The sequence below is a fragment of the Gimesia maris genome, assembly GCF_008298035.1.
GTDB lineage: Bacteria > Planctomycetota > Planctomycetia > Planctomycetales > Planctomycetaceae > Gimesia > Gimesia maris.
In genome coordinates this window covers 1,065,344-1,123,014 of sequence record NZ_CP042910.1, presented here as the reverse complement: position 1 = coordinate 1,123,014, position 57,671 = coordinate 1,065,344, and the positions used below count along the sequence as shown (strand labels likewise).

Annotated in this window: 51 protein-coding genes; 17 read left to right on the top strand and 34 right to left on the bottom strand. The window is 52.2% G+C overall.

What is annotated here, in order from left to right; all coding sequences use genetic code 11:
• Positions 1 to 82 precede the first annotated feature (82 nt).
• The 13 genes from GmarT_RS04245 to GmarT_RS29690 form a co-directional block, all read right to left on the bottom strand.
• Positions 83 to 481: a hypothetical protein gene (locus tag GmarT_RS04245; RefSeq protein WP_149302440.1), complete on the bottom strand. Its 399-nt coding sequence runs from the start codon at positions 479 to 481 to the stop codon at positions 83 to 85.
• A gap of 72 nt (positions 482 to 553) precedes the next feature.
• Complete coding sequence (locus GmarT_RS04240) at positions 554 to 1,030, bottom strand: RDD family protein (RefSeq protein WP_002644157.1); 477 nt, start codon at positions 1,028 to 1,030, stop codon at positions 554 to 556.
• Between the two features lie 181 nt (positions 1,031 to 1,211).
• Positions 1,212 to 1,949, bottom strand: a complete 738-nt coding sequence (locus GmarT_RS04235; RefSeq protein ID WP_002644158.1) for a carbon-nitrogen hydrolase family protein — start codon at positions 1,947 to 1,949, stop codon at positions 1,212 to 1,214.
• Between the two features lie 3 nt (positions 1,950 to 1,952).
• A complete protein-coding gene (locus GmarT_RS04230; protein WP_002644159.1) occupies positions 1,953 to 3,320 on the bottom strand; it encodes a DHA2 family efflux MFS transporter permease subunit in 1,368 nt (455 codons plus the stop codon).
• Between the two features lie 44 nt (positions 3,321 to 3,364).
• Positions 3,365 to 4,081, bottom strand: coding sequence for a DUF4261 domain-containing protein (locus tag GmarT_RS04225; protein WP_002644160.1), 717 nt, complete (start codon positions 4,079 to 4,081; stop codon positions 3,365 to 3,367).
• A gap of 127 nt (positions 4,082 to 4,208) precedes the next feature.
• Entirely contained in the window at positions 4,209 to 4,874 is a 666-nt protein-coding gene (locus tag GmarT_RS04220; RefSeq protein ID WP_002644161.1) for a dual specificity protein phosphatase family protein, read from the bottom strand.
• A 46-nt stretch (positions 4,875 to 4,920) separates the two neighbouring features.
• The gene (locus tag GmarT_RS04215; protein WP_002644162.1) at positions 4,921 to 5,604 is read right to left on the bottom strand and encodes a class I SAM-dependent methyltransferase; all 684 of its coding nucleotides are present in this window, start codon (positions 5,602 to 5,604) and stop codon (positions 4,921 to 4,923) included.
• 87 nt (positions 5,605 to 5,691) lie between these two features.
• Positions 5,692 to 6,174: a CYTH domain-containing protein gene (locus GmarT_RS04210; RefSeq protein WP_002644163.1), complete on the bottom strand. Its 483-nt coding sequence runs from the start codon at positions 6,172 to 6,174 to the stop codon at positions 5,692 to 5,694.
• 132 nt (positions 6,175 to 6,306) lie between these two features.
• Positions 6,307 to 6,927, bottom strand: coding sequence for an ankyrin repeat domain-containing protein (locus GmarT_RS04205; RefSeq protein ID WP_002644164.1), 621 nt, complete (start codon positions 6,925 to 6,927; stop codon positions 6,307 to 6,309).
• Positions 6,928 to 6,956: 29 nt separating this feature from the next.
• Positions 6,957 to 7,391, bottom strand: coding sequence for a hypothetical protein (locus GmarT_RS04200; protein ID WP_002644165.1), 435 nt, complete (start codon positions 7,389 to 7,391; stop codon positions 6,957 to 6,959).
• A complete protein-coding gene (locus tag GmarT_RS04195) occupies positions 7,388 to 7,894 on the bottom strand; it encodes a DUF5662 family protein (RefSeq protein WP_002644166.1) in 507 nt (168 codons plus the stop codon). The genes GmarT_RS04200 and GmarT_RS04195 overlap by 4 nt, the downstream gene beginning before the upstream one ends.
• A 244-nt stretch (positions 7,895 to 8,138) precedes the next feature.
• Positions 8,139 to 8,321 carry a hypothetical protein gene (locus tag GmarT_RS29695; protein ID WP_223123520.1) on the bottom strand — a complete coding sequence of 61 codons (183 nt, stop codon included), beginning with the start codon at positions 8,319 to 8,321 and terminating at the stop codon, positions 8,139 to 8,141.
• Positions 8,322 to 8,339: 18 nt separating this feature from the next.
• Positions 8,340 to 8,786, bottom strand: coding sequence for a macro domain-containing protein (locus tag GmarT_RS29690; protein WP_198139386.1), 447 nt, complete (start codon positions 8,784 to 8,786; stop codon positions 8,340 to 8,342).
• 357 nt (positions 8,787 to 9,143) lie between these two features.
• Here GmarT_RS29690 and GmarT_RS04185 point away from each other — a divergent pair, with 357 nt between their 5' ends.
• Positions 9,144 to 10,175, top strand: a complete 1,032-nt coding sequence (locus tag GmarT_RS04185) for an STAS-like domain-containing protein (RefSeq protein ID WP_002644169.1) — start codon at positions 9,144 to 9,146, stop codon at positions 10,173 to 10,175.
• Positions 10,176 to 10,235: 60 nt separating this feature from the next.
• Here GmarT_RS04185 and GmarT_RS04180 read toward each other — a convergent pair whose 3' ends face one another.
• From GmarT_RS04180 to GmarT_RS04165, 4 genes are all read right to left on the bottom strand, one after another.
• Positions 10,236 to 10,625, bottom strand: a complete 390-nt coding sequence (locus tag GmarT_RS04180; RefSeq protein ID WP_002644170.1) for a hypothetical protein — start codon at positions 10,623 to 10,625, stop codon at positions 10,236 to 10,238.
• Positions 10,626 to 10,696: 71 nt separating this feature from the next.
• A complete protein-coding gene (locus GmarT_RS04175) occupies positions 10,697 to 12,205 on the bottom strand; it encodes a glutamate synthase subunit beta (RefSeq protein ID WP_002644171.1) in 1,509 nt (502 codons plus the stop codon).
• 114 nt (positions 12,206 to 12,319) lie between these two features.
• On the bottom strand, positions 12,320 to 16,933 hold the full coding sequence (gene gltB / locus GmarT_RS04170; protein WP_002644172.1) for a glutamate synthase large subunit: 4,614 nt from the start codon (positions 16,931 to 16,933) through the stop codon (positions 12,320 to 12,322).
• A 261-nt stretch (positions 16,934 to 17,194) separates the two neighbouring features.
• Positions 17,195 to 18,184 (bottom strand): LysR family transcriptional regulator, encoded by a 990-nt coding sequence (locus tag GmarT_RS04165; protein ID WP_002644173.1) that lies wholly within the window; start codon positions 18,182 to 18,184, stop codon positions 17,195 to 17,197.
• Positions 18,185 to 18,782: 598 nt separating this feature from the next.
• On the opposite strand from GmarT_RS04165, the gene GmarT_RS04160 reads away from it, so the two are divergent.
• On the top strand, positions 18,783 to 20,003 hold the full coding sequence (locus tag GmarT_RS04160; RefSeq protein ID WP_044236329.1) for a hypothetical protein: 1,221 nt from the start codon (positions 18,783 to 18,785) through the stop codon (positions 20,001 to 20,003).
• A 107-nt stretch (positions 20,004 to 20,110) separates the two neighbouring features.
• On the opposite strand, the gene GmarT_RS04155 is transcribed toward GmarT_RS04160, so the two are convergent.
• Complete coding sequence (locus tag GmarT_RS04155; RefSeq protein ID WP_002644175.1) at positions 20,111 to 20,341, bottom strand: hypothetical protein; 231 nt, start codon at positions 20,339 to 20,341, stop codon at positions 20,111 to 20,113.
• A 187-nt stretch (positions 20,342 to 20,528) separates the two neighbouring features.
• A complete protein-coding gene (locus GmarT_RS29370; RefSeq protein WP_002644176.1) occupies positions 20,529 to 20,684 on the bottom strand; it encodes a hypothetical protein in 156 nt (51 codons plus the stop codon).
• Positions 20,685 to 20,854: 170 nt separating this feature from the next.
• On the opposite strand from GmarT_RS29370, the gene GmarT_RS04150 reads away from it, so the two are divergent.
• Positions 20,855 to 21,178, top strand: a complete 324-nt coding sequence (locus tag GmarT_RS04150; protein WP_002644177.1) for an antibiotic biosynthesis monooxygenase family protein — start codon at positions 20,855 to 20,857, stop codon at positions 21,176 to 21,178.
• 10 nt (positions 21,179 to 21,188) lie between these two features.
• Here GmarT_RS04150 and GmarT_RS04145 read toward each other — a convergent pair whose 3' ends face one another.
• Both GmarT_RS04145 and GmarT_RS04140 read right to left on the bottom strand, forming a co-directional pair.
• Complete coding sequence (locus GmarT_RS04145; RefSeq protein ID WP_002644178.1) at positions 21,189 to 23,594, bottom strand: M1 family metallopeptidase; 2,406 nt, start codon at positions 23,592 to 23,594, stop codon at positions 21,189 to 21,191.
• A gap of 156 nt (positions 23,595 to 23,750) precedes the next feature.
• Positions 23,751 to 24,758, bottom strand: coding sequence for a glutamate cyclase domain-containing protein (locus GmarT_RS04140; RefSeq protein WP_002644179.1), 1,008 nt, complete (start codon positions 24,756 to 24,758; stop codon positions 23,751 to 23,753).
• 73 nt (positions 24,759 to 24,831) lie between these two features.
• On the opposite strand from GmarT_RS04140, the gene GmarT_RS29365 reads away from it, so the two are divergent.
• The 12 genes from GmarT_RS29365 (at position 24,832) to GmarT_RS04085 (ending at position 36,387) form a co-directional block, all read left to right on the top strand.
• Positions 24,832 to 24,984 (top strand): hypothetical protein, encoded by a 153-nt coding sequence (locus tag GmarT_RS29365; protein WP_155367931.1) that lies wholly within the window; start codon positions 24,832 to 24,834, stop codon positions 24,982 to 24,984.
• A gap of 259 nt (positions 24,985 to 25,243) precedes the next feature.
• Positions 25,244 to 26,596, top strand: a complete 1,353-nt coding sequence (locus tag GmarT_RS04135; protein ID WP_002644181.1) for a c-type cytochrome — start codon at positions 25,244 to 25,246, stop codon at positions 26,594 to 26,596.
• Between the two features lie 93 nt (positions 26,597 to 26,689).
• Positions 26,690 to 27,523, top strand: coding sequence for a cytochrome c oxidase subunit II (gene coxB, locus GmarT_RS04130; protein ID WP_002644182.1), 834 nt, complete (start codon positions 26,690 to 26,692; stop codon positions 27,521 to 27,523).
• Positions 27,523 to 29,343 (top strand): cytochrome c oxidase subunit I, encoded by a 1,821-nt coding sequence (locus GmarT_RS04125; RefSeq protein ID WP_002644183.1) that lies wholly within the window; start codon positions 27,523 to 27,525, stop codon positions 29,341 to 29,343. Before coxB ends, GmarT_RS04125 begins: the two co-directional genes overlap by 1 nt.
• Positions 29,344 to 29,371: 28 nt before the next feature.
• Entirely contained in the window at positions 29,372 to 30,331 is a 960-nt protein-coding gene (locus GmarT_RS04120; protein WP_002644184.1) for a COX15/CtaA family protein, read from the top strand.
• A gap of 1 nt (position 30,332) precedes the next feature.
• Positions 30,333 to 31,265 carry a heme o synthase gene (gene cyoE, locus GmarT_RS04115; RefSeq protein ID WP_002644185.1) on the top strand — a complete coding sequence of 311 codons (933 nt, stop codon included), beginning with the start codon at positions 30,333 to 30,335 and terminating at the stop codon, positions 31,263 to 31,265.
• 71 nt (positions 31,266 to 31,336) lie between these two features.
• Complete coding sequence (locus tag GmarT_RS04110) at positions 31,337 to 32,350, top strand: cytochrome c oxidase subunit 3 (protein WP_044236332.1); 1,014 nt, start codon at positions 31,337 to 31,339, stop codon at positions 32,348 to 32,350.
• Between the two features lie 18 nt (positions 32,351 to 32,368).
• Positions 32,369 to 32,776 (top strand): cytochrome C oxidase subunit IV family protein, encoded by a 408-nt coding sequence (locus GmarT_RS04105; protein WP_002644187.1) that lies wholly within the window; start codon positions 32,369 to 32,371, stop codon positions 32,774 to 32,776.
• A complete protein-coding gene (locus tag GmarT_RS04100) occupies positions 32,766 to 33,734 on the top strand; it encodes an ABC transporter ATP-binding protein (RefSeq protein WP_002644188.1) in 969 nt (322 codons plus the stop codon). The genes GmarT_RS04105 and GmarT_RS04100 overlap by 11 nt, the downstream gene beginning before the upstream one ends.
• The gene (locus tag GmarT_RS04095) at positions 33,731 to 34,576 is read left to right on the top strand and encodes an ABC transporter permease (RefSeq protein ID WP_002644189.1); all 846 of its coding nucleotides are present in this window, start codon (positions 33,731 to 33,733) and stop codon (positions 34,574 to 34,576) included. Before GmarT_RS04100 ends, GmarT_RS04095 begins: the two co-directional genes overlap by 4 nt.
• Before the next feature lie 35 nt (positions 34,577 to 34,611).
• Entirely contained in the window at positions 34,612 to 35,985 is a 1,374-nt protein-coding gene (locus GmarT_RS04090) for a DUF420 domain-containing protein (protein WP_002644190.1), read from the top strand.
• Positions 35,986 to 36,069: 84 nt separating this feature from the next.
• Positions 36,070 to 36,387, top strand: a complete 318-nt coding sequence (locus GmarT_RS04085) for a hypothetical protein (protein ID WP_002644191.1) — start codon at positions 36,070 to 36,072, stop codon at positions 36,385 to 36,387.
• Positions 36,388 to 36,415: 28 nt separating this feature from the next.
• On the opposite strand, the gene GmarT_RS04080 is transcribed toward GmarT_RS04085, so the two are convergent.
• A complete protein-coding gene (locus tag GmarT_RS04080; RefSeq protein WP_002644192.1) occupies positions 36,416 to 37,339 on the bottom strand; it encodes a hypothetical protein in 924 nt (307 codons plus the stop codon).
• A 320-nt stretch (positions 37,340 to 37,659) separates the two neighbouring features.
• Between GmarT_RS04080 and GmarT_RS04075 the strand changes: the two genes are divergently transcribed.
• Positions 37,660 to 37,980 carry a Dabb family protein gene (locus GmarT_RS04075; RefSeq protein WP_002644193.1) on the top strand — a complete coding sequence of 107 codons (321 nt, stop codon included), beginning with the start codon at positions 37,660 to 37,662 and terminating at the stop codon, positions 37,978 to 37,980.
• A gap of 19 nt (positions 37,981 to 37,999) precedes the next feature.
• On the opposite strand, the gene GmarT_RS04070 is transcribed toward GmarT_RS04075, so the two are convergent.
• The 10 genes from GmarT_RS04070 to hpnC form a co-directional block, all read right to left on the bottom strand.
• Positions 38,000 to 38,776 carry an ABC transporter ATP-binding protein gene (locus GmarT_RS04070; protein ID WP_002644194.1) on the bottom strand — a complete coding sequence of 259 codons (777 nt, stop codon included), beginning with the start codon at positions 38,774 to 38,776 and terminating at the stop codon, positions 38,000 to 38,002.
• Between the two features lie 14 nt (positions 38,777 to 38,790).
• A complete protein-coding gene (locus GmarT_RS04065) occupies positions 38,791 to 39,828 on the bottom strand; it encodes a FecCD family ABC transporter permease (RefSeq protein WP_002644195.1) in 1,038 nt (345 codons plus the stop codon).
• 24 nt (positions 39,829 to 39,852) lie between these two features.
• Entirely contained in the window at positions 39,853 to 40,857 is a 1,005-nt protein-coding gene (locus GmarT_RS04060) for an ABC transporter substrate-binding protein (protein ID WP_002644196.1), read from the bottom strand.
• A 132-nt stretch (positions 40,858 to 40,989) separates the two neighbouring features.
• Positions 40,990 to 43,308 (bottom strand): 5-methyltetrahydropteroyltriglutamate--homocysteine S-methyltransferase, encoded by a 2,319-nt coding sequence (gene metE, locus GmarT_RS04055; RefSeq protein WP_002644197.1) that lies wholly within the window; start codon positions 43,306 to 43,308, stop codon positions 40,990 to 40,992.
• A 781-nt stretch (positions 43,309 to 44,089) separates the two neighbouring features.
• Complete coding sequence (locus tag GmarT_RS04050) at positions 44,090 to 45,580, bottom strand: leucine-rich repeat domain-containing protein (protein ID WP_002644199.1); 1,491 nt, start codon at positions 45,578 to 45,580, stop codon at positions 44,090 to 44,092.
• A gap of 353 nt (positions 45,581 to 45,933) precedes the next feature.
• Positions 45,934 to 46,446, bottom strand: a complete 513-nt coding sequence (locus GmarT_RS04045) for a carboxypeptidase-like regulatory domain-containing protein (protein ID WP_149302439.1) — start codon at positions 46,444 to 46,446, stop codon at positions 45,934 to 45,936.
• Positions 46,447 to 46,558: 112 nt separating this feature from the next.
• Positions 46,559 to 47,590, bottom strand: coding sequence for a DUF1559 domain-containing protein (locus GmarT_RS04040; RefSeq protein ID WP_002644201.1), 1,032 nt, complete (start codon positions 47,588 to 47,590; stop codon positions 46,559 to 46,561).
• Positions 47,591 to 48,194: 604 nt separating this feature from the next.
• Positions 48,195 to 49,274: a ribonucleotide-diphosphate reductase subunit beta gene (locus GmarT_RS04035; protein WP_002644202.1), complete on the bottom strand. Its 1,080-nt coding sequence runs from the start codon at positions 49,272 to 49,274 to the stop codon at positions 48,195 to 48,197.
• A gap of 72 nt (positions 49,275 to 49,346) precedes the next feature.
• Entirely contained in the window at positions 49,347 to 52,196 is a 2,850-nt protein-coding gene (locus GmarT_RS04030) for a ribonucleoside-diphosphate reductase subunit alpha (RefSeq protein ID WP_002644203.1), read from the bottom strand.
• Between the two features lie 807 nt (positions 52,197 to 53,003).
• Positions 53,004 to 53,975, bottom strand: a complete 972-nt coding sequence (gene hpnC, locus GmarT_RS04025) for a squalene synthase HpnC (RefSeq protein WP_002644204.1) — start codon at positions 53,973 to 53,975, stop codon at positions 53,004 to 53,006.
• 320 nt (positions 53,976 to 54,295) lie between these two features.
• On the opposite strand from hpnC, the gene der reads away from it, so the two are divergent.
• The gene (gene der, locus GmarT_RS04020; protein ID WP_002644205.1) at positions 54,296 to 55,702 is read left to right on the top strand and encodes a ribosome biogenesis GTPase Der; all 1,407 of its coding nucleotides are present in this window, start codon (positions 54,296 to 54,298) and stop codon (positions 55,700 to 55,702) included.
• A 23-nt stretch (positions 55,703 to 55,725) separates the two neighbouring features.
• On the opposite strand, the gene GmarT_RS04015 is transcribed toward der, so the two are convergent.
• Together GmarT_RS04015 and GmarT_RS04010 are read right to left on the bottom strand one after the other, a co-directional pair.
• Positions 55,726 to 56,628 carry a hypothetical protein gene (locus GmarT_RS04015; protein ID WP_149302438.1) on the bottom strand — a complete coding sequence of 301 codons (903 nt, stop codon included), beginning with the start codon at positions 56,626 to 56,628 and terminating at the stop codon, positions 55,726 to 55,728.
• Positions 56,629 to 56,692: 64 nt separating this feature from the next.
• On the bottom strand, positions 56,693 to 57,568 hold the full coding sequence (locus GmarT_RS04010) for an amidohydrolase family protein (RefSeq protein ID WP_002644207.1): 876 nt from the start codon (positions 57,566 to 57,568) through the stop codon (positions 56,693 to 56,695).
• Positions 57,569 to 57,671: the final 103 nt, after the last annotated feature.

The following is a 57,671-nucleotide window of genomic DNA, read 5'->3' as shown; positions in this document are numbered from 1 at the left end:
AACTCAATTGACTGAACTACTACAAATGCCTTTTAAAAAACACACATGGGATACGTAAATTGGCAGAGACAACTATCACCGTTCACATGAAGCGAAAGCGCTGATCCGAGTCATCATCCAGCAGCGAACTGAACGCACAGGGATCCGGAAGTTCCAGTGCACAAGCCAGGCGGAAGCCCAGCGGGATCACCCAGAACGGCGCATCACTGTAGTAAGGCGAAGCTGGTTTCGACATGTTATAAAGCGTTTTCGCACAGCTCTCTTCGAACGCATATTGTGCCAGCGCGCGGCTCGCATTCTGTTTACGGGCGATCACCGTTTTCTGTCTGATCCGCTCATACAGCGCATCTGCTTCATCCCAGGGCTCCAGGCACTCACTCATCCTGAGCAATATCTGCAGCGTGATTTTGTCATCACAGAAAGGCAGGAAATAAGCGATCATCTCGCGAATCGAGTCTGCTGTTTCATAGTGTCTCATCATCAATCCTCCAGTTAAGTGAGTGCTCACTGAAGTCAAACTACCAACACTTCCACAAACCAGCTCAACACAACATCATTTAAAATATTCATGCAGCCGGGATTCCCTGTAAACGACATCTGTCTTCGCCAGCATGTCATGCCAGCCGTGCTTCTGCCGTGAACCGGCGATCCAGAAAAAGCCCATCAGAAATGGCAGATAGGAAGTAATCTTCGACAGGTTTCGGATGACCGAACAACCAAACGAAATCCGGTTTCCCAGCCGGTCCACTACGCGAATCCCCATCAGCCGTTTGCCCAGCGTCCCCTGAACAGAGGAACCTTCCATCAACGCACAATACACGAGCCACACGCCAAACGAAATTTCCCGGATCCAGTTTCGTTCGGCCATGAACTGCACCCGCGCATCCACGTTCGTACGGTCCGCGCGATAGGTCGTCCACGTTTCTCCAAAATCTGCATAGAGATAAAAGACTGTCACCACGATAATACTGATCGGGACGATATCAATCACATACGCGATCGTCCGGACCCAGAACCCTGCATACTTCATCCCTGCTGACTCCCTGCTCTGCGATCCCCGATGGTTTATCGCTGTCGGTTTGAGTTGTTCTTCTTTAATGAGAATACCCGGACGCGGGCCGTAAGTTCAACTCGAATCTGGACTTATTCAACCATTTCCGTTGAAGACCGCAGTCCGTGAAGCGCCAGAAAGCTCCTGAGAGTTGTCTCCTCTAAAACGTAATTTCCTGCAGGAGTAACCCTTCTTCCATTAAGGGGACTTGCGCCACCACGGTTCCATCGGGGTCAATCAGCGCGGTCGGGCCATAAGCGATCTGTCCGTCGCGACTCCCCGTTACATCCGCGGAGAGCAGCCAGAGTCCGGTTTCCCGCGTTCGTTCGGCGCGAATTGTATTGTGGCGATGCTTCCACCATTCGGCATTCTCCGGGTGCAGCATATTATAACAGGGGCAGACCATCAGCTGTGCCTGCTGAGAGGCAATCGTTGCTGCACACTCGGGAAGATTCAGCTCATAACAGATATTCACACCAAACCGCAGCCCCTCAACTTCAAACGTCGGCGTCTCGGTCCCCGGATCGAACAATCGTTCCCCGGGCGCCAGCCTGGTCTTGCGGTAACAGCCCAGCAGCGTTCCCTGCCTGACAACCGCCGCGGAAATAAACAATTGCGTGCCTGCTTTCTCAATAAAACCAATCACCAGCGTCGGCTGCAGCGACTCCAGTCGTTTCAAAATATCCGTAAACCTGTCGGAAGAAATATCCAGCGCCCGCTCTCGCGCGAGTATTTCCTTTGTCGTGTAACCCTGCAGATACGATTCGGGAAAGCAGACCAGCGCCGCACCCTGCTCACTGGCCTGTGTTGCATACTCTTTGATCTTTGCCAGCGACTGCTCCAGATCATCCTGCACATCAAACAACTGACAGGCGGCGACTGTGATTTTGTTTTTCATAGTTTACCCACCAGATTGAGATTTCAATTGTGAAGCTGTGATCACCACAAGCACAGAAACAAGTGTCAACACGCCACTGGCCCAGACATGCGGGCTCAGATCGGTCCAGTCCACCATCTGTTGCAGCAAAATGACAATACAGATCGCCCCCACGGCACCGCCAATCCGTTGTGTAATATTCACCAGTGTCGCCGCGTCTCCCATCTGTTCTGCTGTCACTGCCGTGTACGCAGCCGTCATCGCGGGCATCTGCGCTAACGCAATTCCCGCACCCCGCATGGCCAGCGCCAGAAACAGAACCGAAGTCGACAGGATTTCAGAATACAGAAACGGCAGACTGGAGAGCAACAGCAATAATGCACCCGCTAAAGAAATCCGGCCTGCCCCGTACCGGTCTGTCAGCGTTCCTCCAAACGGGAGTGCCAAGGCACTGGCCAGCCCCATAATTAACAGCCAGAATCCGGTCTGTGAAATACTCTGCTCCAGAGCCACTTGAAAATAGAGCGGCAGCAGCAACAGCGCTCCGTACATATTGGCCCCCGTTAATCCCGTCGTCAATGTTGCCAGTGAAAACGTTCTGTTACGCAGCAGTCGCAGATCGATTAAGGGATTCTTTCTCCGGAGCGCATGCAGCGTAAATGCGATCGCCAGAATCACACCCAGCAGCATTGCACCCAGCGTATAAACGGTCACTCCCGAGGCTCCGGTCTCAGTCGTACCATACAGCAGCAAAGGCAGTCCCAGGCTCAACAGCAGAAAGCCCCGGCGATCCAGAAACTGATTACGATCGATCTCGCCTGCGGGAACCAGTCCCCGCGCCGCCAGTAATGTGATGATTCCCAATGGCACATTAATCCAGAACAGCCAGCGCCAGGAAGCCGCTTCCAGTAATACGCCGCCCACAGCAGGACCAATCGCAGGCCCCAATGCAACCACCAGACCCAGCAGCCCCATGATGCGTCCCAGTTCCTTTTTTCCTGCTGTCGCACCGATAATCGCCTGACCGGTGGGAACCATAATGCCTCCTGCCAGCCCCTGTAACACCCGGGCAACGATTAGTGACAACGGTCCCGGCGCCAGGGCGCAAAGCGCGGAAGTAATGACGAAAGCGAACAGACTGCCGGCCCATGTTCGTCCATAGCCAAACCGTTTCCCCAGCCAGCCCACCGTCGGTAGTGAGACAGCCAGGGCACACAGATAGCCGGTGGCCACCCATTGCACGAGTGTCAGCGTGGATTCCAGATCAGAGCGTATCGACTCGATCGCCAGATTCGCCACGGTCGAATCCAGCATCGCCATAAAAGCGCCCGCCCCTGTCACCGCAGCAATTTTCCAGGTGTGGGCTGGTATCGGGGGTGGCTTCAGTTCCATTTCAGTCATGAGTTCAGTCAGCAGGTATCAAATATGTTTTCAATCTACAGCGGTTCGAGCAGGAATCGTCCATACGGGTTGACGAAACATTCCTGCCCCGCATTGATTTCGTCCTCTTTCAGATGCAGGCGGAAGTGAGGTTCATCTGCTGCAAGCGAGAAGGTCTGACCATCTTTGATCTGCGCCGCTTCAAAAATGCGGTAATGATTGAACTCAGTCAACAGTCGCGCCGCGGCCTGATTTTCGATTGTCGCAGGCACCGTCGCGTCAGGCAGACCAAAGATATGCATACCCGTGCTGTAGAAACAGTGTTCATCGCCGGCCAGCATCACATGCGACTGCAACAGGTCCAGGTTGTTTTCACAGAATCTCTTCTGCTGCCAGGAACCAAGGCTGTGTGCGACGCCCGAATTTTCAAACTTCACACCCAGTCCGCCACACTCCAGTGTCACATCAATGAAGGTGTGTAACTGATGTAGTTCGGTCAAACCGGTGCGATCCGTGATCAGATACATCACCGAGCGATGACCGGCAATCGCAGCGAGATCATTCTCAGAAATCGTCCCCTGCCCGCCCAGCTCAAACGCCAGCGTCATGTTGGGATCTGCTTCATACAGCTCACACTTCACCGCGGCACTGTTTTCCGTCGACATGAGAATCTGCCCGGCGAACAGAAACCGGTCGCGCGCGACCGACAGCACCTGATCGCGAAACGCCTCATAACTGTCCAGAACAAGAGGGATACCGACAACTACTTCCACGGTGCGACTTTCTGATAGAGCAACTGAAATGCATCGAGCCGACACTCGTCATAGGCTCTTGATCCGCTGGCGGTTTACTCATCATGCAGCATGCCATTTCATTTTGCAACCAGTAACAGGTTACCACTCAATGCCCATTCGAAAAATCTTCTAAGATTTGTTTTTGCTCTCGACTCAATCGCACCAGTGGTCGTTGACTCTGAATAAAGCGCAGTGCTTCTTCCCTGCTCGCTGCCTGTCCGGTATACAGAAGCAGCGCTGCCGTAAACAAGCCAGTCCGCCCATGTCCTTCCGCGCAGTGAATCAACAGTGGCCCCTCCAGTACCGCAGTCTGTTCGATCCAGCCACACAATGTATCGACCGAAGGAGCCGCCCGATCCAGTACCGGAAAACAGTGATAACCGCGTGAACGCAGTTCAAGTGGTTCACTCATCTCGCACGTCAGATCAATGACATGTACGATCTCCGCCGGCAGCTCGCGGGACAACAAACGCCGACTGATATAGAGATTCTCGGTCAACTGGTGGAGCGGAGGTTCTATTCGCAACAGCCGCGACAAGTGCCAGATCCCATTCAGATACAGCAGGTAAGGCAACAGCAGACACTGATTGAAAAACGGAACCAGTCCCTCTTCCGACTTATTGAAGATACGCGGCCCCAGACCAAAATATCCCGCCGAAACCAGCACGAAGCTGAAGGCGGGCCAGAGCAGCAGCCACCACCAGTCCTGGTGCAACCAGGCAGTCAGCACCAGTAGAAACGCTATCAACAGTAACAGGAAGCCCATTTTCATAAACAGCAACTTAAAACAGAAAAACGTTCGGCTGGGATTTCCGATATCAGGAAACCGAAACCACCAGCATCTCGTTTCCCTGTTTCTGAAATTCGTAAGGCACACGTCTGATCTGCACATCATACCCCGCTGCAGAAAGTTCTGCCATCACCGGTTCCCGATGCCGTGATCTGATTGTCCCCAGTTCGAGCAGGGGGAAAATACGGACTTCCCGCGCCACACGACACAGTTCCCTGATCGACGCAACATGAAATTCCGCCGAAAAGTGCGCACTGTAGAGAAACAGAAAATGCGAACAGACCGCAATGTCGAATGCACCGTCGTCGAACGGCAGCGTCGGCAGGCTGGCGGTCCGATAGCGGCCTTTCCGTTTTCCTGCAGCATAGTCGGTCAGAAACTCCTGCATCGCCGCGCTGCGGATCTCTGCCAGTTCGTCCGGCGAGCGAATCTGTTCCCAGACGAATTCACTCTGATTCCGCCGCGTCTGCTCCATGACGGTTTCGAAGGTCGTGTCAATCCGCTGACTGATCTCTGCGGCGGAAAAGTAATACAGAGGATCAACGGACACCACGCGTCCGCCCCGCCTAGTCAACTCCGCATTGAAGCAGGCCGGCCCATCCCCGCAGCCCAGAATCCGCAAATCCAGATCGGCATTCGTGAGGTCAAACATCGCCTGATATTCTTCGAACGACCGCCCCCAGGGGACAACGTTATCCAGAGTAAATGCCATTGTTGGTTCGCCGGTTTACCTAATTATTCAGAGCTCGTTCCATCTGAACTTGAGACACAAACACCCACCATTTGTTCGTTCTCAAACTCACACGTTTTCAGCCAACATAATGGCCTCATATTCCGCTCGACCACTGACTTCCTCAGTACAAAACGGGGGCGGGTCACACATACCCGCTTCTGCCTCACTGGCAAACTCCCGCTCCACAATCACAGGAGCCGCATTTCCGACGATGACATTGATACTGAAGGGAACGTTTTGAAAGAGATATGTAAACCGCTGGCGTACCAGCATCCTGCCCGGCAGTACCGACAGCAGCTCATACTCTTCTGGCGTGAGATACAGGTTCGTAATCGGCTCAGAGAACTCGCTGCACTTTCCGTACTTCTTACACAGTTTGAATTGAACTGCATCTGCCCCTTCGATCTTTCTCAGCCGCAAACGCCCCGAATCCAGATACTTGTCAGTGATTATCCGCACGGGTAACGATGCCAGATCCGGCAGCAGCCGCTCCTCTGCCAGCCAGCGACGTTCAATCTCCAGTAGACTGTATTTAGGCTGGCTCGTCATAGGCTCTTGATCCGCTGGCGGTTTACTCATCATGCAGCATGCACCCCGATTTTGCAACCGAAGTCAGGATACCGAAACTACCAGTATCTTGTTTCCCTGTTTCTGAAATTCGTCAGGTACGCTCCGGGGCTTTCAAGTCTTTTTGCGGCGCCAGGGGGAGATGTAGTCATTTTCTAACGCTCCCCGGCTGACCAGAAAATCCCGCAATTCGTGATGTCCTTTTTCATTCGCGTAGCTGTAGGCACTTGCGCCCTCTTTTGTGACGGCGTTCATGTCAACGCCCCGCTCCAGCAGATATTCCAGCCGTTCCTGGCTGCGATCATTATGGAGCGCAGCCAGCATCAACGTCGTGTATCCCTCTGGACTTTGATCCAAGACATCAGCGCCGGCCTCAACCAGAAGCTGCAGCGTCTCCAGTGTCGCCCAGTTCGCAGCGATCATCACACTGGTATGCCCCTGTTCTGTGCGGTGATGAAGGTTCGCCCCCGCCTTGATCAGACAGGGAATCACATTCACACGCCAGTTCCGGGTCGCAGCTGTCAAAGGAGTCACGCCCATTTCGCTGGCACAATTCGGATCAGCGCCCACAGACAACAGATACTCGACGACTTCCAGATGCCCTGCGAACGCCGCGTTTGACAATGCAGTCATCCCAGAGTCAAACAGGGTATCGACGGCAATCCCCTTCTCCAGAAATCGTTTAACTTCCTTCAGACTTCCATGACCGGCTGCATACAATAAATTCTTTGCCATTGAACCTCAATCTTTTCTCATATATGGAATCAGATATCCTTGCCCCATTCCTGTGCCGTCTCGCGCACATCAATGTCAGCACTCTCCCGCCCGCGCTCAATAGCCCATTCAAAATAAGGCGTTCCCAATGCGTCCGCGACTTCCAGAATCCGATGATATTCATAATCGTCGGTCCAGTCGATCAGTTCACTGGCGGTCTTCTTCAATAATTCATCAATGACTTCAGTCGGCAGTGAAAGCAACAGGTATCGGCCTATCAGGATATTTTCAATATTCTGGCAAAGACATGCCAATTCAATGGACTCTGCCACAATGGACCTGCGCGTCTCTGCGGTGAACGTTGCTACCTTTGCCAGATTGAAAGCTAACCCGGCTTCGATCCCTTCTAACCACTGGATGACAACATCATGTTGCCAGACACCAGGTCGAAATTCTTTGATACAAAAATCCGGTTTCTCGCTCAATTTGCTTCCTCCCCTGACCGCAACCGGTCCAACTGCTCGATCACTGCAAACACAAACCGCGCCTTCTCGTCATTAAGCGGAAGGCGATGTCCGATGGTTCTCTCGGCCCAGCCCCGAGAGCTGCCTTCATCCTGGTTGAATTCCAGTGACATTGCCGTCCAGTCACAGACCATCTCGATCAGATCGATGTCGGTCATCTCATTGGGATCGTTATGAAACTCAGGATGATGGCGATTGCTGGTAACATGATGCCTGATCGCAGACTGTACCCGTTCTTCCATGCCCGGCGGATATTGAAAGGAAATTTTCCGCCAGCGACAGCGATGAAATTCCGTCAACCAGATATAAGGCACCCGTTCTTCAGGACCATACTTGGACGCATCATGCACCTCCGCCCGTTCCAGGAGTTCCGCCCCACACTCGGACTCAGCGGCCAGCAAATTCAGACAGCTGCGAACACGCTCAATATGAGCCTGCGTGCGGCGTTCATAAAACGCTATCATTTCCGGCGTTGGTTCCTGCAATGTGCTTACCTCACTCTGTCAGTATTATTTGATTCTGTTCTCGTTCGACTACAATAATACTGGCTGACTCACATCCAGCATACACGAAGAGGTAAAAAATGGGTGGACCCGAATGCAATTCGGGCCGAGCGCAGCGATCAGGAAACTGAGAATAGAATTCACGGAGTAAATTAACAGAAGACGACACAAGCAGGCATTCAGATTCACCAGAAAAATATTTTCCTCACTTCCCCAGTAACCGATCGTGCCGTTTTCGGATTTGTGAAGTACTTGCAGGAAACTGAAATCGATCCAACACCACATCCTCAATTGCAGCCCGTACCTGCTTTGCGCATTGCACGGAGGACATACGCCCCACGCCGGTTGCCAGGCCGGGGACCGTGATGCTGTTCACATACTCGCGCACCGGCTGACCCGCATACTGTCAGCAGGGAATGACACCATCGCGAATCAACAGGAAAATTGCACGGGCCGCGAGGAAGGCATTGATCGACGACTCTACCGGCATGGGTACCCGCATCGTGGGCGCTGCGATCAGAAACGGGAATTCCGAATCTTCGATCTCAACCATCGTCGCTGCGCCGACCAGGAGTTCGCCTCCATGATTTTCTCTGATCTGGTTTTGAACCCGATCCTGTATTGATAACCCGAAGCGTTCCAGGTAGAGCCGATCAATGCCGCCATCCATGAATCCAAAACTGTTCGCTGGACTCACAATTGCATCCGCAGGCGCATCAAAGATCGAACCATGGTGCACTTTCACAAATGACAGATCGCCACACCACCGCTGCCAGGCCTGGTAGAGCCGCTCATCGATGGCAGTTAGTTGGATTTGCAGCCGAAGTTTTTTCTGTAAAGGAACGGGGGACATGGCGACGGTCCGTTTCAATGGGTCAGCTCTGATCTGAAAAACCGTTTGTGACAATTCAGAGCTGACACCAGCAGGACGTTTCAGGTTCAATCAACCTACAATGAAAGTTTTTTGTAGTCCATAATTGACCTGACATCATCCTATTTGGGCAAATACATTGCTATTTATATATATCGGAACCACAAAAACACATACCTGTACACATCACAATGAAACACACAACCTTACTATTGACAATCCACTTCATAAGGTTGACAATAAAGGACGATAATACTCATAATTGCGACATAAGGTTGCATAAAATGCACTTGTATACACAATTCAATGCTAATAAGGTTGCAAATAGGTAATTAAAGTATGGTTGGAGTACGTAAAAGAGGTGAAGAAATTCGCCAGTTTATATTAAAAAATGTCGAAAAACATTCTTCTGATATCGTAGCAATTACTGCGAGTCAGTTTCAAATTTCCAGACAAGCTGTCAACAAACACATTAAATTACTCGTTGAACAAAAAGCGATTCTTGTAAAAGGGGCTACGAGAAGCAGGCGATATAGTTTGCATCCACTCATTGAATGGAGCAACTCCTACGACCTCGAAAATAAACTGGAAGAAGATGTGGTCTGGCAACAAGATATTTCAAAATTCTTAAAAGAATTGCCTGACAATGTCAGAGATATATGGCACTACGGTTTCACTGAAATGTTAAATAATGCCATTGACCATTCTTCCGGGTCAAGAGTAATCATTCACATTGAAAAAACGGCCTCAACTACAAATATCATGATCATTGACGACGGTGAAGGTATCTTCAAAAAAATCCAGCGCGAACTTGGATTAAGTGATGAACGACATTCTGTTCTGGAACTTGCTAAAGGGAAATTAACAACAGATCCCAATCATCATAGCGGGGAGGGCATTTTTTTTAGTTCCCGAATGTTCGATCGGTTTGCAATTTCATCTGGTTCAACATATTTTTCACATGAATTTGACAAAACGGAGGATTGGATAATCGAGCACAAAGAAAATAAGTCTGGTACCGCAGTTTTTATGTATTTATCAAATAACTCATCAAGAACTTCAAAAGGTGTCTTTGATAACTTCACTTTAAATGATGATTATGGATTCACTAAAACAATTGTTCCAGTCCACTTGGCGCAGTATGGAGACGATCAACTCATTTCCAGATCACAAGCGAAAAGACTATTAGTCAGAATCGAGAAATTTAAAAAAGTCATCTTTGATTTTGATGAAGTCGAAACGATTGGACAAGCCTTCGCTGATGAAATCTTTCGTGTCTTTCAGTTACAACACAAAGAGATGGAATTAGTTGCCATTAATACACAAAAGCAAGTCCAGCAAATGATTTCACGTGCGCTCTCAAAAGAGTAATTTATTTCACCGTCTGCCTTAAAGACCATCACCAATCTAACTACATATTCTCAAGCCCCGTTATGCTTCAAGCTGTTCCAGCCAGTTAGAGAAGTACTCAGCGGGTAACCGGACCTTTGAAAAATCCAGGTTCTGCAGCTCTTCCCGGGTATAGGTGTTATCCAGATACATCTGCCACTGCAGGTGGAGATCGAGGGCGACGTCGGCAACGGTTTCGTCAACCGGGTTCTCATAGTCGAACTGCGCCTGATGGAAATTGTCGGCCCACCAGGCGATTTCCTGATGGGTATATGGTGACTGCTCTGCATCCAGGGCGCTGCGCAATACCAGCACCAGAGATTCTTTTGTCAGCGGCAGATCGATGACCTGACAGTTCGTTTCCGTCCACATGCCTGTCTGCTGAAGGCGACCCGGCTGTTCTGGGTCGGGTTGAATATTATCTTGCACCATCCCGGAATCACCTTATCGTCTCACCAGACAGTTCTCTCAAGCTTCACAAGCACGCCGACTGAACCGCCCGCTTATGGCAGTTCAGTTGCTCCCATCAGGTAGCGGTCGCATTCGCGGGCGGCGCCGCGGCCTTCGTTGATCGCCCAGACGATCAGGCTCTGTCCGCGTCGGCAGTCGCCGGCAGCGAAGACACCTTCCAGGCTGGTCGTGTACTGCTCGTGCTCGGCTTTGAAGTTTGAGCGGCCATCCAGTTCCAGGTCCAGCTGTTCGCTGATGATATGCTCGGGACCCAAGAATCCGAGAGCCAGGAAGACCAGGTCGCATTCCAGTTCCTGTTCGGAACCGTCAACGATCGAAAATGGCGCGCCGTTAGCGGCTGGTTTGGACCAGTCGACTTCGCAGATCTTGATCCCTTTCAGATTACCATCATCATCGCCGACAAACTCGACGGTCGACATCTGGAACAGACGGGGATCTTTACCAAAGGCGGCAGCCGCTTCTTCGTGGCCGTAATCGACGCGGAAGATTTTTGGCCATTGAGGCCAGGGGTTATTGGCGGCACGTTCGTTCGGTGGTTGAGGCACGATTTCCAGGTTGATCAGGCTTGCACACTTCTGTCGCATGGCCGTGCCCAGGCAGTCGTTCCCGGTATCACCACCGCCGATCACAACCACTTTTTTGCCTTCAGCATTGATGAAGTTTTCGACGGGAGAATTCTGGTAGTGCGTGCTTTCCAGACCGGACTCCAGCAGGCTCTTCGTATTCTTCGACAGGTACTCCATCGCGAAATGCACACCATTCAGTTCACGGCCGGGAATCGGCAGATCGCGGGGTTTGGTCGCACCCGTGCAGAGTACCACTGCGTCAAAATCTTTCATCAGCTGGTCGGCTGTGATGTCTACGCCGATAGAGGTGTTCGTGATGAATTCGACCCCTTCATCAGCCAGCAAATCGACGCGACGCTGCACGATCCATTTTTCCAGCTTCATGTTGGGAATGCCATACATCAGCAGGCCACCAATGCGGTCATCGCGTTCAAAGACAGTCACACTGTGACCTGCAGTATTCAACTGAGCGGCGGCAGCCAGGCCGGCAGGACCGGAACCGACTACAGCGACTTTCTTACCCGTGCGAACTTCTGGTGGATTGGCAACGACCCAGCCTTTATCGAAGGCGTGGTCGATGATGGAATTCTCGATGTTTTTGATCGTGACCGGCGGTTCGTGAATCCCCAGCACGCAGGCACCCTCACAGGGAGCCGGGCAGACGCGACCGGTGAACTCCGGGAAGTTGTTGGTCTTATGCAGACTGTCCAGCGCATCCTGCCAGCGACCGTGGTAGATGTGGTCGTTCCATTCCGGGATCAGATTATTGATCGGACAGCCGGAAGCCATGCCAGCCAGCGTTTTGCCGGTGTGGCAGAAAGGAATTCCACAATCCATACAGCGGGCACCCTGGTTCCCCAGTTCTTCGTCTGTCAGATGATCGTGAAATTCGTTCCAGTCCAGAATGCGCAATTCGGGTTTACGGTCTGCACCCAGTTCTCGGGGAAATTCCATGAAGCCGGTTGGCTTGCCCATAATTCTATCTCACTCTAAATAAATGTTAGCTCTGTGATTCGCTGATGAAATGCACTCGGAAAGACATTCCTCTCACCTGATTGGAAAGTTCAAGGAACGCCTGACGAAGCCTGTTTAAACGACGACCTCGGCTTCTTCAGCCGCCATTTCCTCTAAAGCCCGTTTGTAATCGATGGGCATCACTTTCTTGAATGATTCCAGCTCCGATTCCCAGTGATCCAGGATCTTTTTGGCAATCGTCGAACCGGTAAATTTGCGATGGTTATCGATCAGCGCTTTCAGCTCTGCGATATCATCGGCTTCTTCCACCGGCTCCAGTTCTATGGTTTCCAGGTTACTGTTCTGCAGCAACAGTCCTTCGGGATCGTAGACATAGGCCACTCCACCGGACATCCCGGCGGCAAAGTTTCTGCCGGTCTCTCCCAGAATGACGGCCCGACCACCGGTCATGTATTCACAACCATGATCGCCAATCCCTTCGACGACGGCAGAAGCCCCTGAGTTGCGTACACAGAAACGTTCGGCTGCCTGGCCGCGGATATAGACTTCACCCTGGGTGGCACCGTAGAGGTTCACGTTTCCGACGATGATGTTGTCCTCGGGAGCGAATGTGGAATCTTCCGGCGGATAGATAATGATGCGACCGCCGCTCAAACCTTTGCCCACATAGTCGTTGGCATCGCCTTCATGCTCGATGGTAATCCCGTGTGCCAGCCAGGCCCCCAGACTCTGTCCGGCGGAACCTTTACTGTTGATGTGAATCGTTTCATCGGGCAGGCCGTCTGCACCATGCGCTTTGGAAACTTCGTGGCTCAGCATGGTGCCAAAGGTTCGGTCGGTGTTTTTGAGTTTGACGTCAATCGTCACCGGTTCCCCTTTTTGAATCGCAGGTTGGGCTTCACTGATGAGCAGATTGTCCAGCACGATTTCCAGACCATGCTGTTGATCCATCGTACAATAGGTGCCCACATTCGGATGTGGTTTTTCAGCCAGCCGCAGGATCGGAGTCAGGTCCAGGTGCTTCGCTTTCCAGTGCGCGACACTTTCGTCCAGCTGCAGCACATCGCTGCGGCCGACCATTTCATCCATGGTGCGGAAACCGAGTTCGGCCATCAGTTCACGGGCTTCTTCTGCGAGCAGGAAGAAGTAATTCACCACGTGTTCCGGCTGACCGGCGAACTTCTTGCGGAGCTCCGGATTCTGTGTCGCAATACCGACCGGGCAGGTATTGAGGTGACACTTTCGCATCATGATACAGCCCATGGTGATCAGCGGGCCGGTGGAGAAACCGAATTCTTCGGCTCCCAGCAGGCTGGCGATCACAATATCGCGACCGGTTTTCAACTGACCGTCCGTCTGCAGACGCACGCGGCTGCGGAGGTCGTTGAGCACCAGGGTCTGGTGGGTTTCAGAAATCCCGAGTTCCCAGGGAAGACCGGCGTGCTTGACACTGGTCAGCGGGGAAGCCCCCGTTCCGCCGGAAGCACCGGAGATCAGAATATTGTCCGCGTGACCTTTGGCCACGCCGGAAGCGATCGTACCGACGCCGACTTCCGAAACCAGCTTCACGCTGATGCGGGCTTTCGGGTTGGTATTCTTCAGGTCGTAGATCAACTGCGACAGGTCTTCGATCGAATAAATATCATGGTGCGGCGGAGGACTGATGAGCCCCACACCAGGCGTCGAGTGACGTACCGAGGCAATGATCTTATTGACCTTATGCCCGGGCAGTTCGCCCCCTTCTCCCGGCTTTGCACCTTGAGAAATCTTGATCTGAAGTTCGTCGGCATTCGTCAGATACCAGCTGGTCACACCAAAGCGGCCGGAAGCAATCTGCTTGATTGCAGAACGTTTGGAATCGCCATTCTCCATGGGTTTGAAGCGGGCGGAATCTTCACCCCCTTCGCCGGTATTACTCTTACCACCCAGGCGGTTCATGGCAATCGCCAGTGCTTCGTGTGATTCCGCAGAGATCGAGCCGTAGCTCATCGCTCCCGTGCAGAACCGCTTCACGATTTCCGTGACCGGCTCAACCTCTTCCAGCGGAATCGAATCCCGTTTTTTGAATTTCAACAGACCACGCAGATGACACTCGCGGGTCGTCTGCTCGTTGACGGCTTTCGCAAATCGCTTGTAGGCTTCTTTGTCGCCGGTTGTAGCAGCAGCCTGGATATTGGCGATATTCTCAGGCGACCAGGAATGCTTTTCTCCATTGGCACGCCAGTGGTACACACCGGGATTAGGCAGTACGGGCAGGCGATGCTGTTCGCGCTGCGGATAACCGATGTTATGACGCATTTCGCATTCTTTCGCAACCACGTCGAACCCGATCCCTTTGATGCGGCTGGCAGTTCCAGCAAAGCAGGCGTCAATAATCTCATTATTCAGACCAACGGCTTCAAAGATCTGGGCTCCTTTATAACTCTGCAGAGTTGAGATCCCCATCTTGGCCATGACTTTCAGCATGCCTTTACTGACACCTTTACGGTAGGCAGCGACAATGGATTCGCGGGTCCACTTGGCCGCATCCAGTTCGCCGGCTTCCAGGGAATGCCAGAGTGCTTCGAACGCCATGTAAGGATTGATCGCGTCAGCACCGTAACCAAACAGCAGACAGTGATGATGGACTTCGCGGGCTTCGCCGGTTTCCAGAACGATTCCGATCTGTGTACGCTGTTCGTTGCGCACCAGGTGATGGTGAATGGCACCACAGGACACCATGGTCGGCAGACCGATTCGATCGCGTCCCGCGGCGCGGTCCGAAAGCGTAATCAGGCTGAAACCATCGGCAATCGCCTGTGAGGCTTCTTCCCGGATGCGATCCAGGGCAGCGCGGAATCCGGCTTCCCCTTCTGCCTTGGGATAGGTTACGTCGATGGTTTTATTCTTCCAGCCACGATAGTCCATGGCTTTGATGGCTGCCATCTCTTCGTTGCTGATGATCGGCTCCGGAATCAGCAGGCGATGACACTGCTCTTCAGTCGAATCCAGCAGGTTCCCTTCCGGGCCGATATAGCACTCGAGGGACATGATGACTTCTTCGCGGATTGAATCGATCGCGGGGTTCGTCACCTGCGCAAACAGCTGGTGGAAGTAATCGTAGAGCAGTCGTGACTGATCGCTCAGGCAGGCCAGCGCGGCGTCGTTACCCATCGAACCGATCGGATCTTTTTTCGCTTTGATCAACGGGATCAGCATAAACTTCAGCGTTTCAAAGGTGAAACCGAAGGACTGCATGCGCGAGAGCAGTTCCTTTTTGGGAATTTCTTCCACCTGGCCTTCCAGGGGAAGGTCGCTCAGGAGAATCCGCTGATCCTGCAGCCATTCCTGGTAAGGTCGTTTGGTGGCGTATTTTTCCTTGATCTCTTCATCGGGGATCAGGCGGCCTTCTTCGAAGTCAACCAGGAACATTTTCCCGGGCTGCAGACGGCCTTTTTCCTTGACGATTTTCGGATCGACTTCCAGGACGCCTACTTCACTGGCCATGATCACACGGTCATCGTGGGTCACGTAATAACGGCTGGGTCGCAGACCATTCCGGTCCAGAACCGCGCCGATGCATTGCCCATCGGTAAAGGAAACGGAGGCGGGTCCGTCCCATGGTTCCTGCAGAGCAGAGTGATATTCGTAGAAGGCCCGTTTGGCAACGGAGATGGAATGGTGATTCTGCCAGGCTTCGGGAATCATCATCATCATGACTTCCGGCAGCGGACGGCCGGACATCAGCAACAGTTCGAGTGCATTATCAAAGTTCCCGGAATCGGAACAGTGAGGCTCGATGATCGGGAACAGCTTTTTCAAGTCATCCCCGAACAGGTCACTGGACATCATTCCCTGCCGGGCATACATCCAGTTCGCATTTCCCCGCAGTGTGTTAATCTCGCCGTTATGAGCCATGAAACGACAGGGCTGGGCGCGATCCCAACTGGGGAACGTGTTCGTGGAGAAGCGGGAGTGAACCATGGCCAGGTGACTTGTAAAATCATCAGCCTGCAGGTCGGGATAGAAGGGCATGACCTGATCGGGGGTCAACATCCCTTTATAGACGAGCACCTTACTTGAGAGTGAGCAGAAGTAGAACATCAGCCCCTGAGGAAGATTGCTGCCTTCCCGCAGCAGTCGACTGGAGGCTTTCAGAATGATGTAAAGCTGGCGTTCCAGGTGATCCTGGTCAGCGACTTTTCCGTTGGAGGTCGAAATAATGACCTGCTCCATGTGCGGCAGAGCCCGCAGTGCGGAAGGACCGATGTCGGCGACATCGGGACTGACCGGCAGCAGTCGCCAGCCTTGCACGACCAGGCCCTGCTGGTGAGCAATTTCCTCAACCGCCTTTTTGCAATGCTCCCGCTGGGCAACATCGGTAGGCAGGAAGACATTCCCCAGACCATAGTTTCCTTGAGCAGGCAGCGTCAGGTTCAGGTCTTCTTTGACGACGCGCGACAGGAAGTCGTGCGGCATGGAAATCAGAATCCCGGCACCATCGCCGGTATTTTCTTCGCAACCACAGGCGCCACGGTGAGTCATATGACGCAGCATTTCATCGGCGTCCAGCACGATCTGGTGCGAACGTTCGCCTTTAATGTGGGCGACAAACCCGACACCACAACTGTCATGCTCGAATTCCGGATCGTAGAGCCCGTGCGCTTCCGGAAGTTGCCCCACCTGAAAAATGGAGCTTCGTGCTTTGTTCTCGGAATCAGTTCCACGCCGAACGGTTCGACTTGTCATCTTACTTCACCATTCAAACTAATGTTTAACAAAATCAATGCCTACCAGGCATCCTGTTATTGCGAACAGACGTCGCACTCTTTTTTTTCATGGCACCGCGCCCTGGAGAGACGGATACCCGTTTGTTACCGGTATGAGACCGGAAAGTTTTCTGTCAAAGATCAACCATCAATCTGTTTGAGTCATCTTCAGGGAGAGTCCTCTCCTGACTCGAACCGGGTGGATCCATCCCAACAGGAAAAACGCAGATCATCAACCTGCTTATTCACGCGCTATCAAAGGACCGAACGAAAATGCATCCATGCTGGGAGGTTTTTCACTCCCGGATGCTGATACCTCGGTCGATTCTCTGCGAGCGCTGGAGAAATTCGCGGGGTCTTCATGCAAGACTTCTATGAATTTCGACACCACATCAGGCGTCGTTTTCTGTTTTCTCTGAATGATCCCGATCGGGCGGAACCATTCGACTTCTTCCAGACGTACCACTTTCAGCGACTGATTATGAACTTCTTTTGCGACGGTCGGTAAAGGCAGGACAGAAATACCAGCCCCGGCTTCGACGGCCCGTTTCATATTCTCAATATTATCAAATTCATGGATCAACTGTACGTGGACGCCGGCTTTTCTCAGCCAGCGATCGATCTTTTGTCGAACGACTAATTCTGATGTGAACGCCACAAAAGGTTCATCTTCGAGGGCATCAACCGGACAGCTCTCGCGTTCCGCTAACGGATGACCGGGATGAACGACCAGTACCATCGGCTGTTCCTGCCAGAGGATCCTCGTCAGATCTTTTTCTTCCTTGGGGAAGGAAACCAGCCCCAGATCCGCCTGATTCTCGCAGATTCGCTGATAGACTTCATCCGGGTGCAGATAATCAAGGGTCACCATCACATCCGGGTACAATTGCTGAAAATGCTCGACATAATCATGCATCTGAGCCAGTCCGACCGAATAGATGGCCGCGATCCGCACGCGACTGCGAGTCTGACCGACGGCCCGGCGGACCTGCTCTTCGACCTGTTCGAATGACTTCAGCAACTGCTGACATCCATCAAAATAAATAGCACCGGCGGGAGTCAGTTCAAAAGGTCGCTTGGAACGATCGATTAACTGGGCCCCCAGACGCTTTTCTAAGGCATGCACCGCCTGGCTGGCTGCCGACTGGGATACACGACGAACCTCAGCAGCTTTGGAGAAGCTGCCTTGCACGACGACATCACAGAAAAGTTCAGCATTACGCAGATGCATGGAAGTGAAACCTGTCCTATTTATAAGGAATACTAATAATAGCCGGTCTGCAGTATTTAATTTTCGAATACGGCACAGTGTAGGGTTCAAAGAGTCATGAAGTCAAGCGCACGACTTTTCAAAAAAGACAGCCCTTTAACTTAGGATTATTGCGTTATTCACAAGGCATTTCCATATTTACACTTACGAACCGACCTCTGAACGGACCTCGAAAACGGATTCACTCAGGCCAAGAGCAGCAGTCTGGCCAACAGCTCCCGTCACTTTGAATTTAACACGCGAAATTCGAAATAGTTTCATCCTGACACTTATATCTCGCGTTGGTTCTATTCAATTTGCTTATAGTAGCAAGAAATACAGACTCACCGCTTATTTTGATCTATGTTCTATAGTAGACGTCTGTTGAAAACACTGCGCCTGCTGAAATCAACCCCGAGCCGCAATCGACGCTCATCTCGTCAGCGAATTTATGAATCTGAAACGACAAAGCGACCTGCAAACCTACTCATCTCCGTCGTGCAGAGATATGATCATTTGTAATGAATTGCAGCGGCACATGCTTTCACATCCCTATTTTCTCTCACTTAAAGGAAACCTCATGAAGAAACTGATCCCGCTTTTTGCCCTTCTCTTTATAGTCGGCACGCTTCCCCTGCTCTCCGGATGTGGAAAACCCGCTGAAACGGCGCAGAACTTAGGACCGGATGAGTCCATTCTGGCCATGCTGAATGGTGTGAACAATCAGGAAATGGAAGCCGTCTGGAATTTCCTGCCCGCCAGCTATCAGCAGGATGTGAACAGCATTGCCCACGACTTCGCATCAAAAATGGATCCGGAAATGTACAACGGTACGTTCGAAACTGGACAGCGACTGGCGAAAATCCTGAAAGAGAAAAAAGAATACATCCTCAAAAACCAGATGCTTCAGAACTTGCCTGTGCCCCCGGAAAAAGTAAGTGAGTTCTGGGATCCGACCACGAATATCATTTCCGCCCTGGTCAACAGTGACCTCTCCAGCCTCGATAAACTGAAAAGTTTTGATGGCGGCAAATTCCTGTCAACAACCGGGAATCAGCTGGCAAAGAACCTCGTCGCGATATCCGATCTGATACCACAAAAAGACGAGGAAGCCAGTTTTTCAGAGAAACTGAAACAGACGAAAGTTACCGTTGTCACTTCTGAAGGTGATACTGCGACCATCAAAATTGAAGCACCGGGTGAAGAGCCTAAAGAAGAACAGATGGTTAAAGTAGAGGGAAAATGGATTCCCAAAAACCTGGCAGACAACTGGCAAACCAAAATGGACGATGTCCGCAAGCAACTGGCAGAGCTGACACCGGAAAAAGTGACGGCCCAGAAAGAACAGACCCTGGCCGGCCTCAAACAGGTGAATGAAACCCTGGCCAAACTGGAAAGCGCCAAATCGGAAGAAGAATTCAATAACACCCTGTCACCAATTATTGCACCGGTAGCGATGTTTGCGCCAATGCTGATGATGCAGTTGGGACAGCCGATGATGGGTGGTCCTGCCAGTCCTACGCTGGGGGAAAACAAGCCTGCTGACCCGAATGAGATCGTCACCATTGTGATTGAACAGAAGCTGACCAGCACAGAACAGGATCCGATTATTGAACAGATCCTGTTGTCCGTTGACGATTCCGATCAGGTCAACATCGTCCCCATGGCAGAAGGGGAAACGACCATCTTCAAGATTTCCCCCGTGGCTGATGTCGAGGCGTTCGCCAAAAAAATCAAGTTTGGTAAACCTGCCAAGGTCGACGCTAAAAAGCGATCTATTACAGTAGAGCTTGATAAATAAAGATTGAGCCCCTGCTGGAAAAACGAAAAAGGCCACTTCTCGTGAACGGGGAAGTGGCCTTAAGTTTTGCTGGTTTGCGCAGCAATCAATTGTCTTTCAGGGAAGGATCAGGCAGCTTCAGACAGATCGTCTTCGCCACAGGCTTCCACTTCGGAATCCAACTCTTCTTCGCCTTCCTCATATACGAGATAGTAAATCTCGTTCATCGCTTCTTCCAGATAAGAGCGAATGTTTTCGCTATCGGTTGATTCGATCAGTGCTTCCAGCCTGGCGACGACACGGTCGACTTCTTCGCTGGTGATCTCCTCATATTCTTCCTGGTTGTTTTCTTCTGACATCGTTACCTCCATGTCCTGTGTTTGACTACAATAAGCAGGAAAAGCACGAATTTATTTATCGGCCTTCCGGGCTTAAAGCATTAGCACGGCCCTGTGCAAAAAATTACCAGGCGAGACTGCAGAACATCCATTTCTGAATTTCGCCTTCCGGATCCATTTTCAACTGACTCTGTCGGAAAAAGAACGACTATTTTTTCTTCTTTTTCGATTCTTTCTTAGCGGCGGTTTTCTTTTTGGCTTTCTTTTGTTTCTTCTCTTTTTTGACGGTTTTCTCACCAAAAATGCGGTCCCAGCCGTTAGAGAAATCTTCGGTTGAACCTGTGTGGACCGTATAACCCGTCACTTGCACTGCCTCCTCTTTAAAAAAACATCGAAACTGAATTGATCACAGGATAAATTATTTATGAAAGCAGATTATGTAGCAAGGCTGAAATTGCCTGCCCGCCCTCTAAATCCCTGTTTTCGGACGAAATAACTCCCCTGTCGCCGGGTACTGGATAGCACGAACCTGTTATGAATTTGCCTCGAAAAACGCCCTGTTATGCAGTCATTTTTACTTCGACTCTCTCCGACTCTCAAGAGGGGTACGACGCCATGTCAGACCGCATGCTGGAACTGGCAGCGCAACAGCCCGGCTATTTGGGAATAGAGTCTTTTCGTTCACCGGACGGGAAGGGGGTGACTATTTCCTATTGGGAGGATCTGAATGCCATCACTGCCTGGAAACAAAACCCGGAACATCAGTCAGCACAAGAACTTGGAAAAATCCAATGGTACCAGAACTACTCTATTGAAATCGCCCGGATCGAGTCAGGTTACTCTTTTGACAGGCCGTGATGTGTCACCATCACTCCTTCTTTTCAGATTCCTTTTTAGGTTTGTCCTTCTCGGTTGCCTTTTTCTGTTCCTCCTCGCGCTTCTGCATCTCGTTCTTCGACTTTTTCGATTTTTCCAGCTGGAAATAGGATTTGCTGATTGTCCGGGGAAATTCATTGTTGGACAGCTGAGTATCCGCAGTCTCCCGATGAGGGTCCAGTATAAGGTTTTTCAGAGGCTTCTCCGTTAAGATCAGTTTGGAAACGCTTTTGTTATTCAGCCTCCAGATTTCCGCAGGTATCCGCAGCATCTCAGAGCTGTCATCATCAAAAGTCAGTTTCAGGATCACCGGCATCACCAGCCCTCCCTGGTTTTTGAGATCGATAAGATAAAAGTACTTCTGTGTTTCCAGGAGTTTTTTCTCATCCGCCTTCAGTTCTTTCAGTTGATCCTCGAATTTCTTTCGATCCGCGTCGGTCACGTCCAGGTCGTCGTATTCGTTGTAGAAGTCTTTGAGCTCGGGAAATTTTTCTGTCCGTTTCGGCAGACTCTTATTACGGATATCAGACAGAGACTCCGGTTCTTCATCCCGTTCTTTCTTGCGACGGACTTTGTCGACATAGGGATCACCGGTCTCCAGCAGAAACTGCCTGACATTCTCTACCGCCAGATCGGTGTGATCGGTGGTGTAGAACCAGCCGCGCCAGAACCAGTCCAGATCGACGCCTGAGGCGTCTTCCATCGTGCGGAAAAAATCAGCAGGTGTCGGGCGTTTGAACATCCAGCGTCGGGAATATTCCTTGAACGCGTAATCGAACAGTTCCCGTCCAAGTACCGTTTCCCGCAATACATTCAGAGCGGTTGCCGGCTTACCGTAGGCATTATTGCCGAACTGTAGAATCGATTCCGAGTTGGTCATGATGGGAACCTGATAGTCCCCCTTCATATAACCGACGATGTCCCGGGGCTCTCCCCGCCGCGAAGGATAATCGGGCTCCCATTCCTGTTCCGTTAAAAACTGCAGAAACGTGGTAATCCCTTCATCCATCCAGGTCCACTGGCGTTCGTCACTGTTAACAATCATCGGAAAGTAATTATGGCCCACTTCGTGAATGATCACAGAAATCAAACCATACTTGGTCCGCTTGGAATAGGTTCCATCTTTTTCGGGCCGAGGGCCGTTAAAGCAGATCATCGGGTATTCCATGCCACCCACCGGTCCATTGACTGAAATCGCCACCGGGTAGGGATACGGAAAGGTGTACTTCGAGAAGACATCCAGGGTATGAATGATGGCATGCGTCGAATACCTGCTCCAGAGAGGCTCCCCTTCATTCGGGTAATACGACATCGCCATCACCGGTTTGTCTTTCCCTTGCAACTGATGTCCCTGGGCATCCCAGATGAATTTTCGAGAACTGGCGAAAGCAAAATCACGGACGAACGGCGCCATGAAGATCCAGGTCTTTTTTTCTTTCGAACGGGACGCTTCATTTTTCTTTGCTTCTTCCGGCGTGATGATAAACATCGGTTTCTCCGCCGTCTTAGCCTGTTCCAATCGTTTCTGCTGTGTTTCAGTCAGGACTTTTTCCGGGTTCTGCAGTTCCCCCGTCGCTGCCACAACGTGATCTGCCGGCGCCGTAATCTTCACCAGAAAAGACCCGAATTCCAGAGTGAACTCGCCACGCCCCAGGAACTGCTTGTGCTGCCAGCCGGTGTTATCCGTGTAGGCCGCCATGCGCGGGTACCAGTGGGCTATCTCATACAGAAAATTCTTATCTTCCTCGAAATACTCATAGCCGGTTCGCGCGGGGCGACTTTGGGAATCATTGATCAGATAACTCCAGTCCACCGAAAACGTCATACTCTGACCACTGCTCAACGACCCGTTCAAATCAATCCGCATCATGGTTTTGATGATCTGAAAAGGGAGAGGATCGCCCTGCTCATCCCGGACCGCCGAAATCTTCATTCTGCCATCAAAGGTTTCTTTCGCCATCAGTTGCTGCATCGTTTTATAACCGACTTTTCCCAGATGAGAGCTGGTATCAGTCAGATGTGCATCAGAATCGAACGACAGAATATTGGTATCCAGCTGCATCCAGAGATAATTCAGCTTGTCGGGTGACTTATTGGTGTAAGTGACTTTTTCCGTCCCGATAATCTTCTGCAGCTTGTCATCCAGCTCCACATCAATTTCATAATCGACTTCCTGCTGCCAATATTTTTCTCCCGGTGCGCCGGAAGCCGTGCGAAACTCATTCGGGGTAGGTAACGTTTCTTCCAGTTGCCGAAATTTATCTTCCTGTTTGAACTTGTCATTACTGACGATCTGGGCCTGCAGCAGGGAGGTTGAACACAAAAACAGAGCCAGACACATCAGTCTCAGGAGGGCCTTTTCGTGAGAACGGAGCACGCTGATTTTCATGAGGTTCATCCAAGTTCGTTTCTGTTGAGGACACGAGAAGAGAGGCGAGCAGTTTTTAAAACAGGTTCAGAAACCCATTTTAACCGGTAAAACAAGTCAGATTGCAAGTCATTTCGAGCCTGCGGGAAGGAGTTTCCCCGGATGTCTTACGCAAAAAACGGGAAATCAGCGAGTCAGAATTGACAGGATTCCTTCCCAGGGCTGCATATACGTAAGGAACGGCAGTCCATCTACGGTCGGTTCCCGCTGTTTTGTAATCCCATCGACGGCGTGGGCTTCCTGAACCATGAATTCGAGGACTTTCAACTGCTCATCCCGCTGCCAGTCAAACAGAATGCGCGTCTGATCATGTAATAACGCGACCGCTGCCGCTAGTGCCGAAGCCCCCCAGTTACTGGTTCCGGCAACGATGTTCCAGTCGGTCGCAATGCGACAGGGAATCAGGCTGGAAAATTCCGAAGCAATGCGGCGATCCAGTTCTTCCCAAGCAATGCTGCCCATTCCAATCTCGTTTCCCCCGTCGCCAATACCGATTGTAATCGCGGCTGGGAAAAACTCAGACAGTCGCTCAAACAGCTGATGTAAAGGGGCCGTAAAAGAATCGATGATTTCTCCGCGCATATTGTGACAGCGGTCAAAATGTGCCTGCGGGACGCACTGCTGAAATATGCTCCTATCCATACTGCGATCAGAAAACTGAGACGACCAGGAATCCATCGTGTGGCTCGGGCCTACTCGCTCCACGGAAATCAGATGACTGATTTTCTGTCGACTGAAAAATGATTCAATCCAGCCCGGCTGATCCGGATCCAGAACCACAAGCCGGGAGCGGGCGTAACCGAAGGCATCGACGGTCGCCGTCAGCACAGGGGCACACAACGCATCAGTGACCACCAATGTATCAATGCCACATGCTTCCAGAATCAACGCCAGCAAAACAGCACCGGGGGGCCCATCTGTTTCGGCAGCAGGAACCGGTGCTCGGGGGACATAAAAGCCTGTGATAATCACAACTTGCGATGCACTGGCCCCAATGGCCTGGGCGGCCTGCAGCAGATGGTCCTGACAGAGGGGTCCAAACCGGCTTTCGGAATCAATCAGGCCCCGTTTTCCCGGATCCCTGCGAATCAGGCGGTCGAATTCCCGGATCATGTCTGTTTGTGAGGTGCCCATTCAATCCTGTTCGCACTGTAGCTGTAAAAAACAGAGAGTTCGCCTCTGTGAAAACAGTTTACTCAGGATTGTAGTGAAACGACAGCCTGTGCTGATTGAAAAAGAGAGTCAAAGAAAATACGATATTATAAGTGTGATTCCCGCGATTGGGACCTTACCGATGGGGGCCTTCCTGCTTGTGAGAAAAGGCTTTCTAAAGGGAAACGCTGGTTGTCAGAACGCCTGAGCATTGCCAGAATTACTTAAGTATTCAGGCTGTTAAGCCTCCCACCCCGCGCAAGCAAACCTGTCAGAAAACGATTGCAGACATGAACAGATTGATCTCCGTATTTTTCCAGTGAATTGACTGATCCGCGTCCCTGCATCGCTTGAGGCATAAGGAAAATAGAAATCCCCGGGTCAGTTCGAATTTCCGGGGGTGAACGGACTCGACAGACTGCGATCAATCAACTGTCAGAATAAGTAAAGAGTGAGGATTCACTTCCGTGAGATTTGGGTATCGTGATTTCATTTTGTTGCTGTTATTCCCGGTGATAACCATCGCGGGGTGCGAACAGCCCAAGGTTGAGTTTATCTTCTCCGAGAAGACCAATGAACTCATGCCTGCCGCCGCCAAACCCGTCAAAGAGGCGCTGGTCAGAGAGTTCGGCAATCCACTGGCCCTCACTCAGTTTGAAGGCCTGCCCACGAAATTCGGCGATGTGGAAGGCAAGGTCAAATCAGTCGAATCTACGGGAGCCGACGCCCCCCTGATCCGCTTTCAAACCACAGGCCTGGAAAACGCGTATGACAAACTTCAGGGACTGCCCCTGGAGTGGACCTCCGGAAAAGCCCAGGGACAGATTTCACGCATCAAGGAATACAATTTTGAAACGGGTATCATCGCCGTTGAGAAATCTGCGGAAATCGATCCTCAGCCCGGCGACACTTTTCTGGTCGAATGCACGCGACTGCAGTTTGGCCGCGATCTTTACAATCGACATTGCATGCACTGTCACGGTATGTCGGGAGAAGGCACTGGTCCGACGTCCCGCTATCTGAATCCTCCCCCTCGTGATTTTCGTTTGGGCATTTACAAATACACGTCCACCAAATCGACCGATAAAGCACAGGTACACGATCTGGAGCGAACCGTCAAAGAAGGAATCGCCGGGACGTACATGCCTTCCTTTAAACTGCTGACCAACGATGAAGTCTCTGCGATTGTCAACTATGTCATCTGGCTTTCCATTCGCGGTGAAACGGAAAAGAAACTGGTCGACGAACTGTTCCTTGATTATTCCCAGGAGACCTTTGCCGAACGAACCAGTGAAGCGGGAGGGGAAACGCCGGAAGAGGTCAATGAAGAACTCAAAGAGTACATGGAACTGGACTTCCCGGACACACTTGATTTCGCCACATCCAGTGTTGCGGAAGCCTGGGAAGAAGCAAACCTGGAAGAGGCGCTGGTGATCCCTGAGTCTCCCCGTGTGCCAGACTCACCGGAATCCCGCGAACGGGGACGTAAACTGTACCTCAGCGATAAAACCAAGTGCGCTACCTGCCATGGTCCCCAGGGACGCGGCAACGGGTCTGCCACACAGGACTTCTGGACCAACCCGGTTACCAATGAAAAATATCCCAATCGCGGACTGCATGATATCTGGGGAAATCAGCTGCCCCCCCGGGATCTGCACCGTGGTATTTATCGTGGTGGACGCCGACCGATCGACATTTATCGGCGGATCTTTGCCGGCATCAAGGGTACGCCGATGCCAGCCTTTGGCCCCTCTGCGTTGACAGATGAAGAACGCTGGGATCTGGTCAACTATGTGATGAGCCTGCCTTACAGCAAGTAATCACTTCGATCCGTGTTGCTGACTATTTTGTATCTGAACTCATTTAAGACAACCAATTGAATTCTCAATCAAAGACCAAACGGGAGACCTTTCGTGGGTAAAGGATGGTGTTTATTTTTTCTGTTCTGGCCTGTTGCCGCAGTCGTGTCCTGCGCGGCAGCTCCATTGATTGGCTGGTCTTTTCCCTACGACAATGCGCAAGCCGCCAGTAACCTGGGAATCCGTATCGATAGCCTGTTTTATTTAATTCTGGCCATCACGGCACTTGTGTTCGTCGGTACGCAGGCAGTCCTTGTCTATGCTCTCTGGCGTAGTGCCAATAATCGTGATGAGCGAGCCCAGTACATACACGGTAACCATAAACTGGAACTCATCTGGAGTATCATCCCCGGTGCCATCCTGTTATTTCTGGCCCTCTACCAGATGAACCTCTGGGCGGACTTTCGCTTTAAAAATCACTACCCGGAAGCCGCTGTCAAAGATCCCCTGGCAGAAGTCACCGCGCGCCAGTTTGAATGGCGTTTCCGTTATCCTGCCATCGGGAAACAACTTCAGCCCAAACCACAGCCCGATGACCTTTATACCGTCAATGAACTGCACGTCCCCTTCGGCAAACCGGTACTGATCCAGCTGCGCAGCGACGATGTGCAGCACTCGTTCTTCCTGCCCGCTTTGCGGATCAAACAGGATGCCCTGCCCGGCCTGCAGATTCCCGTCTGGTTCGAAGCCAACAAGCCCGGCGTTTACGATCTGGTCTGTGCGGAACTGTGTGGCTGGGGCCATTACAAAATGAAAGCCCACGTGATCGTGCAACCCGAAGCAGAATACCAGGCTTATCTGAAAAACCTGACCCAGCAGCAATCCTATGATGGACTGGGAAAAATTGCCGCCAACGAAAACGGCTCAGAGAGTGAGGCCGCCGAGTAATGAGTGTTTTGAATCCCTCCCCCACCGGACTGCAACCGATTCTGACTCCCCAGGAGCATCACGGGCCGGGAAACTTCATCACGAAGTACATTTTTTCAACTGACCATAAAATCATCGCGATCCAGTTCCTGTTTACCACATTGCTGATGATGATTGTCGGCGGTGCACTTGCCCTGGCAGTCCGCTGGCAGCTGGCGTTCCCCTGGGAATCGATGCCGATTGTCGGGCCATGGCTGTTTGCCGCGGAAGGCGGACAGATCTCACCGGAATTTTACACGATGCTGTTTACCATGCATGCCACCGTGATGATCTTCCTGGTGATCATCCCCATCCTCGCAGGGATGTTCGGAAACTTTCTGATCCCGCTGATGATTGGCGCGGATGATATGGCATTTCCCAAACTGAACATGTTGAGTTACTGGTTCATGTGGCCGGCAATCGCCTGCTTCGGCATGAGTTTCAAGTACGCAGGCGGTCCGGCAGCAGGCTGGACCTCGTACCCGGTACTCGCTGATCTGGCGCAAGCGGCCCCGGGCTCGGGAACCGCGCAGACATACTGGCTGCTGGGAGTGACCTTTGTCGGGTTCTCTTCAATGATGGGCTCAATCAACTACATGACGACCATCATCAATATGCGTGCTCCCGGCATGACCTTCTTTCGGTTGCCCATGACCATCTGGGGACTGTTTATCACGGCCATTCTGCAGGCGTTTGCACTTCCCGTTCTGACCGCCGGCGGATTCATGCAGGTTGCCGACCGATTATTCGGAACCTGTTTCTTCTATCCTTCCGGACTGGTCATCAATAACGCCGCGCCTACGGTGGGAGGCGGACAGCCTTTACTCTGGCAGCACCTGTTCTGGTTTTACTCTCATCCCGCGGTTTATATTATGCTGCTCCCGATTATGGGTATGGTGTCCGACATGCTGAGCTGCATGTGTCGGAAACCGCTGTTCGGTTATAAGCCGATGGTCTTCTCCATGTCTGCCATCGCCAGCCTCGGATTCATCGTCTGGGGGCACCACATGTTTACCAGCGGCATGAACCCTGCCGTCGGGATGGCGTTCATGGTCTCCACCATGATGATCGCGCTCCCCTCCGCAATCAAAACCTTCAACTGGACCGCAACGATCTGGGGTGGGAAGCTGGAATTCAATACGGTCACGCTGAACTGCATTGCCTTCCTTTCAATGTTTATCGTCGGCGGGCTCAGCGGTATCTTCATGGCGGCTGTCCCCGTGGACGTCTATTTCCATGACACCTACTTCATTGTCGCCCACTTCCATTACATTCTGTTCGGTGCCACCCTGTTTGGTGTCTTCGCCGGAATCCAGTTCTGGTTCCCGAAAATGTTCGGCCGGATGATGAATGAAAAACTGGGTAAAACGCACTTCGTGCTGACTTTCATCGGTGCCAACGGCACATTTTTCCCGATGCACTTCCTGGGAATGCAGGGCATGCCCCGCCGCTATGCCGACCCTTACCTGCACGGTTACCTCGAGCACCTGCTGCCGATGAATCAGTTCATGACCATTTCTGCCATCATCATGGGTGCTGCCCAGATCCTGCTGTTCATCAACATCTTCTACAGCATGTTCTTTGGCCCCAAAGCAGGTCGAAATCCCTGGAATGCGACGACGCTGGAATGGGCGGCTCCGTCCCCTCCAGGACATGGAAACTTCGATTTTGTACCGATGGTCTATCACGGACCCAATGAATATGCCGTCGTGAATGGCGATAAAGATTTTCTGATGCAGACAGAACAGAAATGTGAGCCGCCGGCAAATCACACGTCTACCGATACCGAAACCTCAGTGTAAATTGAAACGTTAACCAAAAGTTATCCCAATGAACCAGCAACAGTATCATCCCTGGCTTTTCAGACTGGCCCTGGCGACTGCAATCGCCACGCTGCCTCTGATGATTATGGGCGGGCATGTGACCACCAAGGACTATGGCATGGCAGTAGATGGCTGGCCGAGTTCCGACGGACAAAATATGTTTACGTATCCTGTGTTCGGTCTCCCTACGGATAAATTTTTCGAGCATGTGCATCGACTCCTGGGAACGCTGGTCGGCTTCTTATCCATCATACTGGTCATAGTGGCCTTTAAAGTCGAATCACAAAAATGGATTCGCAATGTCGCAATCGCCGTGCTGGTCTGTGTGATTATCCAGGGAATTCTGGGGGGTACCCGAGTTACTGAAAACAGCAAAGCTCTGGCAATGGCACACGGCTTGTTTGCCGCCTGCGTGTTTACCCTGATGTCATTCCTGACCATGGCCACAGGCAAACGCTGGATCGAAAACAGCAATAATCCCCCTGAACTTGCTGCTGGATATGGTCGCCGCCTGGCAATCACAGTGCCGCTGCTCGTCCTCTTTCAGTATTTCCTGGGAGGATTCCTCAGCCACTTCAAAATGGGACTGCATCCTCACATGAGCTTTGCGATTGTGGTTTTGATCTTTGTGATCATTGAATTTCGCAGTGCTCGCAAAACAGGTATCAAATGGTTGAAACGACCGGCGATGGGCATGCTGCATCTCGGTATTTTCCAGATCATGCTCGGCATTGGTGCCTGGCTGACACGATTTGGGCTTCCTGCTGCCGGGATCGTTGGAGAACCCGGTTCCCTGCAACAGTCGTTGTTTCGCACCACACACCTGATTGCGGGTATCCTGTTACTTATGACCACGGCCCTGTATTCGGTCCGTGTCTTTCGACTCCATCAATTAAATAAAAACAGATCGTCAGAGCAATCTCTCTCTGCTACTGATTCCTTACCGAATGCCGAAGGTAACGTTTGAAATGTCTACAACTCAACAATCTTACATCGCTGTCGAAGAATCGAAAACCGCCGCCAAACCTGTCAGCCTGGCCCGGTTAGGCGATTACCTCGAACTCATCAAACCGAGAATTTCGACGATGGCTCTGATCTCGGTGGCATTAGGTTATACACTGGCCTCCGCCCATTCCTGGTCCCTGCTGCCTTTAATCCATGCCCTGCTGGGAATCGGTCTGGTTGCCGTCGGCTGCAACTCGCTGAATCAGATGCTGGAAATGAAAAGTGATGCCTTGATGCCCCGCACGGCCAATCGCCCGCTGCCTGCCGGGAAAATCTCATTGCCCGAGGTTCTGGTATTCGGTATTGGTGCCGCGCTGACCGGTATTTTTTACCTGGCAACCATGGTCAACCTGCTGACTGCCTTTTTAGCGATGATGACCCTGGTGCTCTACGTGCTGGTTTACACACCCCTTAAACGGGTGACCTCACTTTGCACCACCATCGGTGCCATCCCCGGCGCCATGCCTCCCATCCTGGGCTGGACGGCTGCGGGAGGCAATCTGAATACCTCTTCCTTCGCGATTTTTGCCATCATGTTCTTCTGGCAGTTCCCGCACTTTCTGGCGATTGCCTGGCTGTACCGTCATCAATACCACCAGGCAGGTTTGAAAATGCTGCCCGCCGCAGATCCGGCACCACGCATAATCGGCTGGATGTGTGTGATTTATGCGGTCGCTCTGATCCCCGTCAGTCTGCTGCCTCAATATGTTTCCCTGACAGGGACGTTTTACTCTGTGGTCGCGCTGGTCCTGGGAATTGGCTACCTTGCCTTCTCGATTCGTTTCCTGCGAAACGAAACACGCCAGACCGCCCGCCAGTTAATCTGGTTCTCTCTGATTTATCTCCCGCTGCTGTTACTCACCTTGACCTGGGATCGACTGCAACTGTTTAACTGATCAATCCACGAACACGCGTTTCAGGATTCAACGACTGTTTGATTGTCTGCGATGTAAAGTGAAAGATTATAATGAGTCACGAAAGTAATTCGCCACAATATCGAATGGGGCTTCCCATACCACACTCCAAACTGGGGATGTGGCTTTTCCTGGCGACAGAAATCATGTTTTTTTCGGCCTTCATCGGAGCCTACATCGTGCTCCGCGCCGGTTCGCCCGGCTGGCCTGACGATCCGGAAATCACCCACCTGCGAATCTGGGCCGGCGGCTTGAATACATTTGTGCTGATTCTCTCCAGCTACTTCGTCGTACTGGCGCTGGAAGGCATGAAAGTCGAAAACTTTGCCAAAGCAAGACGTTATCTCTGCCTGACGCTGCTGCTGGCCTGTCTGTTCCTGGGCATCAAAGCCTATGAATATTCGGGCAAGTTCAAATACGACATTCTCCCCGGACACATTCCGGAAACCCCGCGCATGGCCATCGATAAATCCATGCGGGAAATGAAACACGTCGTAGATCAACGGGCCATTGCGTTATCTGCTGCAAAGCTGCCTGACAAAACAGAACCCACGGATCCTGAAGAATCAGTGGAAATCGCCGGCGTCGCCGATGAAAAAACAGAGGAAGTCGAAACGCCCGTCGAAGAACTCCGCCAGCAGTTGCAGACAGAACTGGCGGCCGAAGACACCCCTGCAGCACGCAAAAAAGAACTGCAGGCCTATTTTGATCTCGGAGATAAATACCGGGAATTAAATGAACGGGCGCTGGACGAATCCATCAGCATGCAGGAGATGAATCAAGAGCTGAAAACCCTGAAGGAGAACCCCGAGTATGGTTCGTTCCTTGCACCAGTCCATTTTCTGCAACCCATTATTTACGGAAACCTGTTTGCCTCGGTGTACTTTCTGCTGACCGGTTTTCATGCCCTGCACGTCGTGATCGGCATGCTGCTGTTTATCATTGTGCTGATGCAGGGCCGACGCCTGAGTAAAAAATGGAACGATTACGTCGAAAATATCGGCCTGTACTGGCACTTCGTCGACCTGGTCTGGATCTTCCTGTTCCCGCTGATTTACATCATTTAACTGAGAGCCACTAATCAGATGTCAGATCAACACGATCACGCTTACGTCAAATATTCCTCCATCTTCTTCGCTTTGTGTATCTGCACGGTGCTGTCGATCCTCTTTGACGTCATCGATTTAAAAGGAAAGAACATCATCGGCATGAACGGCGTCGTGCTGCTGGCACTGCTGGTTCTGGCCGTCGCCTGCGCCAAAGCACTGTTTGTTCTGATTTATTTTATGCATCTGAAATTCGAAGGAAAATGGAAGTACGTGCTGCTCAGTCCCACTATCATTCTCGCGATGGGACTGACGATCGCCATGACTCCCGATATCGGCATTCATTATTACACCAATGAAGCACCACAAATCGACTACCTGGAACAGGCCCGGCAGACCGCAGCCACGACTGATGCCTTGAACCCCGAAAAAAGTCATGTTGAGTAACCCCCTCACTCAGGAAGCAACGACTGCAGCCCGCATCCGTGTCACCGATATTTCTCACCGATACGGCGATCGGCTGGCTTTGAATCAGCTGAGCTTTGATGTCCGCCCCGCAGAGATCTTTGGCTTGCTGGGACCAAACGGAGGCGGCAAAACGACTCTCTTTCGCCTGCTCTCAACACTGCTCCCACTGCAGTCCGGTAACGCGACAATTGCTGATCGAGACCTTTCCACACAGGCTCGGGAAATCCGCTCCGTCATTGGCGTCACTTTCCAGTCACCCAGCCTGGATGGCAAACTGACGGTATGGGAAAACCTGAAACATCAGGCACACCTGTATGGCATTGCAGGCGAACTGCTGCGGGAACGGATCACGTCCGTGCTGCAGCACCTGGGACTCACAGATCGTAAAGCGGACCTGGCCGAATCTTTGTCGGGCGGGTTAAAACGCCGCGTCGAAATTGCCAAAGGCCTGCTGCATGCTCCCCAGGTCCTGCTGCTGGATGAACCGAGCACCGGACTCGACCCGGGTGCGCGACACGATCTCTGGAAATACCTCAAACAACTTCAGCGCGAACAGGGCGTGACTATCCTGATCACCACACACTTAATGGAGGAAGCGGAACACTGTGACCGGTTGGGAATTCTGCACCAGGGAGAACTGATCTCGCTGGGAACGCCGGACGAATTACGGGCTTCGGTGGGGGGAGACTGCCTGACTATCCACGCGGAACATCCAGAAACCCTACAGAACCAGATTACAGAGCGATTCGGCGTCACGCCTCAGCAGGTCAATCACAGTCTGCGTCTGGAACATCCGCGGGGGCACGAATTTCTGAAAGATCTGATCGACGCCTTTCCGGAACAGGTCACGTCAGTTTCACTCGGGAAACCGACCCTGGAAGATGTCTTCATTCATAAGACCGGACATCAGTTCTGGCAGGCGGAGGAAGTTGAATGAATCAGCCTGCCACAGTCACCCCCTCCTTTGTTCTGCCGATCCTGACACTTGCGCAGCGTGAAGTGGTCCGCTTTGCCAGACAGCGTACCCGCGTGATCGGTGCCCTGATTCAGCCGATCCTGTTCTGGATTCTGTTCGGAGCAGGACTGCGTGGTTCTTTCAAAGCCCCCGAATGGGCGACGGCAGGCATGACCTACCAGGAATATTTTTTCCCGGGTGTCGCCGTCATGATCCTGATGTTTACCGCGATCTTCTCTACGATCTCGATCATCGAAGACCGTAAGGAAGGCTTCCTGCAGGGAGTGCTGGTCTCCCCGGTTCCCCGTTCTTCGATTGTATTGGGAAAACTGCTGGGGGGAACGATCCTGGCCGTTTTACAAGCTGTCCTGTTTATTCTGCTGGGGCCCCTATTAAAAATTGTCGGATTGGCGCCGGACTTCGATACCGGAATCACACTGGCAGGTTTCATTCCCCTGCTGCTGTTTCTGTTCCTGCTGGGATTCAGCCTGACGGCGCTCGGCTACCTGATTGCCTGGCCGATGGAATCCACACAAGGGTTTCACGCCATCATGTCAGTCTTTCTGATGCCGATGTGGCTGCTTTCCGGTTCGTTTTTTCCGGCGGGAGATTCCGGCTGGCTTTCCTGGATCATCCGCGCCAATCCCCTGACGTATGGGGTGACCGGTTTACGGCGTCTGCTCTCTGCGGGAACTGCTCTCCCCAGTGCGCCGGGCAACCCCTCGATGATTGTCTGCCTGACCGTCACCGCTGTGGTCTGTATAATTTATGTAACGATTGCCATCTGGATGACCCGACAGCGGGCCTCCCGAAATGCCCGATAAATATAATTCTATTTAACGAACTCTGAAGAATTAAAATGACCGAGACAAAACGAAACCGTCGCATCCCGCTGATTCTGATCATCCTGCTCTGGGTACTCGTCGCTGTGAGCGCGTTCGCCACCTGGAAGCTGAAAACACAACGTGACCTCGCATTGGAACAGATGAAAGCCAGTGAAGCCGCTCAGAAAAAAGCGGCGGAAGAGATTGAGACCGAAGCACTCAAAATCGAAACGCCCATCTGGCCAGAAGCAGGCATCGACGATTTTTCCCTTACCGAGCGCAGTGGGAAAACCGTGACCAAAGAAGACCTGCTGGGCAAACCCTGGGTCGCCTGCTTTGTGTTCACGCGTTGCGCAGGCCCCTGCCCGCGCGTCTCCGGCCAGTTTTATCAGTTGCAGAAAGATCTGAAAGACCTGGACTTCCGCCTGGTAACCTTTACCGTCGACCCCAAAAATGACACTCCCGAAGTCTTATCCCGTTATGCAGAATCGGTCGGTGCGGATCCGGAAAAGTGGTTGTTTCTCACCGGCGATCAAAATGAGATCTTTCACCTGATTGAAAAAAGTTTTCTGATGCCGGTTGAGGAAAATAAGGGTCCCGCCCGCAAGCCAGGCTTTGAAGTCATCCACACCACCAACGTTATGCTGGTTGATAAAAACGGACGCGTGCTGGGAAAATACAATGCGGTTGACGATGTCGAGATGGCAGAACTCAGACGGGAAGTTCGTAAGCTCGTCAAAGAAGAAAAGCCGAAACCAGACACAGAAAAACCGGAGGAACAGCAACCGGATTCCCCCGAGAACACGAAGCAAGACGAAGCAGCCAAACCGAAAACACCCGCCAAAGCGGGCATGATTTCCCTGAGCACGCCCCTGCTTCCGATCGTGACCAATCTGCTGGCGCAAACGGAAGACGGTTCACCTGCAGCAGAAGCGGATACCGGGGAAACAGTTAAAACAGCGCCGGACTGGGTCTACCAGCTGCCGGCAGTCAACGCCACATTAAACGGCCTGGCCACCATTCTACTCATGGTAGGTTACTGGTTTATTCGACATGGAGAACAGCAGAAGCACAAAAAAACGATGCTGTCCGCATTCGCGACGTCCGTTCTGTTCCTGGTTTTTTACCTGCTGTATCACTTCGCATTACAAAGCTATACGGGAACCGCATCCCGGAAATTTGGTGGAGAAGGTGCGATCCGCCCTATTTACTACTTCATTCTGATCACACATGTAGTGCTTGCGGCGGCTGTCCCTGTGCTGGCCTGGGTAACGATCCGACGTGGTCTGAAACAGCAGTGGGAAGCCCACCGAAAAATCGCCAAAATCACCTTTCCGATCTGGCTGTATGTCTCCATCACCGGAGTTGTGATCTATTTTATGCTCTATCATTTGCCGGGAGCCGCCTGAAAATCAGGTTAAAACCGGCTGGAACCGGCCCCTTGATCTGTTACAATAGAAGCATCTCATGTTTTTTTTAAAGTGGTTCGTAACATGTTAAAGCGATTTTCATTCCTTCGTTCCTGTGTTCTGACAGCCGCATTGCTGGGGGTCTTCTCCACGCCTGCTGTGATCAGTCAGGCTGCGGCCTGTCCGATGTGTAAACAGTTGAACGAAACGGATAATTCCAAGCCCCGCGCTTACATGTACAGCATTGCATTCATGCTGGCAATGCCGGCGATGCTGCTTTCCGGCTTCGGTGTTGCTTTTTTCAAGATGATGAAACGCGAACAGGAAACGGTCCAGCAATACGAAAACAACCGGAACCCGCATCAAAGTGATGCCGATTCCGGTATGTCTGATTCGAAATGATTGAACGCGTTGTCGCTTCTTTCAAGCGTTAGCGACGAACGGTATTCCAGACGGTCGCTGCCGAGGGAGCGGGCACAAAAGCGCCTTTGGCTGATGCAGTGCGTGACAGAGAATCATCATAAGTCGATTGACTGGAAACGGCAGTCTGTGTTCTGGCATACGAGTTCTGGGAAGGAATTGTCTGCCATTCTGAGTTGGTCTGCAGATTGGGAACCTGTAAAACAGCCGGACTGGGTGGCAACGTCGCAGCCATGCTTGAGAAGGCAGGTCCGCTGCTTCCGTTTCCGCCCCAGCCTGTCGCCGGTTGTGCACTGATTGTCGGAGCCAGAGTCGGGTAGGCTCCCATGTCCAGCGATGTATTAGACATCGGCGTGGGAACAGGAGCACTGGATGGTGCCGGTGTGGAAGGCACAACGTAAGGCTGCATGGATGGTGATGGACTCATCATCGAAGGCTGCCCGTTCATGCAGTCAGTGCATGTGGACTGTGGCACTGTCACCTGGACCCGTTTTCTGACCTGAATTGGAGTTTTGACATAGCTGGTCTGTTTCTGGTACTGGGTGCATTGAATCTGTTTGGTCACCATCTTGGGAACCCAGACGCGCTGCCAGCAGCCTTCATCCACGGTCACCTGCTTATAAGTGGTCACGGGAACTGTAGTCGTTCGTGGTATCATTCGATACTCGGTACAAATGACATCCTGGTAACAGATCTGTGGCGGAGGAGGAGTACACACGCCCGGACAGCATGAAGTCACGGGAGCACAACGCCGAAAGTAACGGCGGGCCAGTTTTTTACAACGGTGACCGCAGCGGCCATGTTGTGGATAACTGCAAGCCGAGCCTCCACGGTTAAATAACCGCTGGAAGATATGAGCATCCGCGGAATTATCATTGGTCATAATCAGGAACAGCGAAGCAACTACAATACTATTTCGAATCCAGGGGGACATCGAAAAACTCCTTTTTTACTAAGTGTGCTGGATGGCACTCCTTTGATTTCGTTCCCGTTTCAGTCAAACTGAGACACTGGCTCTACAGGATCAGCCGGAACGAATAACCCACCTTTCTCATTTATCGGCATAATCGTTAAAGTCGCTTTATTTTATATTTCATAATTTACGAAATTCATTGCCCCCCGGATGTCGTGACATTCAGAGCACATTTTGAGAAGATAGGAAAGCAGGAATCTGGCTCCCAGACAAAGACAGAGCCGATAAACCATATAATAACAAGCACTTAACTCATTTCAACGAGACTAAAGGACATGAACATGGCAGAAGCATCACTGGCACACATGGTCTATTTCACCCTCAAAGACGGTTCCCCTGAAGCCAGTGAGGCCATGGTGAAAGCCTGTCACCTGTATCTCAAGGACCATCCGGGCGTACTCTACTTTTCCGCCGGGGTCCGTGGTACCGAGTTTCAACGGCCGGTGAATAATCAGGAATATCACGTGGCTCTGAACGTGGTCTTCGACAACAAAGACTCACACGACAAATATCAGGAAGCCGCCGACCACCTGACCTTTATCTCTGAAAACAAAGACAAATGGGCCAACGTCCAGGTCTTTGACAGTTATGTCACCAGCTGATCAAACAGCGCGATCCAATTCAGAACACCGGGACAATCAGAGGCGTCTGATACTCGGGATGCGGCAGCACTTTGACCGGTGTCTGATAGACTTCCGTCAGGCGGGCTTCCGTCAGGACTTCGGCCCCCGTGCCGATCGCTGCGATCTCCCCTTTGTCCAGTAACACGATCTGGTCAGCAAAGCTGCTGGCCAGATTCAGATCATGAATGGTCAGGATGACGGTCAGATTCCGCTCGTGTGCCAGATTGCGAATGAGTGTTAAAATCTCGACCTGGTATTTCAGATCGAGTCCCGTCGTCGGCTCATCCAGACACAACACGCTTGTCTGTTGTACCAGGGCGCGCGCGATCAAAGTCCGTCGCCATTCCCCGCCAGATATTTCCGTGATCTTTCGCTGACGTAATTCCGTCAGTCCGGTCTGCTGCAATGCAGCTTCCACCTGGCTCGTATCCTCTGACTGAAACGGCTGAACCCAACCTCGATGGGCACTGCGGCCCAGTTGTATGGTTTCTTCGACCGTCATCGGCCACTGTGGAGATTCCAGCTGTGGTGCCAGCGCCAGTTTCTGCGCCACCTGTTTGCGCGTCATCTGAACCAGCGACTCCCCTTCAATCAGCACGCTGCCTTCGCGGATTTCCACCAGGTGAAACAGGGCGCGCAGTAACGTGGTCTTGCCGGAACCATTCGGGCCCAGTAGTACCAGTACGGTTCCCGGTGAAATCCCCAGCGAGACCTGCTTTAAGACATCCTGCCGGTTATATCCGCAGGAGACGTTTTCCAGTTCGATTGGATTCATGCTCGTTCCCCTTCTTAACCGGACTGCTGACCGCGACTGAGCAGCAGGAACAGAAAAAACGGACAGCCCATCAGCGCCGTCACAACCCCCACGGGAATTTCCGCCGGTGCAATCACCGTCCGCGCCAGCGTGTCAGCGATGACCATCAGTGTCGCTCCCAACAGACAGCTGCCGGGAATCAGCAGTCCATGGCGAGGGCCTGACAGAATGCGTGTCATATGCGGCGCCATCAATCCTAAAAACCCGATCACCCCTGAAACAGCGACACAGGCCGCAGTACAGAATGTCGCGGCGACCAGAATCAGCATCCGATATTTTGCAATTGATAAACCCAGCGTCTGGGCAGTCTCATCACCAAACGACAGTAGATCCAGCGGACGCGACAGTAACCACAGCAATGCTCCGCTACAGAGAATCACAGGTCCCGCCATCACGATTTCATTCCAATGTCTGCCAGAGAAACTGCCCAGCAGCCAGCTGAAGATGGTGGTCAGCATTTCATGGTTCAGAAACATGATCAGCGAGACGAGCGCGCCGGTAAAACTGCTGAGCGCCATTCCCGCCAGAATCAATGTCAGCAGCGGTGCACTTCGACCAATGCTGCTTAATGAAGCGATCAGAAACACACCACAGACGACGAGCAGCGCCCCGGCGAACGCCGCCAGAATCAGCCACGGGATCTGCCAGGTCGCGGTAATGACAGTAATACTCCCCGCGATCCAGAGCAGCGCGAGCGTGGCTCCCAGGGCCGCACCACTGGAGGCACCAATTACAAACGGATCCGCCAGGGGATTGCGAAACACTCCCTGAAAAGCAGCACCGGCGACCGCCAGTCCCCCTCCCACACAAGCCGCCAGTATCACGCGAGGCAGACGGATCTGCCAGAGTATCGTATTGATGTACGATTCCTCTGCCGGATGCCAGAGCCCCTGCCAGATCTGTTCAAAAGAAAGGGAGACCGCTCCGAAATGGATTCCCACCAGCAGCGCAATCAACAAGCCCGCCAGTAAAGGCAGGAAACGCCAGGTCAGAAATGGAATGCGAGGTTGCATGAACGGCAGCGCCCACTCAGAAGGTCAGGGTTTCGGGAATGCTTCAGGGTACAATGCCTGAGCCACATTTTGAAGCCCCTGCACCACCCGCGGCCCGGGACGCGAAATCAGGTCATCCTCAATAATATAGATCCGCTGATTCTTCACGGCGTTCATTTTGTCCCAGCCCGGACGCTGTTTCAGAGTAGCAATTGCCTGCCGTGCATCTGCCTGCGGATTATTTTTGAGTCCCGGCAGCAGAATCACATCGGGATTGCGCACAACCAATGTCTCCTCACTGACCTGGGGATAAGCAATCTTCAAGTCACCGAAAATATTATCCCCGCCCACCAGGGTGATCAGCTCACCAATGAATGACTCGGGCCCCGCCGTCATCAAAGGTTGATCCCAGACCTGATAAAACACGCGCGGGCGACCCTGTTCCTGAAACGGTTTGACCCGTTCCTGAATCGCCTGGATGTCCTCCTTGATTTGATGGATGATCTGTTTTCCGCGATCCGTGTGCCCGGTGGCTTTCGCAATTCCCAGAATCGATTTCTCGATATCCGCCAGCGACTGTGACTCAAACGAGAGTACAGGCACCTTGATTTTCTCCAGCTGCTCTGCCAGCAGTCGATGATAATCGCCGCCGAGAATAATCAGATCCGGCTGCAGTTCCACGAGTGCTTCAAGGCTGATACTGCCCGGATTGGCAAACGCGATCTTTTTCAACGATTTGGTTTCCGGAGGATAATTACACAGAGACGTACACCCCACCAACTGCTCACCCGCACCGATCGCAAACAGAATTTCCGTGTGAGCCGGCATCAGTGAAATGATCCGCTGAGGCTGTGACTGGATCGTGACATCCTGCCCGCGATAATCAGTCACCGTGACAGGGTACGCCACGGAGATCAGGGGCTCTCGCGTCTCTTTCACTTCAGACTGCACCGCCTGCGCGGAACTCGGGCTGGTCGCCTCGGGTTGGCAGCCTGCGGTCACTCCCGATAAGAGTAACAACAGGAACAGTCTGTTTAAACAGGTATTCATAACTTCGTTGGTATCGAATCTTTTCTCAAATTGGAAGTGGCAGACGCTGATTCAGTAAAAATCAGCCCGGAATGACCGTTTTCAGTCATTCCAGGGCTAAACACAAACAGGCGTCTGTCCTTGTCGGCAGGATCATTCCTTCAGATTCAGTTTGGCACGCAGCGTCTTGGCTGCGGTAACCATGTTCTGTAAGGCGGGCCTGACTTCGTCCCATTTGCGGGTCTTCAGTCCACAGTCCGGGTTCACCCATAACTGTCGCGGCTCCAGCACCTTCAATGCTTTTTCGAGCAGATCAACCATCCATTCCACCGTCGGCACCTGCGGCGAATGAATGTCGTATACGCCCGGTCCAATTTCATTGGGATAGTGAAATTGAACGAATGCATCCAGCAGTTCCATATTACTCCGCGACGTTTCAATCGAAATCACATCGGCGTCCAAGGCAGCAATTGCCTCAATGATATCATTGAATTCCGAGTAACACATATGCGTGTGAATCTGGGTCTCATCTTCCACACCTGCTGCGGACAGGCGAAAACAGTCGACCGCCCACTTGAGATACGCGTGCCAGTCGGAACGACGCAGAGGCAAGCCTTCCCGGACCGCCGGCTCGTCAATCTGAATGATCCGAATGCCGCCAGCTTCCAGGTCCAGCACTTCATCACGAATCGCCAGACCAATCTGCTGGCAGGTCTCACTGCGAGGCTGGTCATCGCGGACGAACGACCATTGCAGAATCGTCACCGGCCCGGTCAGCATGCCTTTCATCAGTTTCCCGGTACAGGACTGCGCGTACTTCGTCCATTTCACCGTCATCGGTCCCTTGCGCAAAATATCACCGAAAATGATCGGCGGTTTCACACAACGGGAACCGTAACTCTGCACCCAGCCGTTTTTCGTGGCAATGAAGCCTTCCAGCTGTTCGCCGAAATATTCCACCATGTCATTCCGTTCGGCTTCGCCGTGCACGAGCACATCCAGGTCGACCGATTCCTGGTACTCAATATCACTGGCGATACATGCCTGCAGAAACTGTTCGTAAGCCGACTCTGTCAATTCCCCTTTCTTGAACGCGGCTCGCGCCTTGCGAATTTCCTCCGTCTGCGGAAACGAACCAATGGTCGTTGTGGGAAACAGCGGCAGTTGCAACGTCTTCTGCTGCCAAACGCGACGCTCTGCATAGGGACTTTTGCGGGTTAACATCGGTTCGGTCACGGCGGCACTGCGTTCTTTCACCTCCGGACGATGCACGCGCGGCGAATTACGGCGGGCATTCATCGCAGCCCGATTTGCGCTCAGTGCGTCTGCGACACTCTCTCTCCCTGCATTCACGCATTGAGTCAGAATAGAGATTTCTGCCAGCTTCTGCCGGGCATAAGCCAGCCACTGCCGGATTTCGGAATCCAGATCGGTTTCGTTTTCCAGATCGACGGGTGAATGTAACAGCGAGCAGGAAGGGCCAATCAGAATTCGATCCGCGCCAATCCGGTTCACGGCCTTTTCAATCAACGCCAGCGACTGTTCGAAATCGTTCTTCCAGATATTACGACCGTCGATGACGCCCAATGACAGCGCCACTTCCGCCGGCAGTTGTTCCAGCACGTCGTCCAGTTGCTCGGGAGCGCGGACCAGATCAACGTGTAATGCAGCAATCGGCAGTGAAACGGCGGTCGGGAGGTTCTCCGCAAGGGGACCAAAGTAAGTCGTCAACGCGATCTTGATTCCACCGGGGATGATCGAAAGCTGATCGTAGGCCCGCTGAAAGGCAACTCGCTGTTCCGCCGTCAAATCGAGAACCAGACAGGGTTCGTCGATCTGAATCCACGTTGCCCCGGAGGCAGACAGGCGGGTCAGCACTTCCGCATACACGGGCAGCAGGCGCTCCAGCAGACTTAAGCAGTCGAAGTCAGCCGTCCCCGACTTCCCCAGCAGCAGGAATGAGACCGGGCCCAGCAGGACAGGACGGGTTTCGATGCCCAGCGCTTTCGCTTCCAGGAATTCGTCGATGACTTTGGTCGACGCCAGCTGGAACTGCTGATCGGGTTTGAACTCGGGGACGAGGTAATGGTAGTTGGTATCAAACCATTTGGTCATCTCCAGGGCGGCGACACCGGCAGTAGTCGCGTTGACCGATTTGCCCCCCTTTCCGCCTCGCGCCATTGCGAAATAAGTAGTCAGATCAACGGCGTCGCTCGTCCATTGAAATCGGGCCGGGATCGCACCGACTAGCGCCGTCGTATCCAGCACCTGATCATAGAAAGAAAAATCATTCGAAGGGATCTGTTCGATCCCTGCTGCCTGTTGCAGTTTCCAGTTTGTTTCACGCAGGCCGCGACCGATCTGCTGCAGTTCTGCTTCGCTGATTTTTTCTGACCAGAATTTTTCGACGGCTCTTTTCAGTTCACGGTGTGCGCCAATACGGGGAAATCCAAGATTCGTAGCAATAGCCATTCAGAGGCTCCTTTTATTTTTAAATGAACAGGTTTGTTAAATAGACTTTGGTGCGCATACCGTCTCCAGAGGGTGTGCGCACCGGTAGCGTAAACGTGTTTGTGAAGTGTTCCGCAACTCAGGCGCAAGTGGTGCGCAGACCGGGAGCGTGTTCACAAACCGTGATAAAAACAACCAGGGGGTCGATGAGTTTAATGGTCCAAAACAGGACACGGCGTTGAGACAGAGCCAGCTGGCAGCGCGCAGGCAGAGACGTTCTTCCAATCAAAGAACGCAGCAGGCCAGGCATCTGCGCAGAGTAACTCTGATAGTACTCGCGTAGTGAAAGACGCCTGCATCACAGCAGGCGCGCAACGGCAGTGTCCGTTTCAGACCCGGGGCATGTCAGATTCGTCGGCGTCTCCAACCCGTCTGTATTCGGGCGAGACATACAGCCGGTCACACCAGTGCACACGCTGCATATAAAGGGTCATACCTGTTTTCCTGTGAAAACGAAAAGGACGCTGGAAGAAAACCCGCAATCACAGCGCGTTCGCAATTCCAAGGCCAGAGAGTAACAGCCGCCGGCTATTTCGTCAACTTGAAAATCAGTCAAAACAGTCATTGGGTCAATCGACGAATCCTGACTTCATGACACAAATCGCAGAAACCGGTTCCCGACCATTTAATAGAGCCCTCTGTACTCGTGGCAAGCCAATGCGCTTTTCTGCAGCATGATTGACAATTTTTTATAAATAACGAACGGAACGAAACACACGGAAATCAAGACCTCATCCTCTCCTCAGCATAAACACCAGAACTCGCTTAATACGCAGGAACATAATGGAAACGTCCTGATCTGACATTGGGGAAGTGAGAGACGCAACCTGGCAAGCTCGGTCGGAGAAAAACGGTCTCCCCAAAGCAGCAAATACTTAAGCTGGTCCAGTTCCCTCAATGGTGACAGGTCGGTGACGGAATCGTCAATCAGTAACACCTCGAGAAGCTCCAGCTTCATCAGCGGCTGCCAGTTTGTCACATTGCAATTCCAGATTGCCAGATTTCGCAAAGAGTTGTGACGCACCAGTGTGTTCAAGCCGGCATTGTCAATTCCGGGATTCAGCGACAGCGATTCCAGGGGAAGCGACAGTAAGAATTCAATCCCCGCGTGAGAGATTTCGGTATTGTCCAGTTGCAGTTGTTTCAGGTTGGTCGCCTCACTCAAAAATCGCAGCCCTTTGTCTGTGAGCGATGTCTTTTGCAGATCCAGGCTTTCCAGAGCGGGGAAGTCAGTCAGGGCGGGAATGCCGGCGTCGGTAATCGCTGTAAAGCCGAGCCCCAGATCCTCGATACCGGAGTCCGCGAGCCACACCAGGCTGGTATCGGTGATCTTCGTTTTAAACAGCTCCAGTTTTCGCAAGTGCCCGCAATTTGCCAGGTGGCGAACCCCGTCATCCGTAATGTCTGTGAAATTCAGGCAGAGATCGGTAAGCCATTCACATTCGACGCAGGACTGACAGGCAGCATCCGTGATGCCGGTGTCGCTCAACTCTAGTTTATTGAGTTGGGAATCTGGCAGACACTCTGCCAGCGCCTGATCGTTGACCGCCGTATTGGATAGATTCAATCGGCGCAGCGAAAACGCCTTCGCTCCCACAAGATTCAGAATCGCTTCGTTGGAGACCGCCGTGTGCCCCAGGTTGATGCTTTCGAGCCAGGCTAGACTTTCGAGTGCCAATAGCGCTGCGTCTGTGATGTCGAGACAGGCGAGCGACAATCGCTGCAAACGCGGCAATTCCGGAAGATATTGCAACAACCCCGCGTCGGTAACGCGCGTTGCCTGCAGGTTCAAGCTGCGCAGCGAAGACAGCTCCGTCAGATAACCCAGCCCCCGGTCTGTGATCTGGTTTCGCCTCACATTAGCAGCCGGTACCGGCCGCAGTCCGGGGGAGAGGCAACCAGGCGCACAGGCAATATTGAGTTTTTCGAGCTTGGAGAGCTTCAGCAACGGCTTCAGTCCGTCATCAGATACGAGTGTGTCGTACAGCCCCAAGCGTTCGAGATTTCTCATTTCACCAATGAAGTTCAGACCCGCATCAGAGATGCTGGTATTGTCCAGAATCAACGCTTCGAAGCCAGGATAGAAGATTAAATGACGCAGGTCTTCATTCGCAACTTCCGAATTCATGAGGTTGACCAGACCATTGGGTTCGTTTGCCGTGTATTCGATTTGACTCCCCAACCGGGCCAGCATCTGACTGGCCTCTTCCGGGAGTGATGGCTCGTCATTCATATCTGTCTCTCGCCTTCCCAAAACATGCGAAACGAAGATCACATTTTGAATTCATCATCTACAGGACAGAATATTCCAGGCCCATCTGCTGTTTGTATTTTTATTCCCTCAAAATCGGTCTGCAAAACTCAACATCCATCAGTATACCACTTCTCCTTACCGACAGCAGCAATAATTAATCCAAGTCGGCCAATTTCTCTCAGCCCCTCACCGTGCATAAAAAAAGGGACCACCGGTTGGTGGTCCCTGCGAGGGTGCCTTGTTTTCTTATCGCGGACGAATCAGTCCCAGGTCAGTGAACCGGATTAGTCCTGCCCCTTTACTGTCTTCAAACACACCTTAAGACTCGATCATTACTCCCGGTAAAACGAACGCGGGGGCTTGAATTTTGAGTCGATCTTAAACTCGAATTCCGATTCCGGCGCATTGACTTTGGCTGCCTGGACGATCGCATGCGGCTTGAACAGGTTATAGGCTGGGGGAATCTGTTCTTTCATCCCGACCCCACCTTGTTGAGAATCGGGAGGGATCGGAGACCCGTCCGGTAGTGTGAGCTTCGAGAAGGTCACGCCGTATTCTCCCGGAGGGCAACCCGGGTTTGAATGATAGTCAGTCAAAGTAAACTTGCCTGCCTCATCGGTCAGGCCAAATCCTCCATTCCCTTTTGTTCCGCCAGTGGGATGAAATTCCACCATCGCACCGGCAAGCGGTTGACCATCCATCGCCACGATTCCCGAAACAGGAATCATATCAATGTCGGGACCGGAATCCGAACCCCCACAACCGGAAAGCGAAGTAAGCATGACTGTGAAAAGTATCGCAGTTCCTCGAGTCAATTGACGCGTCGTATCTAAGCAAGCACTCATGTTGTTCCACCAGAGATAAAAGAAGCAGGATTGATTAAAAGGAGCAGAATCCGCCGCTCACGGGTTTCCACCTCCGTGAGCGTGGGAACATCCCGGAAAACAAATACCCTAATCAGAACTCACCGATCACCTGGCCATCTTTGATTCGGGAGAGATTGGTGCGGATCGAAGCATCGATGTTCTCGTTGAGAAAACGCACTGCACCATCCGCGAGCAGGATCATACAACCTCCGACATGGGCACTTCCGGGCATACTGTAAGATCCCAGTACGCCGGGCTGTTCCGTCATTGGAGGAGTCCAGGAACAACAGAGCCAGTAGTTGATTCCGCGGCTGTGGCCAAGGTTGACGCCATTTCCCGCGTAGACGCTACATCCCCAGTAGTTACCGGTTCCATCCCGCACCTGTCGAGTCGTTTCACAGACCATGACGGTATTACTGGTGCCATCCTTGATCTTCGCAATATCGGAATTGGAATTCTCCCCGAAGAGCGCTCTCGTGGTACTTCCTTCATCTCGCCACAACGCCCAGGGCCCTGTGCCGGAGGTGACACTGAATCCGTAGTTGGTCATGGCACTTCCTGAGACACCACAGCCGTAGTTGGGAGACACTGCATTGTAGGTCTGGTTATTGTCATCACTCGGACAATTGAAAACGGCGATGATCTTTTTTGTCAGTTCCATATTAGCGGTAATGTCCGCAGACGCCCCCATCACTGTTCCCGCACTCGTCGAAGACCACCCACTAAACGTGCTGTTGCGTTGGGCTGCGGTGAAGTTGAACTGATTATAAAGAGCAGACTGTTCCAGATAAGGCAGCAGCAGTGTCCAACCGGATGTATTCAGAATCGGATCTCCGGCCTGCGTCCAGACCATGGCATTGTTGGCACTCGAGTAGGGGAACTTGGTGTGAGCATCGTGATAATTGTGCAGAGCCAGACCAAGCTGCTTCATATTATTCTTGCAGGAGGAACGGCGCGCTGCTTCGCGCGCCTGTTGTACGGCCGGGAGCAGCAATGCGATTAAAATGGCAATAATTGCGATGACTACCAGCAGTTCTATCAGTGTGAAGCCTCGGGAGCGTCTCAAAGTTGTTTTGGGCCTTTTGGAATGGCAAACGGAATTATTTTCCAACAAGTAACTCATGTTCTTGTCCTGATGTACTGGTGTAGTAGTGAATGATATGATGCAAGAGGACTTTCAACGTGAGGCTCGTCTAGAGGTCTTCAACAGGAGAGGGACAGAGCACCGTGTTCCAGCACACAGTTACGCAAAGAACGTGCCGCAGGGAGTATCAAATGGGTCGTTAAAAACCTCCAACTCACCGCACACCGGACATCGAGACACAACCTGTTTAACACGCTTCACTTATGGGAACTACTATTTCGTCGTCTCAGAATGTTCGGACATTGAGACGTCGGACGATCACTTCGTGAGTGCCCTAAATCTTTGAAGATTGCCAATTAATTTCGCACCAGAGATCACCAGACGGTGAACTCTTCAATCCAGCATTTCAGCAGAGAACCTGTGACAGAATCGATACAACTGTCTGAGTGGGAACTGTACGGAAAGCATTAAAGCGATCAGCGACTGTCTTGAAGTTTGTCAGGCAGATTGAAGATTTTGATTCCACGTCTGTTTTTTGAGAGTCGCTGCCTGTTATTTTACTCCGACCTCCCCGCGCGTAAAAAAAGGGACCACCGGCTGGTGGTCCCTTTAGAGGGTGCCTTGTTTTTTAGTCGCGGACGAATCAGTCCCAGTTTAATGAACCGGAGCTCTGGTATTCAGTCACGCGGGTTTCGAAGAAGTTCTTTTCCTTCGAGAGGTCCATGGTTTCGCTCATCCAGGGGAACGGATTCGCAGAACCGTACTGGGCGGGCAGACCAATGCGTTCCAGGCGACGGTCAGCGATGTGCTGCACATATTCGCGGAACAGTTCGCCGTTCAGACCAAGGATACCGGTCGGCAGGCAGTCTTTGGCGTACTCGATTTCCAGCTCGGCGGCATACTTCATGCGGTCGATAATGAGCTGCTGGAATTCGGGAGTCCAGAGATCGGGGTTTTCCTGCTTGATGCCATTGATCAGGTCGATGCCGAAGTTCAGGTGAATCGTTTCGTCCCGCAGGATGTACTGAAACTGTTCGCCGATCCCGGTCATCATGTTACGACGATGGAAAGAAAGCACCATCACGAAACCGGTGTAGAAGAAGAGTCCTTCCATGATCAGGTAGTAACCGATCAGGTTTTTCAGGAAGGCCTGGGCCCCTTCGAAGGTATCGGTGGTGAAATCGTGATCCAGAATTTCCGAGGTCAGCTCCATTTCCAGCTGATCTTTTTTCGCAATCGCGGGAACTTCGTGATACATGTTGAAGACTTCCGACTCATTGAGCCCGAGGCTTTCGACGATGTACAGGAAAGTGTGCGAATGCACGGCTTCTTCAAAGGCCTGACGCAACAGGTACTGACGGCATTCCGCATTGGTCACATGCTTGAAGATGGCCAATACGATGTTGTTGGCCACCAGGCTCTCTGCGGTCGCAAAGAAACCCAGGTTCCGCATGATCACGAAACGTTCGCCTTCACTGAGTTTGCTGGAACGCCAGGTTTCAATATCTTTGGTCATGCCGACTTCGGTAGGCATCCAGTGGTTGGCACAACCATTCAGATAATGTTCCCAGGCCCAGTGATACTTGAGTGGCATCAACTGGTTGACGTCGACCTGAGAGCAGTTAATCAGGCGTTTTTTATCTGCTTTGAAACGGCCCGTAGGAGTATCGCCTACTGGAGAAACCGGAGTCTTGGAATTTGTATTTGCATTAAGGATTGTCATCATAACACCTTTTTGAAATCCATTTAGTAATTGAAACTGAACACGTTTGACAGCGGGATGAAAAGACTGTGTTTACTGGCAGGCCTCGCAATCACCGTCCAGATTACAGCTTTCGCCAGGCGTCACCATGGTGGCGGCAGGCTCCCGATCGACCTGAATATCACCCGAAGCACTGGCGTTTTTCATCCAGCGGGGCTGAATGCCAAACTTGTTGACGTCCACCGTTGATTTCTCAACCTGTGTGGCTGCCAGTGTTCGCAGATAATAAGTGGTCTTCAAACCGCGTTCCCAGGCCAGCATATACATTTCATGCAGTTTCTTGCCGGATGGTTCTGCCAGGTAGAGGTTGAGTGACTGTCCCATATCGATCCATTTCTGGCGATGGGCGGCACACTCGATGGTCCACTTGGGTTCTACTTCAAACGCCGTCAGGTAACGGGCCTTCAGTTCATCGGGGATCCGTTCGATTTCCTGAACCGAACCGTCATAGTACTTGAGAGATTCCAGCATGTCTGCATCCCACAGATCGACGGCTTTCAAGTCATCCACCAGCTGGCGATTGACCTGGGTGAACTCGCCGGAAAGATTGCTCTTCACATACAGATGTTTGTAGGAAGGCTCAATCGATTGAGACACACCGATGATCGTAGAGATCGTGGCCGTCGGAGCAATCGCCATCACGTTACTGTTACGCATGCCATTGGCGGCGATGGAATTGCGAACGACCTGCCAGTCCAGGCGGGCCTGGCGATCGACTTCGACCGGAATCCCCCGTTCTTTTTCATACAAGTCCAGCGTATCGATGGGTAACAGGCCCCGGTCCCATTTGGAACCGGTATAAGAACCATAACGTCCCCGCTCGCCGGCCAGTTCTGAAGAGGCCAGAATCGCGAAGTAGGAAATGGCTTCCATGCTGGCATCGGCAAACTCAACAGCCTGCATGCTGGCATAGCTGATGCCCTGGGCCAGAAGTGCATCCTGGAAACCCATGATTCCCAGACCAACGGGGCGATGCTTGGTATTCGAGTTGCGTGCTTCGGGAGTGGGGTAGTAATTGATGTCAATCACGTTATCCAGCATCCGCATCGCAGTCCGAACGGTTTCTTCCAGCATGCCCAGATCGAGCTGACCATCGACGATGTGCAGCTTGAGGTTCACTGAACCCAGGTTACAGACAGCCGTCTCATCCCGTGAGGTGTTGAGCAGAATCTCGGTACAGAGGTTACTGCTGTGCACGACGCCGACATGATCCTGAGGAGAACGCAGGTTAGACGCATCCTTCCAGGTAATCCAGGGATGTCCGGTTTCGAACAGGCGTGTCAGCATTTTACGCCACAACTCGACAGCAGAAATACGGCGGAACAGTTTGATTTCGCCGGTCTCTGTCATGCGTTCGTATTCAGCGTAGCGCTTTTCGAAATCATGACCGTACAGATCGTGTAGATCAGGCACATCATTCGGGCTGAACAAAGTCCACTCGGCATCTTCGCGAACCCGACGCATAAACAGGTCGGGAATCCAGTTGGCGGTGTGCATGTCATGGGTACGACGCCGATCATCGCCTGTGTTTTTACGCAGGTCGAGGAACTCTTCGACATCCATGTGCCACGTTTCGAGGTAAGAGCAGACAGCGCCTTTGCGTTTTCCGCCCTGGTTCACGGCAACCGCAGTATCGTTGACCACTTTCAGGAACGGAATCACGCCCTGGCTCTGACCATTGGTACCACTGATGTGGGAGTTGGTTGCCCGGATCTGTGTCCAGTCGTTACCCAGTCCGCCGGCCCATTTGGAGAGCTTGGCATTGTCGGCAACACACTTGAAGATGTGATCCAGATCGTCGTTCACCGTCGACAGATAACAGGAGCTCAACTGCGGATGCAGTGTGGCCGAGTTAAACAGTGTCGGCGTTGCCGATGTAAATCGGAACGAGGAGAGGATGTTGTAGAACTCGATGGCCCGACCAGTGGCATCCCCTTCTTCCTGAATCGCCAGTCCCATGGAAACACGCATCCAGAAATACTGGGGTGTTTCGATACGTCGGCCACCAATGTGCAGCAGGTAACGATCGAAGATGGCCTGCAGACCCAGGTACTGGAACAGGTGGTCCCGCTTGGGCTCCAAAGCCAGAGCGATGCGGTTCAGATCGAACTTATGCAGATCGGGGGTCAGTCGTTTGGCGGCAATCCCGTCCTCCAGGAACTTCGGAAAACGATCGACATACAGCTGATTCAATTCATTGACGTCCGAGGGCGCATTTCCCAGGGCATCGTTGTAGATGATTTTCAGCATCAGGCGTGAAGCGACGGTATCGTAAGCAGGATCGCGTTCGATCCGGGTACGGGCCGCCAGAATCATCGCGCGGTACAGTTCTTCCACGGAGATTCCGTCGAAGATCGACCGCATGACTTCTTCCAGCAGTGCTTCCGCGGAACAGTCCCCTTCCAGCCCGCGACAGGCATCGGAAAGCCGGGCCAGAATACGGGCTTCATCGAAGGGCACCTTGGTCCCGTCTGTCAGAACCACATGAAACCGGGGCGTGGTGGATTTGATGCTTTCTGATTCTTCGACGAGATCAGAAGATCCACGCAGTGCACGCAGCTTGGCACGTTCCGCACGGTAGACGATGTAGCGACGGGCAATGCGATAGTGCCCGCGTCGCATCAGCATCATTTCAACGACGTCCTGAATTTTTTCAACTTCGACCCCGGCGTCTGTACTGGCCGCTGATGCAATTTCATTGGCAACCGACTCGACCATCTCCGGGATTTCCATCCGGATTTCGTCATCGAGTGGTTGATTATCCGCAAGGTTCAGTTCCGCGCGGAAAGCGTTGGAAATTGCCCGACCGATCAGCGAAGCATCAAAAGGAGCTGTCCGCCCCCCGCGCTTCGTGACGACCCATTCTGTTTGCGCTCGAATCATTCGATTGCCTCCTTTAAATGGAATGCTAAAAATCCGGCTGTGTCCATGCCGACAGCAGCTTGTGTATCAAATTAGAAACGTTGTGATGAGCCCGTAATGACACGCACAGTGCCCCACAAATAGTGAGCTCGCAGCAGAGGGCCAAGAATGTAACAACAGACAAGACAGGAAACATGAAGAGACGGGAGCAGGCAGGCAGCATATCTATGGTGCATGAACTGGCAACTCCTTTTGCTCTTACGAAACCCTCACTGATCTGAAATTCGATTTCTAAAACCATCTGAATGTGAGAGCTGAGGATCCACCAAACCCCTGAGAGACAGGTTTTATGAGCAGGTCGCGGGTATTTTGTGCAGTCTGGAGAGAGACAAGAGCACGGCCCGGAACTATTCAAAAACACACTGCCAAAAGACCTGGCAAAACCAACTTTTTCTTGACCCACAACGAAACACCCGTTTAGTATTTTTTGTGAGTCACTCACTCATAACACCCAATATAGTGTGTATATTTCAGTAGTCAATACTAAATGTTGGACATCGTCCAAAGATGTTAAGAATCATTAGCAAGACTCTGCAAAACACTGTATTTGTAGAAACTACACACAAATTTCATTCAAATCCAACCTTCAGATCATCGAAAATGACAAAAGAATTTTTTCTGAACCGACTGATCGGCAAACTTTCCAATGCCCCCTCATCTTGCAAAAAGAGACCAGCTTGAAAGAGGGCAAAACATCAGATTACACGATTCTTCATCAGAATTTCATACCGACTGTTTCCAGACACAAGCTGTTGAAATCACCGCGAATCAACGATTTCTGCCAGAAAAACGCCGCAGCAGACTCTGAAACAGCAGTAAGCCGAACTCGAAACGGGATACCTGGGGACGCTGTTTCCAGACATTGAACTGCTGCTGTTCGATGTGATCGAGTATTTTTAAGCCCCCCTGAATAAACAGATCAATGTCGACCTGCAGACGTCCGGGAAGCTGTGCAATCAAAGGCACACCATTCAGGAGGTACTGCCGCGCACGCTGCACTTCAAACGCCATCAGATTTTGAAACGCAGTGTTGAATTCGTTGTGTTCAAATTGCGCTCTGGTATAGCCAAACTGCTCACAATCTTCCCGGGGAAGGTAGATGCGGCCGATTGCAAAATCGCGGGCGACATCCTGCCAGAAATTCGCCAGCTGCAATCCGGTACAAATCGAATCGGACCAGGCCACTGTTTCCTCAGTAACCGTCTGACACAAATGCAGTACCAGCCGCCCCACCGGATTGGCGCTTCTCTGACAGTACGAAAGCAGTTCTGTAAAGGTCTGATATTCGCTGACACGCTGATCCTGTTCGAACGCCTGGATCAGATCATCGAAGGCAGTTTGAGGCAGATCGTATTTGACAATGGTAGGAGTCAGCGCGATAAAGACCGGATGCAGACGGGGCATGACTGACGACTGTGGGGGCACCGCGGTATTCTGAATGCTCCGATAGCAGTCCACCAGTTGAGACCGCCACCAGGCGAGCAGTTGGAGCGACTGGTCGGCGTCTTCGATTTCATCCCCGAGATCATCGGCCCAGCGGCAGAAGGCATAAACGTTATAAAAGTGCTGACGCAGTTCCCGAGGCAGTGCCCAGGAGACGACCGGGAAATTCTCGTAATGTCCCAGGGCGATTTTACGGCAATATGCGTGGGCTTCGTCCAGGGAGACTGGAGCATCCGTTCCCTGAAAACAGGGGGAATCGGGCCCCCAAGCCGCCAATTCATGCTCAAATGCCGTCATTTAGCCGGAACTTCCCAAACGCATAGCGCCAGTTGATTAACAATCGTCTCCCAACTGGATAATCTATAAGAAATATGACTCAACCGCTTACTATGCCAGAAGCCGCCACAGGCGGCCTGTCGAGTTCTGTTTCATAACCGCCCGGCATCAGCACGCTCTGAATGCCAGCAGAATATAAATACTTCGAATCGGCGGGCGCTCAACAGATTCTGATACCAGCAGACTAAAGGGATACAGGTCCCGCCTCTGGAAATCAAGAGAGCCAACCCAATCCTGTTTGATTCACACAGAAAACGCTTTCCAAAGAAAAACGTAAAACCATGGCCATTCCCAAAATTGCTATCGTGGGGCGCCCCAATGTTGGCAAAAGTTCCATTTTCAACTGGCTCGCCGGACATCGTGTGGCGATTGTCGACCCGACCGCTGGAGTCACCCGTGATCGCGTGACGTACCTGGTCCATGAAAAAGACCGCTATTTTGAACTGGTGGATACCGGCGGAATCGGCATCACCGACAGCGACGATCTGTCAGAAGACATTGAACGCCAGATCCAGGTGGGCATTGATGAAGCCGACCTGATTCTGTTTGTCGTTGACGGCTCCCTGGGTGTGGTGCACCTGGATGAAGAAGTCGCCACGCGATTACGCTTGATTGAAAAACCCAAAATCCTGTGTATCAATAAATGCGATTCCACCAAAACCGATGATGAAGCAGCACAGTTCTTTCGCCTGACGAATTCCCCCGTCGTACTGACGAGTGTCAAAGGGAACCGGAACCGGAATGAATTACTCGATGAGATCATGAAGCAGTTGCCCCCGGCAGAAGAACTGGAAGAATCGGAAGGGGATACGCTGTCTGCTGATCCCGAGCTGAAAATTGCGATTGTCGGCCGGCGGAATGTCGGCAAAAGTACCTTCATCAACGCGCTGGCAGAGTCGGAGCGGATGATCGTGAGTGAAGTCGCCGGCACGACCCGCGACAGTGTCGATATCCGGTTTGAATTCGATGACAAATCATTTCTTGCGATCGACACACCGGGAGTAAGAAAACGGAAAAGCCTGGCGAACGACATTGAATTTTATGGTTTGACCCGCGCGAAACGCAGTATCCGTCGCGCCAATGTGGTACTGATGTTTTTTGATTCGCAGGAGACGGTTTCCAAGGTCGACAAACAGCTGGTCGCCGAGATTGATGAAAATCATAAACCCTGTATCTTCGTGATCAATAAGTGGGACCTGGGCCGCGAAAAGAAAATGACCTCAGAGAAATGGGATGAATATCTGACATCCCAGTTCCGTACCATGCGACACGCTCCCGTGGCATTTGTGACCGCGAAGGACTCCCGCAACATCAAGCAGGTCATCAACCTGGCACAGACGATTTACAAACAGTCGCGGATGCGCGTCTCGACCGGTCGTCTGAATAAGATCGTCCGGGCAGCCATCCAGAACAATCAGCCCCCCTATTCCAAAAACCACCGTCCCAAAATTTACTACGCGACGCAGGTGGCGACCGAGCCGCCGACGATTGTCCTGAAATGTAACGACCAGAAACTGTTTAGCGAATCCTGGAAGCGTTACCTGAGCGGCGTGCTGCGGGAAGCACTTCCTTTCAAAGAGATACCGATTAAAATCTATTACCGACCGAAAGATGCGAAAGACGAATCGAGCCCGAGTCTGGACATGGTCGAACAGGATGACTTCGAAGCATTTGAACCCGGACGCTGATAGAGATTAATAGGCGACACAATCTAGTCGAATTTCATTGTCTTGATGTGTGCAGTCGCGGCGTCTGCCAGGACGTCGCGGAACATGCGGTCGGGATTGTCGAAAAAGGCGATGCTGATGCCGCGATCGACAGAGCGAGTGGCCAGTAAAGTCAGCATCGGTGTGCGAGGTGCATAGCGCTCCATAAAAATGAGCCGCATACCGGGCCCCTTGAGATTCAACAGACGTTCAAAGTACTGCATCGCCAGATTGCCATCGCGGGCCAGTACAGCGCCCTTCACCGAAACGCGCAGCTTCTGCCATTCTGCCGGCGTCATTTCTTTTTTCCAGGCCATGACCTGCTCATGCATGCTATCGAGTTGGCTCGCCGCTGCTTCTGCAATATTCGCCTGAATCAGCGGCAGCATACTGCGTGTGAAAGTATGTAGTTCTTCGGTGCTGAACTCTTGCCGTTGAATCACTTTTTCCAGGAACTGCCTGGAATCAGCCAGCAGCTGTTGCTGTCGTTTGAGGCTGGTCCCTTCCAGACCGATGTGCTCGATCTGTTTCTCGACCCGGTGGATCTGCCCATGATACTCAGCCAGTTGTTGCAGACGTTGCGTGTCGAGCTTGCCGGCACCGGGTGGGCCGAGCATGAGATAGATCGCGACCGGCATATGCGCAAAGACTTTGACCGTGTCGTACCGGGGAAGAATGATTTCAGATGTTGTTTCCGAACCATTGCGGACCAGAACGAGCTTTCCATCCTCGAGCAGAATGATGGGCCCGCCAGTGGCGAGGTCCAACTTTCGGGCGGCCGCGTGCGCATTCATGAACTCACGATTCAGATTCACCAGCGCCGTGCTCGCTGCTGCATCGAGCTCTTCCGTGTAAGCCGCCTGGGGCAATAGCATCAAGATCAGGCCCGCGAAAATCATACGTCTCATATCCTTGCCTCCCTGGTATGGAATCAACTTAAATTTCTAATCACTGTCGGAGCTTGGAAAAGTGTCAGCTTTTTAGCTGATAAAACGCTGCTGCATTGTCGTGAAACAGCTTTCGTTGAAACGTTTCCGAGCGATCCTGCACAATCCACAACAGTGCCTGATACCAGCTTTCGAAGTCTGCCGTCAGCGTGCACACGGGCCAATCGCCGCCGAAGAAGATGCGGTCTTCTCCGAACGTATCCAGGCAGAAGTCGATGTTCTGTTTTAAGTCGGCAGGTTGCCATGTTCCGGGAGTTGCCGTGGCGACGATTCCGGAGATCTTGCACATCACGTGCTCGCGCTGTGCCATCTGCTGCATGCCGGTTTCCCAGGCGGCTCGGTCCTGCTGCTGATCGGGCTGCACGCTCATGTTGCCGCAATGATCGATAATGAAGCGTGTCTCCGGGCAGGCATCGACCAGTTCGACGGCGTCCTGAATTTCGGCCGGTCGCATACACAGATCAAAGCTCAGGCCCAGGTCTCCCAGCAGCCTGATATTTTCTTTGAACTGCGGCGTCAGACACATGCCCCGCGGGCGATCGGGATCGTGCAGGATGGTTCTGACTCCTTTAACGAATGGATTGCCGGCAAACTCGTCCAGATAGTCGGCGAAGCTGCTTTCGCCGGGAGAGCCACCGATGACGGCACCGGACATCGGATTATCGTCTTCCTCACATAATGCCAGCACGTATTGTGCTTCCTGCCGCTGCAGATCCGGGTGTACATTCACTTCCATATACACCGATTTTATGATGGGGCAATTCCGGGTCGCTTCCCGATAATCGGTCATGCGGAAGCTGTTTCGCAGGACGTCCATACCGGGCAAATCGAGCCAGGGAAGCTGGAACAGGTCTAAATCCCAGAGGTGCTGATGCGTGTCGATAACGGGGATCGGATCCATGCGAGAGGTCTCCTGTGGGAACGGGAATGGAAGTCCTGTTTTACCCGGATTTCAGACCCATTGCAAATCAGAATTCGCCTCTGTTTACGCTGGTATTGCGTCT

What these genes read in the sequence shown, in the direction of transcription:
- GmarT_RS04245 (WP_149302440.1), bottom strand. Translation starts at nt 481, where the DNA reads ATGATGAGACACTATGAAACAGCAGACTCGATTCGCGAGATGATCGCT.
- GmarT_RS04240 (WP_002644157.1), bottom strand. Translation starts at nt 1,030, where the DNA reads ATGAAGTATGCAGGGTTCTGGGTCCGGACGATCGCGTATGTGATTGAT.
- GmarT_RS04235 (WP_002644158.1), bottom strand. Translation starts at nt 1,949, where the DNA reads ATGAAAAACAAAATCACAGTCGCCGCCTGTCAGTTGTTTGATGTGCAG.
- GmarT_RS04230 (WP_002644159.1), bottom strand. Translation starts at nt 3,320, where the DNA reads ATGGAACTGAAGCCACCCCCGATACCAGCCCACACCTGGAAAATTGCT.
- GmarT_RS04220 (WP_002644161.1), bottom strand. Translation starts at nt 4,874, where the DNA reads ATGAAAATGGGCTTCCTGTTACTGTTGATAGCGTTTCTACTGGTGCTG.
- GmarT_RS04215 (WP_002644162.1), bottom strand. Translation starts at nt 5,604, where the DNA reads ATGGCATTTACTCTGGATAACGTTGTCCCCTGGGGGCGGTCGTTCGAA.
- GmarT_RS04210 (WP_002644163.1), bottom strand. Translation starts at nt 6,174, where the DNA reads ATGACGAGCCAGCCTAAATACAGTCTACTGGAGATTGAACGTCGCTGG.
- GmarT_RS04205 (WP_002644164.1), bottom strand. Translation starts at nt 6,927, where the DNA reads ATGGCAAAGAATTTATTGTATGCAGCCGGTCATGGAAGTCTGAAGGAA.
- GmarT_RS04195 (WP_002644166.1), bottom strand. Translation starts at nt 7,894, where the DNA reads ATGATAGCGTTTTATGAACGCCGCACGCAGGCTCATATTGAGCGTGTT.
- GmarT_RS29690 (WP_198139386.1), bottom strand. Translation starts at nt 8,786, where the DNA reads ATGTCCCCCGTTCCTTTACAGAAAAAACTTCGGCTGCAAATCCAACTA.
- GmarT_RS04185 (WP_002644169.1), top strand. Translation starts at nt 9,144, where the DNA reads ATGGTTGGAGTACGTAAAAGAGGTGAAGAAATTCGCCAGTTTATATTA.
- GmarT_RS04180 (WP_002644170.1), bottom strand. Translation starts at nt 10,625, where the DNA reads ATGGTGCAAGATAATATTCAACCCGACCCAGAACAGCCGGGTCGCCTT.
- GmarT_RS04175 (WP_002644171.1), bottom strand. Translation starts at nt 12,205, where the DNA reads ATGGGCAAGCCAACCGGCTTCATGGAATTTCCCCGAGAACTGGGTGCA.
- gltB (WP_002644172.1), bottom strand. Translation starts at nt 16,933, where the DNA reads ATGACAAGTCGAACCGTTCGGCGTGGAACTGATTCCGAGAACAAAGCA.
- GmarT_RS04165 (WP_002644173.1), bottom strand. Translation starts at nt 18,184, where the DNA reads ATGCATCTGCGTAATGCTGAACTTTTCTGTGATGTCGTCGTGCAAGGC.
- GmarT_RS04160 (WP_044236329.1), top strand. Translation starts at nt 18,783, where the DNA reads ATGAAGAAACTGATCCCGCTTTTTGCCCTTCTCTTTATAGTCGGCACG.
- GmarT_RS04155 (WP_002644175.1), bottom strand. Translation starts at nt 20,341, where the DNA reads ATGTCAGAAGAAAACAACCAGGAAGAATATGAGGAGATCACCAGCGAA.
- GmarT_RS04150 (WP_002644177.1), top strand. Translation starts at nt 20,855, where the DNA reads ATGAATTTGCCTCGAAAAACGCCCTGTTATGCAGTCATTTTTACTTCG.
- GmarT_RS04145 (WP_002644178.1), bottom strand. Translation starts at nt 23,594, where the DNA reads ATGAACCTCATGAAAATCAGCGTGCTCCGTTCTCACGAAAAGGCCCTC.
- GmarT_RS04140 (WP_002644179.1), bottom strand. Translation starts at nt 24,758, where the DNA reads ATGGGCACCTCACAAACAGACATGATCCGGGAATTCGACCGCCTGATT.
- GmarT_RS04125 (WP_002644183.1), top strand. Translation starts at nt 27,523, where the DNA reads ATGAGTGTTTTGAATCCCTCCCCCACCGGACTGCAACCGATTCTGACT.
- GmarT_RS04120 (WP_002644184.1), top strand. Translation starts at nt 29,372, where the DNA reads ATGAACCAGCAACAGTATCATCCCTGGCTTTTCAGACTGGCCCTGGCG.
- cyoE (WP_002644185.1), top strand. Translation starts at nt 30,333, where the DNA reads ATGTCTACAACTCAACAATCTTACATCGCTGTCGAAGAATCGAAAACC.
- GmarT_RS04110 (WP_044236332.1), top strand. Translation starts at nt 31,337, where the DNA reads ATGAGTCACGAAAGTAATTCGCCACAATATCGAATGGGGCTTCCCATA.
- GmarT_RS04105 (WP_002644187.1), top strand. Translation starts at nt 32,369, where the DNA reads ATGTCAGATCAACACGATCACGCTTACGTCAAATATTCCTCCATCTTC.
- GmarT_RS04100 (WP_002644188.1), top strand. Translation starts at nt 32,766, where the DNA reads ATGTTGAGTAACCCCCTCACTCAGGAAGCAACGACTGCAGCCCGCATC.
- GmarT_RS04095 (WP_002644189.1), top strand. Translation starts at nt 33,731, where the DNA reads ATGAATCAGCCTGCCACAGTCACCCCCTCCTTTGTTCTGCCGATCCTG.
- GmarT_RS04090 (WP_002644190.1), top strand. Translation starts at nt 34,612, where the DNA reads ATGACCGAGACAAAACGAAACCGTCGCATCCCGCTGATTCTGATCATC.
- GmarT_RS04085 (WP_002644191.1), top strand. Translation starts at nt 36,070, where the DNA reads ATGTTAAAGCGATTTTCATTCCTTCGTTCCTGTGTTCTGACAGCCGCA.
- GmarT_RS04080 (WP_002644192.1), bottom strand. Translation starts at nt 37,339, where the DNA reads ATGTCCCCCTGGATTCGAAATAGTATTGTAGTTGCTTCGCTGTTCCTG.
- GmarT_RS04075 (WP_002644193.1), top strand. Translation starts at nt 37,660, where the DNA reads ATGGCAGAAGCATCACTGGCACACATGGTCTATTTCACCCTCAAAGAC.
- GmarT_RS04070 (WP_002644194.1), bottom strand. Translation starts at nt 38,776, where the DNA reads ATGAATCCAATCGAACTGGAAAACGTCTCCTGCGGATATAACCGGCAG.
- GmarT_RS04065 (WP_002644195.1), bottom strand. Translation starts at nt 39,828, where the DNA reads ATGCAACCTCGCATTCCATTTCTGACCTGGCGTTTCCTGCCTTTACTG.
- GmarT_RS04060 (WP_002644196.1), bottom strand. Translation starts at nt 40,857, where the DNA reads ATGAATACCTGTTTAAACAGACTGTTCCTGTTGTTACTCTTATCGGGA.
- metE (WP_002644197.1), bottom strand. Translation starts at nt 43,308, where the DNA reads ATGGCTATTGCTACGAATCTTGGATTTCCCCGTATTGGCGCACACCGT.
- GmarT_RS04050 (WP_002644199.1), bottom strand. Translation starts at nt 45,580, where the DNA reads ATGAATGACGAGCCATCACTCCCGGAAGAGGCCAGTCAGATGCTGGCC.
- GmarT_RS04045 (WP_149302439.1), bottom strand. Translation starts at nt 46,446, where the DNA reads ATGAGTGCTTGCTTAGATACGACGCGTCAATTGACTCGAGGAACTGCG.
- GmarT_RS04040 (WP_002644201.1), bottom strand. Translation starts at nt 47,590, where the DNA reads ATGAGTTACTTGTTGGAAAATAATTCCGTTTGCCATTCCAAAAGGCCC.
- GmarT_RS04035 (WP_002644202.1), bottom strand. Translation starts at nt 49,274, where the DNA reads ATGACAATCCTTAATGCAAATACAAATTCCAAGACTCCGGTTTCTCCA.
- GmarT_RS04030 (WP_002644203.1), bottom strand. Translation starts at nt 52,196, where the DNA reads ATGATTCGAGCGCAAACAGAATGGGTCGTCACGAAGCGCGGGGGGCGG.
- hpnC (WP_002644204.1), bottom strand. Translation starts at nt 53,975, where the DNA reads ATGACGGCATTTGAGCATGAATTGGCGGCTTGGGGGCCCGATTCCCCC.
- der (WP_002644205.1), top strand. Translation starts at nt 54,296, where the DNA reads ATGGCCATTCCCAAAATTGCTATCGTGGGGCGCCCCAATGTTGGCAAA.
- GmarT_RS04015 (WP_149302438.1), bottom strand. Translation starts at nt 56,628, where the DNA reads ATGAGACGTATGATTTTCGCGGGCCTGATCTTGATGCTATTGCCCCAG.
- GmarT_RS04010 (WP_002644207.1), bottom strand. Translation starts at nt 57,568, where the DNA reads ATGGATCCGATCCCCGTTATCGACACGCATCAGCACCTCTGGGATTTA.